At 36.2% G+C, this 48735-nt stretch carries 35 protein-coding genes (1 of these 35 only partly in view); 11 read left to right on the top strand and 24 right to left on the bottom strand.

Annotated elements, in window-relative coordinates:
• Window positions 1-816, top strand: an 816-nt coding sequence (locus H1R81_RS22745; RefSeq protein WP_181843050.1) for a transposase, incomplete at its 5' end; no start/stop codon positions are given.
• 51 nt (window positions 817-867) lie between these two features.
• Here H1R81_RS22745 and H1R81_RS22740 read toward each other — a convergent pair.
• The gene (locus H1R81_RS22740) at window positions 868-990 is read right to left on the bottom strand and encodes a hypothetical protein (protein WP_409013570.1); all 123 of its coding nucleotides are present in this window, start codon (window positions 988-990) and stop codon (window positions 868-870) included.
• Window positions 991-1298: 308 nt separating this feature from the next.
• On the opposite strand from H1R81_RS22740, the gene H1R81_RS22735 reads away from it, so the two are divergent.
• Complete coding sequence (locus H1R81_RS22735) at window positions 1299-3503, top strand: LruC domain-containing protein (protein ID WP_181843049.1); 2205 nt, start codon at window positions 1299-1301, stop codon at window positions 3501-3503.
• Between the two features lie 88 nt (window positions 3504-3591).
• Here H1R81_RS22735 and H1R81_RS22730 read toward each other — a convergent pair whose 3' ends face one another.
• A complete protein-coding gene (locus tag H1R81_RS22730) occupies window positions 3592-5259 on the bottom strand; it encodes a glutamine--tRNA ligase/YqeY domain fusion protein (protein ID WP_181843048.1) in 1668 nt (555 codons plus the stop codon).
• A 286-nt stretch (window positions 5260-5545) separates the two neighbouring features.
• On the opposite strand from H1R81_RS22730, the gene H1R81_RS22725 reads away from it, so the two are divergent.
• The 3 genes from H1R81_RS22725 (at window position 5546) to H1R81_RS22715 (ending at window position 7439) form a co-directional block, all read left to right on the top strand.
• A complete protein-coding gene (locus H1R81_RS22725) occupies window positions 5546-5911 on the top strand; it encodes a VanZ family protein (protein ID WP_181843047.1) in 366 nt (121 codons plus the stop codon).
• A 145-nt stretch (window positions 5912-6056) separates the two neighbouring features.
• Window positions 6057-6947, top strand: coding sequence for a hypothetical protein (locus tag H1R81_RS22720; protein WP_181843046.1), 891 nt, complete (start codon window positions 6057-6059; stop codon window positions 6945-6947).
• A gap of 33 nt (window positions 6948-6980) precedes the next feature.
• Window positions 6981-7439 (top strand): PA2169 family four-helix-bundle protein, encoded by a 459-nt coding sequence (locus tag H1R81_RS22715; protein WP_181843045.1) that lies wholly within the window; start codon window positions 6981-6983, stop codon window positions 7437-7439.
• On the opposite strand, the gene H1R81_RS22710 is transcribed toward H1R81_RS22715, so the two are convergent.
• From H1R81_RS22710 to H1R81_RS22700, 3 genes are all read right to left on the bottom strand, one after another.
• On the bottom strand, window positions 7440-9851 hold the full coding sequence (locus H1R81_RS22710) for a penicillin acylase family protein (RefSeq protein WP_181843044.1): 2412 nt from the start codon (window positions 9849-9851) through the stop codon (window positions 7440-7442).
• A gap of 151 nt (window positions 9852-10002) precedes the next feature.
• Window positions 10003-10335 carry a LytTR family DNA-binding domain-containing protein gene (locus H1R81_RS22705; protein ID WP_181843043.1) on the bottom strand — a complete coding sequence of 111 codons (333 nt, stop codon included), beginning with the start codon at window positions 10333-10335 and terminating at the stop codon, window positions 10003-10005.
• Between the two features lie 116 nt (window positions 10336-10451).
• A complete protein-coding gene (locus H1R81_RS22700) occupies window positions 10452-11084 on the bottom strand; it encodes a response regulator transcription factor (RefSeq protein WP_181843042.1) in 633 nt (210 codons plus the stop codon).
• Window positions 11085-11535: 451 nt separating this feature from the next.
• Here H1R81_RS22700 and H1R81_RS22695 point away from each other — a divergent pair, with 451 nt between their 5' ends.
• Window positions 11536-13431, top strand: a complete 1896-nt coding sequence (locus H1R81_RS22695; protein ID WP_181843041.1) for a tetratricopeptide repeat-containing sensor histidine kinase — start codon at window positions 11536-11538, stop codon at window positions 13429-13431.
• On the opposite strand, the gene H1R81_RS22690 is transcribed toward H1R81_RS22695, so the two are convergent.
• The 4 genes from H1R81_RS22690 to H1R81_RS22675 all read right to left on the bottom strand — a co-directional run bounded on the left by H1R81_RS22690 (window position 13428) and on the right by H1R81_RS22675 (window position 17965).
• Window positions 13428-15443, bottom strand: coding sequence for a T3SS effector HopA1 family protein (locus tag H1R81_RS22690; RefSeq protein ID WP_181843040.1), 2016 nt, complete (start codon window positions 15441-15443; stop codon window positions 13428-13430). The genes H1R81_RS22695 and H1R81_RS22690 overlap by 4 nt on opposite strands.
• Window positions 15430-16470, bottom strand: a complete 1041-nt coding sequence (locus H1R81_RS22685; protein WP_229251201.1) for a phosphotransferase — start codon at window positions 16468-16470, stop codon at window positions 15430-15432. The genes H1R81_RS22690 and H1R81_RS22685 overlap by 14 nt, the downstream gene beginning before the upstream one ends.
• Before the next feature lie 227 nt (window positions 16471-16697).
• A complete protein-coding gene (locus tag H1R81_RS22680) occupies window positions 16698-17138 on the bottom strand; it encodes a hypothetical protein (RefSeq protein ID WP_181843038.1) in 441 nt (146 codons plus the stop codon).
• A 176-nt stretch (window positions 17139-17314) separates the two neighbouring features.
• Window positions 17315-17965 (bottom strand): response regulator transcription factor, encoded by a 651-nt coding sequence (locus tag H1R81_RS22675; RefSeq protein WP_181843037.1) that lies wholly within the window; start codon window positions 17963-17965, stop codon window positions 17315-17317.
• Between the two features lie 255 nt (window positions 17966-18220).
• Here H1R81_RS22675 and H1R81_RS22670 point away from each other — a divergent pair, with 255 nt between their 5' ends.
• Both H1R81_RS22670 and H1R81_RS22665 read left to right on the top strand, forming a co-directional pair.
• Window positions 18221-19183, top strand: a complete 963-nt coding sequence (locus H1R81_RS22670) for an alpha-E domain-containing protein (RefSeq protein ID WP_181843036.1) — start codon at window positions 18221-18223, stop codon at window positions 19181-19183.
• 125 nt (window positions 19184-19308) lie between these two features.
• A complete protein-coding gene (locus H1R81_RS22665) occupies window positions 19309-20046 on the top strand; it encodes a peptidase (protein ID WP_181843035.1) in 738 nt (245 codons plus the stop codon).
• Window position 20047: 1 nt separating this feature from the next.
• Here H1R81_RS22665 and H1R81_RS22660 read toward each other — a convergent pair whose 3' ends face one another.
• The 9 genes from H1R81_RS22660 to H1R81_RS22625 form a co-directional block, all read right to left on the bottom strand.
• On the bottom strand, window positions 20048-22348 hold the full coding sequence (locus H1R81_RS22660; RefSeq protein WP_181843034.1) for a sialate O-acetylesterase: 2301 nt from the start codon (window positions 22346-22348) through the stop codon (window positions 20048-20050).
• 141 nt (window positions 22349-22489) lie between these two features.
• On the bottom strand, window positions 22490-24742 hold the full coding sequence (locus H1R81_RS22655; RefSeq protein WP_181843033.1) for a 3-coathanger stack domain-containing protein: 2253 nt from the start codon (window positions 24740-24742) through the stop codon (window positions 22490-22492).
• A 519-nt stretch (window positions 24743-25261) separates the two neighbouring features.
• On the bottom strand, window positions 25262-26671 hold the full coding sequence (gene glmM / locus H1R81_RS22650) for a phosphoglucosamine mutase (protein ID WP_181843032.1): 1410 nt from the start codon (window positions 26669-26671) through the stop codon (window positions 25262-25264).
• Between the two features lie 174 nt (window positions 26672-26845).
• Window positions 26846-27685, bottom strand: coding sequence for a transglutaminase family protein (locus tag H1R81_RS22645; RefSeq protein ID WP_181843031.1), 840 nt, complete (start codon window positions 27683-27685; stop codon window positions 26846-26848).
• Window positions 27686-27771: 86 nt separating this feature from the next.
• On the bottom strand, window positions 27772-28944 hold the full coding sequence (locus tag H1R81_RS22640; RefSeq protein ID WP_181843030.1) for an efflux RND transporter periplasmic adaptor subunit: 1173 nt from the start codon (window positions 28942-28944) through the stop codon (window positions 27772-27774).
• Window positions 28945-28956: 12 nt separating this feature from the next.
• A complete protein-coding gene (locus tag H1R81_RS27510) occupies window positions 28957-30168 on the bottom strand; it encodes a TolC family protein (RefSeq protein ID WP_229251199.1) in 1212 nt (403 codons plus the stop codon).
• On the bottom strand, window positions 30165-33287 hold the full coding sequence (locus H1R81_RS22635; RefSeq protein ID WP_229251198.1) for an efflux RND transporter permease subunit: 3123 nt from the start codon (window positions 33285-33287) through the stop codon (window positions 30165-30167). The genes H1R81_RS27510 and H1R81_RS22635 overlap by 4 nt, the downstream gene beginning before the upstream one ends.
• An 89-nt stretch (window positions 33288-33376) precedes the next feature.
• Window positions 33377-33769, bottom strand: coding sequence for a hypothetical protein (locus H1R81_RS22630; RefSeq protein WP_181843029.1), 393 nt, complete (start codon window positions 33767-33769; stop codon window positions 33377-33379).
• A gap of 117 nt (window positions 33770-33886) precedes the next feature.
• On the bottom strand, window positions 33887-34888 hold the full coding sequence (locus tag H1R81_RS22625; protein ID WP_181843028.1) for a glycoside hydrolase family 43 protein: 1002 nt from the start codon (window positions 34886-34888) through the stop codon (window positions 33887-33889).
• 345 nt (window positions 34889-35233) lie between these two features.
• On the opposite strand from H1R81_RS22625, the gene H1R81_RS22620 reads away from it, so the two are divergent.
• Window positions 35234-37378 (top strand): glycoside hydrolase family 97 protein, encoded by a 2145-nt coding sequence (locus H1R81_RS22620; protein ID WP_181843027.1) that lies wholly within the window; start codon window positions 35234-35236, stop codon window positions 37376-37378.
• 183 nt (window positions 37379-37561) lie between these two features.
• Window positions 37562-39844: a PQQ-dependent sugar dehydrogenase gene (locus H1R81_RS22615; RefSeq protein ID WP_181843026.1), complete on the top strand. Its 2283-nt coding sequence runs from the start codon at window positions 37562-37564 to the stop codon at window positions 39842-39844.
• A 42-nt stretch (window positions 39845-39886) separates the two neighbouring features.
• Here H1R81_RS22615 and H1R81_RS22610 read toward each other — a convergent pair whose 3' ends face one another.
• The 4 genes from H1R81_RS22610 to H1R81_RS22595 all read right to left on the bottom strand — a co-directional run bounded on the left by H1R81_RS22610 (window position 39887) and on the right by H1R81_RS22595 (window position 46383).
• A complete protein-coding gene (locus H1R81_RS22610) occupies window positions 39887-40957 on the bottom strand; it encodes a Gfo/Idh/MocA family protein (protein ID WP_181843025.1) in 1071 nt (356 codons plus the stop codon).
• An 84-nt stretch (window positions 40958-41041) separates the two neighbouring features.
• Window positions 41042-44509, bottom strand: coding sequence for a M4 family metallopeptidase (locus tag H1R81_RS22605; RefSeq protein ID WP_181843024.1), 3468 nt, complete (start codon window positions 44507-44509; stop codon window positions 41042-41044).
• 11 nt (window positions 44510-44520) lie between these two features.
• A complete protein-coding gene (locus tag H1R81_RS22600) occupies window positions 44521-44910 on the bottom strand; it encodes a hypothetical protein (protein ID WP_181843023.1) in 390 nt (129 codons plus the stop codon).
• Window positions 44911-45132: 222 nt separating this feature from the next.
• Window positions 45133-46383: a hypothetical protein gene (locus H1R81_RS22595; protein WP_181843022.1), complete on the bottom strand. Its 1251-nt coding sequence runs from the start codon at window positions 46381-46383 to the stop codon at window positions 45133-45135.
• 127 nt (window positions 46384-46510) lie between these two features.
• Here H1R81_RS22595 and H1R81_RS22590 point away from each other — a divergent pair, with 127 nt between their 5' ends.
• Window positions 46511-47329, top strand: a complete 819-nt coding sequence (locus tag H1R81_RS22590; RefSeq protein ID WP_181843021.1) for a DUF3298 and DUF4163 domain-containing protein — start codon at window positions 46511-46513, stop codon at window positions 47327-47329.
• 22 nt (window positions 47330-47351) lie between these two features.
• Here the strand turns inward: H1R81_RS22590 and H1R81_RS22585 are convergent, their stop codons facing one another.
• A complete protein-coding gene (locus tag H1R81_RS22585) occupies window positions 47352-47672 on the bottom strand; it encodes a hypothetical protein (protein WP_181843020.1) in 321 nt (106 codons plus the stop codon).
• A gap of 128 nt (window positions 47673-47800) precedes the next feature.
• Window positions 47801-48735 carry the 3' portion of a M20 family metallopeptidase gene (locus H1R81_RS22580; protein WP_181843019.1) on the bottom strand. It continues 256 nt past the right edge of the window, so 935 of the gene's 1191 nt are visible here — the last part of the coding sequence; its start codon lies beyond the right edge, outside the window; its stop codon occupies window positions 47801-47803.

Here is a 48735-nt window from a genome sequence, read left to right as displayed (position 1 = left end):
TCCATCGATGAGACAAGCTTGTCAGATGGAGAACTCTACACAATTCTTACTAACAAAGCCGCTAAGGGCAAAAAAGGCAGTATTGTAGCCATTATAGCGGGTACCAAGGCAGAAACGGTGATTAATGTATTACAGAAAATTCCTTTTAATGTTCGTAAGAAAGTTAGAGAAATCACCTTAGACATGGCCGCTAATATGGAATTAATAGCCAAGAGATCATTCCCTAATGCTACCAGAGTAACCGATAGATTCCACGTTCAAAAGCTAGCTACAGCAGCCTTACAGGAAATCAGAATCAAACATAGATGGGAAGCCTTGGATGCTGAAAATGAGGCCATTGAATTGGCTAAGAAAACTAATAATGAATATGACCCAAAAATACTTCCTAATGGAGATACACTCAAACAATTATTGGCCAGAAGTCGATACGTTTTATACAAAAAAGAGAAAGACTGGACTGAGAACCAGAAACAAAGGGCCACGCTATTATTCGAGTTATATCCTGACATTAAGCATGCCTATGACTTAACAATGAGTCTTTCATATATCTTTGAAAATACCAATGACAAACTGTATGGATTGACAAGGCTGGCTAAATGGCATGAAAAAGTAAGACAGGCAGGCTTTAAAGCCTTCAATACAGTGGCAAGGTCAATACAAAATCATTATAAGACCATCGTTAACTTCTTTGAAAATAGAAGCACGAATGCTTCGGCGGAGGCTTTTAATGCCAAGATTAAGGCATTTAGAAGTCAATTCAGAGGTGTGAAGAATATCCCTTTCTTTTTATATAGACTTACCAAAATCTATGCTTAATCCTACTCACCCCACAACTTTTAGAGTTGATCCGTAATATTTCTTACGCCCCTAAACTGATTTCTTAGTGCTTTGACTTTTGCACGGTTCGCCGCAGCGATTAAAGGATTCTGCTGATGCATTAGTATTTCTCCTATCAAAGAAGTTCAGGATTTTTTCATAATGGTTCTGAATAGTTCGGGCAGTTGTATTGAATGAACCGAAAGAGGAGGGTACCTAAATATTTTTTTTTACAAATTCTATTTTATATTAATAAACTGTTCAAAATATCTAACATCTCCTTTATTTTTTCAAATATCAAAGATTGAATTACTTCTGTATAATTATTAACAGTCTTGTTTAACATAAGAATTTAATCGCACAAAGCGTATTTTTTTATTTTATTTTCTTAAGTTGGAATATTTTTTGCTTAAGTTTTAGCTGAGCATTCACAAACTAAGGTTTTTAAAAAGTAAAGCGATGAATATTAATCTACAACTATTATGAGCAAAAAAAGCAAATATCATTTTTTTTTCGTGGGCTTAACGGGAATCATCCTATGGTGTACCAGTTGTGTTAAAATGGATATTCCCAAGGAGACAGAAAGAGCTTCTCCAAAATTATTCTCTGACGCAGTCTCGATTCCATCAGATTTTAAGTGGTCATCAGTCAAGACATTAGATTTTAAGGTGACGGTCGATGATAAATTCAGCGGAAAGTATTTTTATCGCGTTGAGTTATACGATAATGACCCGAAACTTGGTACAAAAGCGAATTTATTGGGGGCCGGTATGGCTAAGAAAGGTCAGGATTTTGCTGGTAAAATTGTGATTCCCACTTTGTTGCAGTATGTATATCTTAAGCAGATTTCTCCTGTTGGAATCCCCTCTGTTACAATGTTAAAGATAACGGATGTTACCTCGTTGATTGTCACTCCTAATAGTCTCAGGGAAAGCAGTATGATTGCAGAATCGCAAGTATTTTCCGCGTCAAGATTATCAACAACCGAGTCGGTTATTGTACCTTCTGATGCATTGCAGATTACTGGTGGTGCAACTGTTGTAGTGGAGTCGGGAAAATCATATGTTATTAAGTCTGGAATAACTTTTACCGGCCAAATTAATGCCAATAATGGGACAAGTGGAGTGAAAATCTATGTTGAAGGAACATGGACTAACCGAAGTTATACAATGAATTTGGGTAATAACAATGCTCTTTATACAACAACTTCAGGTAAAATTGACCTGAATAATGTAGTCCAGAATACTGAAGGAGCTTTTTTAAACTATGGTACAACTTCGCTGGTAGATCTAAGTACTTCAAATACGGCTCTATATGTGAACTATGGTACTTTAACGGCCGAAAAAGCGAATTTTTCAAATGGAAGCTTTACTAATTTTGGTACTGTTTCATTTCAGAGTCTGACGAGTACTACGGCCTCAACTAAGATTCGTAATGAAGGAAATTTAACAGCAACAACTGTCTCACTCACAAACGCTACACTGGAGGCAGCCTGTCTCACGAAAGTCGGAACTTTGACTACTAACAGTGCAATTATCAATGTAACTGACAAAGCTATGCTAAGTATAGGTAATACAGATGGAGGTGGAACGCGATTTAATATTGCCTCAGGTGGTATTTTAGAAGTTACAGGAACAGCTAAGTTTAATAGTAACAGAAATTATATGAGTGGACCTTCATCTGGTAAAGCGTTGGCAAGATTAAAAAAAGTAGATGTGCAAAACCAATGGCAGGCTATCACTTATTCAGGAAATCTGGAGATTGCTTGCTCAGATCACACGCCTAATGAACAATGGAGTACATATTATATTATAGAGAGTCCTGCAACGATAGTACCATATGACAAATCAACTGTTGTTATTTCTGGTACAACTTGTAATGCAGGCGGAAATAATGATAAGGGAGCAGGTACTACTCCGGTTGATCAGACAGTGACAGAGATTAACCTTGGTACATACTCATACGCATTTGAAGATAACTGGCCAGATCTTGGTGATTATGATATGAACGATATTGTTGTTGATATGAACATTATTAAGTTCCAGAATACGTCAAATAAGATAACCAAGGTTACATTAAACGGGAAACTCCAGGCTGTAGGTGCCTCTAAACGGAATGCTGTTGCGGTGCAATTAGATGGCATAGCTCCGGGTGATGTAAAATCAGTTACTTATTCACGTACAAATTTAGTTGGAACTAATCTAAAGCTGGGGTCTAATGGTGTAGAGACAGGGCAGACTTATGCAGTAGTAACTATTGTTGATGATGCACATAAAGCCTTTGGTGTTTCAGATACTCCAATTATATCTACGCAAGGTGGCAGCTATACCCCGGTAGATATTGTGATTACAATAGAGTTTGCTACACCCTTGGATAATTTCACCTTTCAGACATTAAATATGTTTATTATTAATTCCATCAGTAACAGCACGGGCCGAAGCGAGGTGCATTTGGTAGGATATGCAGGAACAGATAAGATAGACAAATATTTGATTGATAATATGAAGGGTAGTAGGTTGTCAGAAACAGACCCTTTCAAGTCGGTTAATAATGAGCCTTGGGGATTAAGCGTTCCTGTATCTTTTGCATATCCACAAGAAGCAAAGAATATTAAGAATGTCTATCCTAAATTTGAAAACTGGGCGTTGAGTGGAGGTATTAAGGATACCGATTGGTATTTGAAATGATAAAAGTGCATTAATTAAAGTCTTAATATACAACAACGCCGCACAAACGTGCGGCGTTGTTGTATATAGATAGCTATTACTAAATAAGCTATTTTCCGGTTTCTTTTGCCCAGGTGTCTTTTAAGCCTACAGTGCGATTAAAAACCAGTTTATCAGTTGTTGAATCTTTATCTAAACAAAAATATCCCTTGCGTAAGAATTGATGATTTGTTCCTACAGAAGCATTTTTCAACGATGGCTCTACATAAGCAGTAATGGTTTGCAAAGAGTCATTATTAATATATTCTTTAAAATCGCCCTCTTCATTGCCAGGATCCTCTACTTTAAATAGCCTGTCATATAATCTTACCTCTGCTTGTATAGCATTATTGATAGACACCCAGTGAATGGTTCCTTTTACAGAAATACCTGAAGTATCCTGACCACTTTTTGAGTTTTCGATATAGGAGCAATGCAATTCTATAATTTCGTTGTTTTCATCTTTAATGACCTCATCGCAACGAATAATATACGCACTTTTCAAACGTACCATTTGCCCTGGAGCCAACCGGAAATACTTTTTAGGAGGGTTTTCAAGGAAGTCATCTTTCTCAATGTAGATTTCCCTGCTAAAGGGTACATCACGTGTACCACCATGAAGGTCTTCTGGGTTATTTTCTGTAGTTAATATTTCAGATTTACCTTCTGTATAATTCGTAATCACTACCTTCAGAGGATCAAGTACCGCCATAACTCTGGTGGCTGTTTTATTCAGATGTTCCCTTATACAAAACTCTAACAAACCTACACTTATCAGGTTGTCACGTTTAGCCACTCCGATTCTTTCACAAAAATCACGGATTGCTTCTGGCGTATAACCCCTACGGCGCAAGCCCGAAATTGTAGGCATACGAGGATCATCCCAACCATTCACGTGTCCTTCATTAACCAATTGTAAAAGTTTGCGCTTGCTCATTACTGTATAAGTCAAGTTCAGACGTGCAAACTCATATTGTTTTGATGGAAAAATCTCTAAATTTTCAATACACCAATCGTATAGCTCACGATGAGGGACAAACTCTAAAGTACAGATAGAATGTGTAATACCCTCTATAGAGTCTGATTGGCCATGAGCAAAATCATACATCGGATAAATACACCATCTATCTCCTGTGCGATGATGCCTGGCAAATTTGATTCGATAAATAATAGGATCACGCATCAACATATTAGTTGAGGCCATATCAATTTTTGCTCTCAGTACATGCGTACCTTCAGCAAATGCACCATTTTTCATCTGCTCGAATAGTGCCATGTTTTCTTCAACACTACGATTCCGGTATGGACTATTGATACCAGGCTCTACAGGAGTGCCTTTCATGGCAGCCATTTCTTCTGAAGTGCTATCATCAACATAGGCCAGACCTTTATTAATCAGTTTTTTAGCAAACTCATACAATTGTTCAAAATAGTCGGAAGCGTAAAACTCATTAGCCCAGTTAAAACCTAACCAGCGGACATCATTTTTAATCGACTCTACGTATTCTGTATCTTCTGTAACCGGATTTGTATCATCAAAGCGCAAGTTTGTTTGTCCACCATATTTCTGGGCAACACCAAAATTTAAACAAATAGATTTTGCATGCCCAATGTGAAGATACCCATTAGGTTCAGGAGGAAAACGAGTAAGAACTCGTCCATTATATTTTCCTGATTCGAGGTCATTTTCAATGATTTGCTCGATGAAGTTTAAGGATTTTTCTGTCGCTTCTGCCATTTTCAATGGTGGTATTGTTGCTATTCCTGCGAATTTAATATTTTTTTATTGTAAAGAATTTGAGTTTTATTTCTTACAACGTATTTTATTTATTAAATGTTAAAAAAAATTGGAATCATTATATTTTGCATAACTTTTTAATAATCAATGGATCAGGTATTTATAAGTTAATAAACTCACAAAATTAAGTTTAGAGTATTTACAATAAAAAATGACTCTGGAAACTAATTGTTAAAGTGATTTCGTATTTTTAAGCATCTGATTTATTACGCTAAACCTCTTTTATATGAATTTCAAGATAGTCATTAATCGTTTCTTTTCTAATAAATACGTGCCTCTCGGACTTACTCTGATCATCTTTATTTTATGCTCTTTCCCGAGTACGCATCTACCAATGGTTTCAAAACTCAATGATAAAACAGAGCATTTTATTGCTTTTGGTGTATGGGCCTTTTGCTGGCAGGGAGCTTTTGGTAATTATATAAGAACTATTTTATTAGGATGTATTTATGGTATTCTGATTGAATTCTGGCAGGCAGCCTTGCCCGAATCATTTCATCGGAATTTCGATTGGTATGATGCCTTAGCCGATGCAATTGGGGTAGTAATTGGTGTTTTTCTATGGAGAATAAAGAGTTTTTTTACTCTGTAACTATACTTGTTTTGGATTAATATCACTCGTTTGGGGTATTAATTCCTCACCCAATCACTGCTAAATTTGAAAGACTTTCAAAGTAAGGCATGGAACGCTTTTTTCATATTTGTTAGAGATTGAACCCCTTTAAAACTTTAATATTATGAAAAATTTCATTAGCAAAGCCATGCTATTGTTATTATTTGCAATAGTAGCCAAAGCACAATCTCAACGAGGTACTATCAGGCGTTTTAGTCAGACTTTCGCACTTCAACATACAGCCCCAGTATCCAATCAGATGTTTCATTTGTTTACTAATTACTCACAAATGAGTCATTTTTTTAAACCTGCAATTATTAGTGAGGCCAATGCTACCCGGGTCATTAGTAGAAAAGATTTTGTGAATCAGTTTGTGGTAGCAATATCAGGTTCAAAATCAAATAAAACCAAACCAATTATCACCACGGTGCAGCCTAAAAATAATAGTTTGTATGTGTATTATGAAGAGGTAAATTCATTAGATGTTGACAAGTCGGCAGTTATAGCAGTACCAAAAGACGATTTTAAAGAAATTGTTTTTGTAGACAGGACTTCTAATAGCCAGAAACGGATTTATTATAATGAAGTACCACCTACTGTGTCAAAAATCGTACTTTCTTATTTAGATATGCCTGCATCGGATGCCTACAAGCATGAATATCAAATTTCGGTCGATGAAATGGGTGAGGTGATCGTAGTAAAAGATGTAAATGGTGAAATTGTGGAAAGAAACGATTTTATTATTTCCGAAAGAAATTTTGAAAATCTAAAAGCCAGTACAATTAATTTGGATAATGGTGGAGAAAAAATAGACCGTAGCATAATACAAGGAAAAAAATATAGAGAGATATTATTGTTAGATGACTCTAATCGGGTAATATATTCTCTAACTTGGGATAATATGAATAAAGTAAGTGAATCAACTAAGAAATTTGTAGAAGCCATAGAAAATCTGGTGCCTGAAGGAGTAATCAGTTTTGAGAAAAACAGTGAAGTGCAAGTGGCCAGAAATTAGTTTTTATTAATTATTCATTAAATTTAAAAACATATGGAAACCGGGAAAATTGTCAGAGAAGTGAATTATATTATTATTCATAATCTTGATGCACAAGAGGCATATATGGATGCAGCAAGCAATGTAGAGAATGATAAATTGCGCAAGGTGATGCTTGACGAAGCCGATAAAAGAGGAGGCTATGCAAGAGAATTGCAAAGAGAAATTAAAAACTTAGGAGAAGAGATCGCAGATGATACAAGCACTGAAGCTGCGTGGCGTAGAATATGGCTCGATATTAAAGATATATTTACAACAAAAGATGATGCAGCTATTGTAGAAGAATGTAAAAAAGCTGATGATGAAACAGTAATAGCCTATGATACTATATTGCAACTTGGTAACGGGTTTCTGCCATCACGCATTTATAATATTATCAGGCAACAAAGAAAAGAAATAGGCCTGACCTATCAGGCCCTTTTAAGATTTCATGAAGTAAAGATTGAGCAGTAATCAGGGCTTAAAAATTATTTTTCCTGTTTGTATTTTTTCAATTTCGGCTCTATTCATTAATTCGGCCCGAGAGCCGCCTTCTACAAACATACTTGCCTGATCATCATAATGCTTACTCATAACATTGCCCGACTGTCCGGTTGGAAGCACACTTTCACTGTGTTCGGGATTGGCAAAATCAATAATTCGGCGTAAAGCAGGTCCATAGCTTACCTCATAGATACCGGTGGAGTCAATCGGAAAATCTAAATTATTAATGGTTTCTCTACCACCAGGCACAGGAAATGGCCCAACATTAAAGAGTTTTCCAACTATCGGTAATATTCCCAGTGGATGCTTGTGAGTAAGAGTATGTACCTTTTTCCATTGCCATTGGTCAACGTCATTTCCTAATTGTTGCTCAAGACTTGCTACTGCCTCATTCAACGATCTCGTCAGTATTTGTCGGCGGGTTTCCCGTTCTTTAGTATGAATATTATCCCACCACGGAGAATCTTCTTTCTTTATAAGTGTAATCATATTTCTCTTGAAATTGACATTGTGCTCAAAAGATTCAAAAATCTCATCACCTAATTCGTCTTTAACTGTATTGACAAGAATATAATAAATAAACCGATAGAAAATGGTTGGTTCAACCTCTTCTAAATTATGAGTTCCCTCCCAAGGAATTAGTTTTTCAATTGATCTTTTAGCCAATGGAGACAACTCTTCGGCAAATATAATCGGGATAATACTTCTTAATAGACCTTTAGTATTAGGTGAAGTAACATCGTTAATTACTTTTCGCAATTCTCCCTGTGTCCAGTCTTTTTTATCTGTTAATAGCAGTTGTTCAATGCGTTTGGCTCTATCGCCTGGTACATAGTACCCAGGAATTAATCCTCCACCCATATCTGCAGGTTGGTTATTAGCAGTATATAATACCCCGCGTTGTGGATTTAAAATCTGGGGATTCTGAGAAAAGTCAAGCCAGCCTGTAGGGTCATCATTACCTGAAGAACCGTCTAAAATCAGCATTGGGTTTACATGTGTTGGGCGTTTAGGTAACTTTGCTGCTGCCCACCAGGCAATATTTCCACCAGTATCAGCCCACATGAAGTTCAGACCAGGAGCTGTTAAAACACTTACAGCTTTACGCGCCTCAGCCGCGTTTTTAGCATGTGCTATATCATAGAAAATCTCTAAGAAGTGGCTTGGAAATTGATTAAACACCCACCACATGGCAATAGGGTCCTGATGGTCAGCCATTTTATCAAAACTATCATTCATCAGAATACCGTGGCGAGAATTTTTAACTTGGATTTTCAGATCTGTTCCATCCTTTACCTTAATGATTTCTTCATAGATTTTTAAATCCTCCCAATGATCTTTATACCAGACCTGATTCGGATTTTTAGGATTGGCTTTTTCCCTGAAAAAGTCTACGTCATCGTTTTCAAACATAGTTAGACCCCAGCCACCATATTGTGAATGCCCTAATGCTGCCAGAGGGGCTCCGGCTAAGAAATTACCATAAAATTTGAATCCGGGGCACTCAAGATGTGCTTCATACCAGACTGATGGTTGTGAGAAAGCAATATGGGTATCATTAGATAGAATCGGCTTTCCTGATTTGGTTTTAGTGCCACTAAGCACCCAACCATTGGATCCATGATAAGGTGGAAAGGGAGCAGACGTTTCAATAGAGGCTAACTGATTAGCTATCTTAGCTAAATTTTTAGCTACTTTAGCTACAGAATCTCTGGCTTGTACGGATATAGTGGGTTCGCCTTTGGGCCACTGCGACCAGACATCTTTCAGATATGTATCTCCATATTTATTATATATATAGGTAGCAATAGACTCAGATCTGAAAGCTTCTGCAAAGGTAAACCCCATATAGCCTGCAATAATATAGGTATCTTCTAAGGTAAAAGGTGTTTTAGGAATACTTGCCAGAGAAAATTCAAGGGGTCCTTTACCCGTTTCAATAAATGCATTAATGCCTTTTACATAGGCTTGTGAGGCTCTCACAAAAGGTGCATCGGGATTATTTTTTACCAACGAATCAATGGTCCATTTAGCATGCTTCCGAAAACCCAAAGTCCGGAAAAACTTATCTGAAGGGATCGCATCTTTGCCAAAAAGTTCAGCTAATCTTCCATCTGCCAATCGCCGTATTAACTCCATCTGAAAAAGCCGGTCTTGAGCGTGTACATAGCCGAAGGCATAAAATAAATCTTCTTCGTTTTGCGCATATATATGCGGAATCCCATAATCATCATACAAAACCTCTACTTCTTTTTTCAGACCTTTTAATTGCAAATCTGTATTCAAATCGGGTTTGAAACTATTGAGCCATAAGAAGATGCCAATTCCTACTAAAACAATAAGTATTAATATACCTAACAATATTTTTTTGAAGAGTTTCATAGATGGAAGAACTAAAGGGTTATTATATAGTAGCTTTTTCGTCTATCAGGCAGGCAATTTATAAAAAAACTTTTATAAAGAGTATTGCATCAGATAATAAAATAGCACCTTCAGTATTTTCTAAAGGTGCTAAAAGGTGTCAGACATTTGATTATCTCGCAAATTTTCGAAGTTGCTCTTTAACTCCTTTTTTCCGCCTGCGAGACCAGTCTATTGTTTCATTATTCTTTAATAACAGCCCATTAGGTGTTTGTTGAAGCACGTAAGCCATATTGATTACATGACTTTTATGAGTTCTTATGAATTGCCCGTATGGATGAAGCACTTCATGCACTTTGCTTATGGTAAGTGCAACTACATATTGTTTGCCGCTGGCTAAATAAATAGTTGTATAATTAATACAAGCAACTAATTTAATAACGTCAAGAGGGTTTATGTAGGTGCTGCCGACTATATGCACACATTTTTGAGTTATTTTATTCATTTTTTAGTCACATTTATAAAATTAGCAAAGCGTTTGACTTTAAAAATAGTATTGAATAATAGCTTATTCAATGAAGTTGTTTTGTATGAACCAAAAGAAATATCTGTAATTAGAGCTTATATAAGTTCCCAGCGATGAGCAAAATTAACAATACTCGCCACATTGCGGGCATTTAGCTTGCGGCTAATGTTTTTACGGTAAGTATCCACTGTAAACTCACTTACACACAATTTATTGGCTATTTCCATAGAAGAAAATTCAAGAGCGATTAGTTTAATTACTTCGACCTCCCTATCTGTAAGACTGAATCGGCTAACTAACTCCTGTTGAAATGGCGTTATAGAATAGACGTACTTGTTCTTGACGCTGAAACCATTTTTTTTGCCACGATAAATTTCCTGAATACAATCGTAAAGCTCATGGCTACTTGATGTTTTTGAAAGAAAACCTTCTGCGTCTATCTGTAGCTTCTTTAATAAACTCAAACTGATAGAATCATATAAAATTAATATTTTGTTGGCATATTCCTTTTTTAAATCCTGGGCAAATGCAGTATTTACTTGAAAAAGCATATTAAAATCAAGCAGTAAAACATCAGGAGAGTTATTTTTTAAACCGGCTAATAACTCTTGTTGATTAAGAGCAAAGCCGGTTATCTCAAATTTATCTGATGAATTAAGAATAATAGATAGCCCTTCCAAAAATAATGAATAGCTATCTGCAAGAAAAAGTTTGATTTTATATGTCATAGCAAGGATCATTTTGGAACCTTCGGGAGTAATGTTACAAAGGTCGGATATACATTCTTATTGTTCAATACCCCATTGGTGGTATATTATATACTGTCAAGACAGTATTTTTTGTAAAATTATAGGTGAAAGATTAAATAAAAATTAGTACATTCAACGCATAATAAACTTTGCTCCTGACTAAATGAAAAATTATTCTTTTCTTTTTTTGTTTCGCCTGATTATACCTGACCTGACTGCATACACTAAATCAAGTGCCGATAGTTTGCGTTTGGTTTTACTTAAGAAAAGTAAGTCTTCAATTACAGATATTGTGTCAGAAAGTGACAAAATATTTGGTAACTGCGCTCATATTTCTGAACTAAATCTAAGAATATAATTAACAGATTAGTATTTATCAATTACCCAACTCGTAAGTTTTACGTTTATCCCTTACTATCCTAATCCCATCATGAAAAAATACACTTTTTTTTATGTATCACTATTGCTTTCCATTAATAGTTTTTGTCAGCAGGTTAATATTCCAAAGGCAGATAGTCTAAAAAGAATTTTGACCAGACTTCCGGCAGAAGGGAAGTCTTTTGCGAATGATACGACGCGTGTAAGAATGCTATTTGAGGTAGGTGAAGAAGCATTAAATGCAAATGCCGACTCTGCGGTATTATTAGTAAAGCAAACTCTTGCTTTTTCTCAGAAAATAAATTACAAAAAGGGTTCTTTAAAAGGAAATATAATGTTAGCCCAGTATTATAGAAATCAGTCTTTGCGGGCTTCAGAGTATCTTTTCAAAGCATTACATATTGCAGAAGAATTAAAAAGTTACTCAGATTTAATAAAGATATACAATTTGATTGCCTACAACTATTCTAAGCTTAATGATTTGAATAATGCCTTAAAATATTATCAGTTGCATTCTGGCTTATGCAATAAATATGGTAATAAAGAAGACTATTTAATGAGTTTAAATTACATCGCAATTACCTATTTTAAATTTAATAATTACAAGAAAACATTAGAGTATCTGACCAATTGTGAACGGGCTAATGATTCTCTTAGGAGTAATAAAGTAGCTACCGCTACTTTAATAAATATCGCCAAAGTTTATATAAAAACAAAACAGTATGATCTGGCACTTAATAGATTGCAAAGAGCTATTAATGTAGAAGATGGATATAAAGATCGCATAGCTTATACTGCTCACGAAATTGCTCAGATATATCTCTTGCAAGGCAATCTGAGTGATGCCCTTTTATGGGCGCAAAAAGCATATGCCTATTCAAATGGAGTCGGGAAGTTTTTAGTTGCTGAAATAGCCAAAACAGTATCTGATATTTATTTAAAATTAAATAGAAAAGATCTGGCTTTTACTTATCTGAATACTTATATACATGCTAAACTTGATGAAGATTCAATCAAAAATTCTCAGCTTAACAGATTTATCATACTTGATTACGAGGCTGAAAAGCAGCAACAAAAAATACAAGAATTAAACATAAGCACAGTAAAACAAAGAAATCAAAACACTATACTTTTAATCGTAGTGATAACTACGATGATAATCATTGGAGTTATTTTATTGTTTTACCGTTCTTTATTTTACAAAAATAAGCAGATATATACGCAAAAGACAATTATTGAAAATTTTAATAAAGATTTAGAAATAAAGGTACAAGAGAGAACTCAGGAACTATCAGAGGCTAATGATGAATTGATAAGGAAAAACGAAGAAATATTAGATGCACTATTTAAAGGGCAAAGCATTGAACGAAAGAGAGTGGCCGTAGAATTGCATGATAATCTTGGGGGAACACTATCTGCAATTAAATGGAGACTTGAAGCTCTGAATGGAAGTAACCTGACCGAAAAAGAAAGAAAAATATATGATGGAATATTGAGTATGATGAAGAATGCCTATGCTGAAGTGAGGCTTATTTCACATAATATGTTACCAGCTGAGTTTGAAGAAAAAGGATTGCTTGAGGCTATAAGAAAACTCTGTAAAGATGTAAACCAAAGTGAAAAACTTCATATAGATTTAATTTCAGAAGGGGATATTCAAAGAATTGATAAAAGAATGGCTTTAGAATTATACAGTATATGTATGGAACTAATAAACAATATACTAAAGCACTCGGAAGCTAATAAGGCTGAGATTAGCCTTGAGGTAAGTCTTCAGAATATTATCCTGAGCATACGAGATAACGGGAAAGGAATTTCAGATTCCTCTACAACCAATGGCGTTGGATTAAAGAATCTTAAAACACGCCTTGAAACAATTAACGGAAAAGTTAATTTCAATAGCAGTGATGCTTGGAGAACTGAAATTACTATCGAAATTAATTATTAATTAAATTGAAATGGTAGCTTCCTAAAGGATCTGGAATCGTAAAGGCGTAAGAAAAAATACCCTAAAAGTGCATAGCCGTCTTTTAAGGTAGCACAAAACTCATCTGTACCTAACGCATTTCCAAATGGGCGATCAACATCAAAATAGTCCATAAGTATTTCATCAACAATACTAAGTTCTTTTTGCGACAAGAATATTCGATCTGTACTTACCACTTTATCAATTACGTTTTTGAACTTTTCTTCCCGCCATGCATTCGGTTGACGGTCTATTTTTATTTTAAAAGATTCTCTGTCTGGAATATTTACTTTAGTGTAATACTTCGAAAACACTTCTTGTAGTAAAGTATCAGTCATCTCTGGAAGCGCCCAACCTAATTCGGCCACGTAGTTCTCTTCAGAGTCATCCGATATTAGGTTAAAAGCTCCTTCTAAAGCTCTATAACCAGTTCGATAAAAAGTCTCATCTTTATAGGCCCGATTAAGCATCATTAAAAAATAGGCTACACCAAAACGCCCTTCAATAAAAGTTTCATCAAGTGCAGCAAATTGATATCCTATTTTAACAGATATTTGGTTGTTTATTATTTTTTTGAAACTCAGCCAATTACAATTGAGAGGATAGCTGATATTGGGTTTTTCACTTTCATCTACTAAACTATTGCCCTTGCTTTTAGCTGATGGTTTATACCATATCGCTTCTTTGCATAGCAAATTGCCTATTTGTACGGCTGTGAATAAATATTTTTTTCTTTTATTCTCTCTGTTTTCATAAATCCAATCGTTTTTAATGGATAAGTCTTTTGGAGGAACAATGATTAATTTTCGATTGCGGAAGTATGTTTTAGAGAAGAACTGAAACTCTTCTTGATAATTGTACTTAGAAAACTCATTTATATAAAACTGGGTGGTCCAGTCTATATTTTTTCGGTAGGGGCAATCTACAAAAGCCGTTGTTTCACATCCTTTTTTATGTGGGCAATCTGTTAATTCAGGCTGTTTACATTTTTTTTGATTTAATAGATTAATTAATTCATCTACATCAGGTACCCTATTATGTTTTTGTATAAAATAGAAATCAATAATTGCCATAGAGATATGTATAGCACGATAACTGCCAAAACTTGTGTAACGTCTATCGTCAGGATTTTCTCCAAAGCTAAGCCCTCTTTTTAAGGGGTAGGTAAACATAGGCTTCTTTTTCTTAAAGAAAAGATGTTCATTAAATTCCTTATGAATGTCTCTTACTATTTCTAAACAGATAAGTATGTGCTTTCTGGGTAAGTAAAGAACGCCAACATCAGCATGTGTTTTATAGTTGTTGATATTTGACAAGAACTTAAACTGAAATGGTATCTTGTTATTATCAAAACTTGTTTGAATTGTTTTAAGAAATCTTGAAATAAGATTTTTTTTCGGGTAAAAATTCCAGTAGAATCTTATATAATATTCATCAACAAAGTCATATTTGCCATATATCCAGTTATAGTTTTCCTTATTGTCTTTACTTATATCGTTAAATACATGAGTTGGATGTATTTTTTCAGCATTCTGATAGGGTTTGTTATCTAAAGTATTTGGGTCATTTATGAGTTCTTTTTCGTAGTATCGGCCTTTTGCTTCAAGTTTTTTTAAACTCTCTTTTCTTAATACACCGAAATCGCTATCATAATGCCAATATGAACTTTGCCAGAATAACTCTTTAACCGGTCTGTTTTCTTTAAAATATTTATTAAACTCATTATCAGTTTCTGAGTAAGAACTTAAGTTTTTAAGGTCGCGGCTATAAATATCATAAATAAATCTGTGAAGGGCATTTGTTTGTATATAGTAGTCTTTGAATTTTTCGTAATACTCTTCGCTTAATAATACTCTTACAGCAGTAGAATCACTTGACGATGATCCTATATGTTTTTTTTCAGAACTAAAAAAATTCTCTTCAATTATAAGATTAAGTATTTCGATAAACTCGTCTCTAAGTAATTCGTTATAAGGTTTTTTAATAGCTCTCATTAATTTTATTATTTAAATAGGTTAAATAAAAATTATCAGAGTAACTCGTATCAAGTAATTCAGTAAACTTCTTAACTGCAAAGTAGCCTTCATCTATACCTCTGTTTAAAAAGGCCTTTATATAGGTTTCCATTAAATTAATCTCGCACAGTCGCAAAACTTTCTTTAAAAAAGAAGCAGGAAGAGGTCCTTTATCCGGATACCTCTTTATATAATATGCCTCAATTATTCTCTTTATTATTATGTAGGCATTTTTAGGTGTCAGAAGTGTATTAAGAGAGTTAGGGCCAATTGGGGCTATACTTTTAAAAATAATTGAACAAAAAGTAACTATATCCCAACAACTATCGCCGGTGGCGGCCATTTCCCAATCAATAAGTTTAAATTTTGATTCCGAAGAATTGTAAATAAAATTCTGATAACGGATATCCCGATGAATGATTGTTTCATTATCTATCCACTCAATTGATTCTATGATGTCCTTAATACTTTCAATTTTATTTGCCAGATCTTTTAAGGATTTATTCCTCGATTTTTTCATATCCTCTAAAAGAAGCGGTCTTTTATACTTATCAAGCAAGGTAGGTTTAAAAGTATCGAAATAACTGGGTAGTTTTTCGTTGTTTTCGAATCTATCATGAATCTGAGATAAGATATGGGTAACCCCTTCAATAAACTTAGATATTTTTTCTTTGTCAGTTAAGGTATCGCTTTCTATAGAATCATATTTTAAGCTTGATTCTTGAATCAATATTTTATTTTCAGAATCAAAATGTTTGAACTCACCAACTGAATCTAACAAAATATTTTCTTCCCTAAGAAAACTATAAAAATTGGCTTCATTCTCAATAGTCTCTATATAGCTTTTCTCATCATTATCAGGTTGCTTTAGAATAAGCACTTTGTCTTTCAGGACTACTTTGAAAATATTATTCCGACTACTTTTAAAATATTCGTTTATTTCCAGATTACCATCCTGTAAGGATTCATAGCCAATATTTATAGTTTCCTTTGGGTGATTTATCATATACTGAAAGATACTGTATCCGGTTAATAACCACATAAATGATTAATTTTTTAGAAACTGTTTGAGTTAAATTTTGAAAATAAAAAAGGATAACTTTTGTGCCAGGACAAGGTGTAAAAACCGGAGTTTAGCAGAGCTAAATGAGGCTTTTTTCACCGCAGTATTGGTCAAAAAGCAACTTTTTTAGTTCAATAAGATTAACTCAAACAGTTTCTTAGATTTCAGAATTAACGGTGTCCGTCAGTATAAGTGCTTAAAGCTGTTTTGTCAAGTAGGTCATTAATATCCTTTACTGAATAAGTTTGTCTGTTATTATTCTTATCCATAGCGATAATATTATCCGGTTTATCCAAAAGGAAAAGCGTTAATGAGTCTTTTTGCCAATGTAGAAAATCATTATCATGGAAAAGAACACCCACATGATGCTTAGGGTCAATACTGGCAGTATCATCAAGACTATCGTTATCGTCTGCATTCAAAAAGTAAGCATATTTCTTATTCGGTTCAGTTTGGTGATCACCCATCAGGAATACACCGCCTAAAGGGACAACATTTGTTTCTAAATCGTTTGCAAACTTCTGTGCTTCCGGTTTTAAATCAAAGGCATCTCTATCGGCTGCTTCTTTAGCAGAATCTTTGAAAAGGGCATCAAATTCTCTTAAGGTCATGATTTTATAAGGGTTTAAATATTAAAAATTTGGTTTAGCCTATAACTAAGTCAATACAAACCTTTGGGCACATTTTAGATAATGGCCTTGAGATTGTAATTCATTGTCAAAAAGGATTAATTCATTTTACAAGGTAGAACACCTAATATCTATAAATTAAGAAAAGTGTATTCAACTCAATCAATTAAACCATGTTTCTGAGCATACTTATATAGTCCAAGAGCTGAATTAACCCCTAATTTTTTCATCAGATTCCTTCTATGAGTTTCAACTGTAGTAGGACTAATATAGATTTTTTGGGCTATTTCTGCATTTGAAAACTCCTGTACAATCAGTTTTAAAATTTCTATCTCACGAGGCGTTATCGGAATACTCACACTAACCTCTTCTGTACCGCTTGGTGTATTCAGGTTGGGTATTTCGGCCAGTTTCATTACAGCTTCATCACTAAGATATTTTTTTCCGCTTGCTACGGTTTTAATAGCAATTTCTAATTCTGTTTTTTCAATTTTCTTGACAATATACCCTGCGGCACCAGCTATTAAAGCCTCTTTAATAATGGCAGGTTCTTCCGACATCGTCAGAAGCATAACTTTTATATTAGGATATTTCTCACGAATCCTTATGGTTGTTTCTATGCCGTTCATTAAGGGCATATGATAGTCAATCAGCACAATATCTGTTTCTGATCCCTCTAAAAAGGTTAATACTTGCCAACCACTATTTTTTATCCCTACTACTTCAATGCCGTCCATCGTATCAATTAAAAAACCTAAACTTTCGGCAACAATAATGTGATCATCAGCAATTAAAACCCTGATTTGCATAGATAATATGTATAATTAATAAAATAAAAAGAAGTGGATAAATTGATTTTAATAATGGCTTGTGGAGGCAGTGTTTGGCCTGATTCTTAGACAAAGCTAATATATCTGGAAATAAAATAAAATACCTATAAGTAGTGAATTTTTTATTTCTTCTTTTTTTGATATAGAGGCAAAAGGAATCTTCATAATATTTCGTTTGGATTTCAAAATTCGTTTACTATCTTTGGTTGTCATCAATAAAAACCAAAGAATATTATGCTGAGTCGTGTCGCCAATTCTATTTATTGGATAAGCCGCTATATTGAGCGAGCAGAAAACTATTCTCGTTTTGCAAGCGTAAATCTGAACCTTGCCTTGGATGCTCCAGGTATTTTAACCGAGCAATGGGAGCCCCTGTTAATAGCTACTGCTGATAATTACGGTTTTTATGAGTTTCATAGCCGGGCCAATCGGAATAATGTGATTGATTTTATGACTTTTGATAAACGTAATCCCAACTCTATCTATAGTTGTCTGGCTGCTGCCCGTGAGAATGCCCGTACTATAAGAGAAAGCATCACAAAGGAAATGTGGGAGCATATAAATATTTTTTATCTGAAAATAAAAGAAACACAATCTGCCAAAAATTGGGATGTAGAGCAACTCCAACAATTTTTTACTGAAATAAAAGACGGATGCCAGCTTTTCTGGGGAATTGTTGACGCTACAGTAACACGTAATGAGGCTTTTCATTTTGGGCGTATGGGGCGTTTCTTGGAGCGTGCCGATAAAACCTCACGTTTTTTAGATGTCCGCTATTTTACTCTATTGCCTGATGATGAAGCCTTCGGCTCACCACAAGAACTATTAATCTGGACATCGGTATTGAAATCAGTAGGTGCCTTCAATATGTACCGTCAGGAGCACCGAGTCATTAATCCTTCGCATATTGTTGAGTTTCTGATTTTAGACAAGAGTTTTCCGCGTTCAGTTTTTTATTGCATCCGTCAGGCAGAACTCTCCTTGTATGAGATATCAGGCCATAAAATGACCGAAGGATACTCTAATCCTGCTGAAAAATCGCTGAGTAAACTGCGCCATGAAATAGAATTTACAGAGGTAGATGATATTTTTCAGAAAGCTCTACACCCATATTTAGATGAATTTCAGATTAAAAATAATAACGTAGCAAAAACTATTTTTGATACCTATTTTGGATTGAAACCGGTTGAACAATAATTTTTGTAAATAAGTAGTAATAACTAAGATAGCTTTTATACTTTTGTAATTGTTTTTTATACATCAGTGATGAATGCTGCTTTCATTGCTAATAGTCGAGGCGGCGATCCGCTCAACATTATAATATGACTTTCTGTCTTGGAGTAAAAGTAGCTAAAGGGCTTGTAGCCATAGCTGATACACGCATCACTTCTGGTAGTGAAGTTTCTACGAATAAAAAAGTATTTATTCACCAATCGAACCATCATTCGATGTTTATCATGACGGCCGGCTTGCGTTCGGTGCGTGATAAAGCTATTACGTACTTTAAAGAGGTATTAGAACAGCAAGACTACAAATTTGATAGAATGTATAAGGCAGTGAATGCTTTTGGTGACCAGGTAAAGAGAGTAGCAAGCGAAGATAAATTTTCTTTAAAAGAGGCTGGGTTAGCTTTTAATCTTTCGGCCTTAATAGGAGGACAACTTGAAAACGACGACGAGCATAAATTATATATGCTATATCCTGAAGGCAACTGGATAGAGGTTACAGAAGGCTCTCCGTTTATTATAATAGGGCAGTCTAATTACGGAAAGCCTATTTTATATCGTAATCTTAAATATAATACTTCGCTCCAGGAAGTACTAAAATTAGGGTTTCTGGCCTTTGACTCAACACGGGTAAGTGCTAATGATGTTGATTTTCCGATTGATGTTATTCTCTGCGAAAAGAATAGTTTTAATATGGCCGAACACCGTTATGAAAAACAAGACCTGGAGCAGATTTCATATCAGTGGAACGCTCTATTGAATGCTTCCGTACAGAAACTTTCAACAGATTGGATGGAGCCTATCTTTAGTAAAACTTTAGAAGTAGGGGAGTAGCCTACTTCTCAATCCAAATATTTCTTGATTCCGAAAACTTACTGTTTTGTAACCTGATAATGTACTTGCCGTCTTGTAGGAAAGACAGGTTTATTTGTCTGCGTTCTGTAAGAGAGGGTACGAGCGTAGAGTAAACAAATTTACCGTTTACATTATAAACAGATAATAGCAAGTCACTAATATCTTCACGAGCTTCAAGATATATCACCCCATCAGAAGCAGGATTAGGATACAGGATCAGGTTTTTGATTTCTGTATTCGGAATGAATGAAAAAGCCTTGGATGTGAATGATCGACAGCCTAATGTCAGACCACTACCAACTGCATAGTTTTTAATTGCCGTTGCCGTAAAAAAACCAGGCTTAACAGACTTAATAATAGATGCTCTTGTGGTTAGAAAAGCATCATCTTTTTTCCACTCGTAAGCGTCAACATGTTCAACTATTTGTTCAGCCTCTAAACTAAATGCACCAATCTGAGCTATAGTTGGTTGCTCCGGTCTGGGTTTAATACTAGTTTTCAATATATCCGAACTTGGTGAAATACAACCATTTTCATCACGGACTTTTACCGAAACACTATAATCTCCTGGTTTGGTAAAAGAAATGCTGCCTGAACTATCGTTGGTACTCCAGAAGCTTTTTCCAAACCCTGAAGCATAGAGCACTATAGAGGAACCTTCGCATACTGTCGGACCATTGCCGATTATAATATTGGGCTTTGGTGGGAGAGCCAGCACTCGGGTGATTACTTCGTTTGAAGGTGGCGAAAAACAATCTAAAGAATTAATACCTCTTACTGTATATACGCCAGATGTGCTCGTAGTAATTTGCTTGTTGGTTTCTCCAGTATTCCAACGGAATCTGGCATAATGTGTATCATTTGTTATTAATTCAGTATTCCCTCCTTCACAAAAATTAGGGTTTTTTTTAGCTGTTGCAAAAGGGACAACAGTGGGGGCTAATCCTTTAATATTGACTGTGTTTGAAAAAAAATAATTACCAATACCATCGCGCATAATGGCACTAAAACTACCATTAGCAGCAGTTAACGAGGTTGCAGTAGAGTTATCAGACCAACGTTGAGAATCAAAAGTTCCTGGTACGCTTAGTTTTGCTGTTTCAGAAAACTGGCAACTGGCCTGCAAGGTAACAATAGGAGATGATAAAAAAGGTATAGATTTATTGAAAAAAATATCGTTTAGTTTTGTATTCCAGGCTTTAGCCAGATCAGAAATTCCATCATTAGTGCCTCCCAGGTTTTTGAAGTGTACTCCTTCTACACGGGGTACTTGAATAGAATCAGTATAAGGGCCTTCAAAAACATTTTCAATGGAATTAATTATTCTGTTCTGGGCTTTTATTACGGCAGGATTCACATGAACAGAAGCAAAATCGTTAAGTGAAGTTCGGCATATAACCCAACTTAGATTCTTGTTGACATCAGAACGGCTTTTTTCGATAATCGTTTTTAGATTCGTATAATAAACATTTTCAGTTGTTTCAGAATCATCTTCTCCCTGTTCCCATAAAACAGCACGTACTCCAAGATAAGAGGCGTAAAATTGTAAAGTAATTCTGAGACCTGAGTAAGGAGCACCCCCGATATAAGGCAGGTGAAATGCATTCTGAGTAGGCTTACCAAGAGCGCTGCTGTACCAGTTTTCTGAAGAACTGCCACCATAAGCAGCATTTAAAAATAAAATAGGCACATTGAGCCGTTGCGCCAGATAATCTCCTAATTCTCCCCAACACCACGAGCCTTGCCCCTTAGGGCCAACCATTGTACTTGTTTCAATATGAGAAAAACTACTGAAATACGGGTAATCCCATAAATTATCTTCTGTTCTGTAATTAAAACAATTCACACGGTCATCAAGAGAAGGCTTGGCACCATAATCAAGTTTACCCTCTGCATTTGACTGTCCGGCAATTACAAAAACTTCGCCGATGCCTACTCTTCCTACCGAACCTTGTACTACAACGCTTTCGTTTAGCAACCCTCTTACCTGCAAGGTGTACCAGCCACCTTGCCCTTCCAGAGTTCCTACAAAGTATCCGCCTTCAGGCTTTGTTGCAATAGTAATCCAGGTTGTTTGAATGCCCTGATTCGACTTAACAGGTACTAACCTTGCTTCAATTTTATCCAGTTCTCCATCAAAATTCCCTGCAATATTTACTAACGAAGTATTTTGATTATTTCTTTGAAAAACACTTCTGTCTTTAGGGAAACTAATTTGTATTTGACTAAAACAAGTAGATGTTAATGTTAATAAAATAGCAATTAAACTCAAAATTCGCATTTCAACAATTCTTCGTGTTTAGGTATTAAAGTACAAAAATAATGAGGAAAAACTAAAATAAAAAATCCTCACTTAATTCGCTGTAAGTAAGGATTTTATAGGTGTTATTTTTTAGCCGAACCTTATTATTGGGTATAGGTTTTATTCAACTTTTCTGAAATCAACCCGTACGGCTCCATGACATGGGCGATAGGTAACAAATACGCCTGGCTGAGCCTGAAGATGCGCCGGAAAAGCATTAATCCTACCCACCATGGTTTTCCCGTTTTTAGATATTAAGGTTACATTTTCATTAAACCACTCAAGAGTCTGGTCAGGAATTAACTCTCCGGTCCAGGTGGCAGTAAAAGTATCTCCTTCGTTATAATATTCTTTGTCTAATATAACTGTACTTGTATTTTCTGGACAATTAATAGGAGCACCATCGTGTTCGCAGGTACTGGTGTACCCCTGTACTACAAAGTCTTTGAATCCATCGCGTGAAACAGTCAAAAGATAATAGGCATTATGGTTATCAGGCACATTGTTTTTTGTAATAAGTGTATTACCCGAAAACTTGAACTCTATTGATGGATCAAGATTCTGAATTGACATTCGGTATTGTGATAAATCGCTATCAGGAGTAAAAGGATGAAAAGTAAATTTCATGCCGCCTTCTCTACATTCATTATTGGTTTTTACCTGAATCGGCACTCCACTGATTCCGGCCGTGCCATTGGTACAGCCCTGTAGATTAATTTCTAATACACTACCAAGCTCTATATTAAACCCATTGGTGAGATCAATGTTTTTATTAGCCGAATATCGTACCGATGAATGTTCTCTGATTCTATCTGAACTGTTGATACTTTCAGAGGCAAGTATGTCAGTATTAGTGGCAACTAAATCTATACTTGTGATTATATCTGTCTGGCAAGGATAACTTAATTTAACTAACCATATATCCCGAGGGTCTTGTGAACTGGCATGATTTCCACTTACATCTCCATTAAACGACTTCGTTGTACCTATTGTTATAAGCGTTTCGTCTGATGTTTCTATTACACCATTACCTTCGTCATCTTCTGAGCCTCCCATAGTTTTTTGCCAGATAACATCGAAATTCGTCGTTGTTTTCATTAAAAATACGTCAAACTTGTCATTATTGTTGCCCGAAATCCTGTTTCTGTCTACAATACTTCCATTATTAGAATTCGTAGAGCCTATAAAAACACAGTTACCGTCGCGAGTCAGAATCAAATCATTAAGCAGATCTCTTCCAGAGCCACCAAATATTTTTGAATTAACTAAATCGCCGTCTGCGTTTAATCTGAATAACCAGACGTTTTCCTGATAATTGTTAGGGAAGTCGCTATTAGGCTCTTTAAAGAAATCGTCTGACAGAGAATTAGAAACAATACCTATCACTAATTCTCCATTAGGCAAGGCTATAACACTATGAGCTTCATCATTTAAATTTCCACCGTAAGTTTTCTTCCAGATGCTGTTGAGCGATTCATCAATTTTAATGGCAAAAATGTCTTTTGCTCCTTTGTTGGAACCAAATTGTCCATCATCTGAATTAGTACCGCCTACAATCACGTAGTTGCCATCAGATGATTTTTTCATATCAAACGGAAGGTCGTCATTATTACCTCCAAAACATTTTTTGGTGATAATATCTCCTGCCTGACTGACTTTAGCTACCCATATATCACGATTATAAGAAGAAGTATTTTTGCCTGAATCACTAATATCATAATCTGCAGAAGTAGTATAGCCAAGTAGCATAATGTTATTATCAGAGGTAAGCAAAACCCTGACAGGCATATCTTCGCCCGACCCACCTAATAATTTAAACCATTCCCGTTGTCCTTGGGCATTTAACTTGGTAATTAATATATCATAATAGCCCTTAGCAAAAGGGTTCGTTTCAATATTCCTTAAGTCAGAACTAACAAAACTAAGTTTTTGTACACTGATTACCTTTGCAATCATAATATACCCACCATCAGAATTTTGAATAATATCTACTCCTCTGAATCCAGTATAGGCTCTGTCGTCAAAAATAATAGTTTCCCAAAGTAACTCACCCTTAGCATTCACTTTAGAAGCCGCAATCGATTCATAACCCTGTAAAGTTTTTTTTCCTACGGTTATGAAATTCCCATCTTGAGAAGGGGCTATCCGCACACCTTCATCACCATACCAGCTATCCCATCCATAGCACCTTTGCCAATCTATGGCAGTAGCCGAATTCTGGGCATTCGTTTGTAAAAAAACGGAAAAAGCAAGAAGACACGTAATGATTTGTAGAGCTGTTTTTTTTCCTGACATGACAATGATAACTTCTAATAATTTAATTGTATGAACATTCTGGATAAAGGACTTAGTAAATACCTTAATTGAATCCATACTTTTACTAAAGTACAATTTTAATGAAAAGCACTGTTCCTTGAATTTTATAATTTACTGACGTAAACTATAATGACAAAACTTATATAAATGTTATATAAAAGCACATTTTATTTTCCAATGGTACCATATGTCATTCATTTTGCTAAAAATCAAGTTTAGCCTAATATTGGTTTTATCCAATAATTATAAAAAATATTGTCCTGCGTTTTCTTATATTATTTATATTTTGAATAAATAACTACAAAGAAAAACTTCCTTTATAATTAAAAGTTGTTCTATTCTGATAAGCAGTATAATTGTTAAAATAGCTTTTAAACCTATCGGCACAAAATTGATGCCAAAGAAAAGGATTTAGTAAGTAGAGTATAGATGGTTGAGAAAACCGAGAGAAACAATAGCTAAGAATGAAGATACAAAGTTAATGAAAAAAACACATGAAGTGTTTAAAAAACAATTAAAATAGTGGTAATTCTGTTGATTTTAACTTAAAATCAACAGAATTACCACTATTTACAATTAAACTCTTTGGGAGATTAATTCTTTGATATCTCTGATAATTTTATCGGCAAGATTCGAAGCTGTCGTTTCAAACTCTGATTCGGCATAGATACGAATAATAGGCTCGGTATTAGATTTACGTAAATGTACCCATTCTTTCTCAAAGTTAATCTTCACTCCATCTTCTGTATTTATCGGATAACGGTCATATTTCAATTTGATATCCTCTAATACCTCGTCTACATTAATCTCAGGAGTTAATTCTATTTTCTTTTTCGCAATATGATAATTCGGATAAGTTTTTCTTAAAAAGCCGACAGGTTTACCAAACTTAGCCAACTGGGTAAGAAACAAAGCGATACCTACCAATGCATCTCTACCATAGTGCAGTTCAGGATAGATAATCCCTCCATTACCTTCGCCACCAATAACTGCTCCGAATTCTTTCATTTTGACCACCACGTTTACTTCGCCAACAGCCGCTGATGCATACTCACCACCTGCTTTTATAGTTACATCTTTCAAAGCAAGAGTAGAAGAAAGATTTGAGACTGTCCTTAAGCTTTTTTTCTTCTTTGTATTTGATAAGACATAATCGGCCACTGCAACGAGTGTATATTCTTCGCCAAATGGCTCACCATCTTCACAAATGAATGCTAAGCGGTCTACATCTGGGTCAACTACAATACCTAAGTCATAGTTGCTTTTACGTGTTTCAGAAGAAATTTCTCTCAGGTTTTCAGGTAAAGGCTCTGGATTATGAGCGAAGATACCTGTAGGCTCACAATTGATTTGTCTGATTTGTGTAACCCCTAAAGCCTCCAAAAGCATCGGCACTGCAATGCCCCCTGTAGAGTTAATGGCATCAACGACTATTTTGAAATTAGCTTTTTCAATAGCTTTCTTATCTACTAAAGGCAAAGCTAAAATCAGGTCAATATGTTTTTTTAGGTAAGTATCATTGTTAGTTACTTTGCCTAAGTGCTTTACATCGCTGAATTCAAATGACTCATTTTCAGCAATTTCAAGTAACTCGGTTCCATCACTTCCCGAAATAAACTCACCTTTTTCATTTAGTAATTTCAGCGCATTCCATTGTATAGGATTATGACTGGCCGTGAGAATTATACCTCCGATAGCATTTTCTAAAGGAACTGCTATTTCAACAGTGGGGGTTGTAGAGAGCCCAAGATCAATTACATGAAAGCCCATACCTACTAAGGTTGAACAGACAAGATCTGAAACCATTTTACCAGATAAACGAGCATCTCTTCCAAGAACAACTTTAAGGTCGGCATTCGGATTTTTTTTCTTAAGCCAAGCCCCATAAGCAGCAGCAAACTTTACAATATCTAAGGGAGTTAAGGCATCACCACTTTTCCCGCCGATGGTTCCGCGGATACCAGAAATAGATTTAATAAGGGTCACTTTAAATGCGTTTTGGGAATTTTAGGAATTAGGTATTATACATTAATTAAGGATAATCTCGAATTAATATAGGTATTAACTAAGGCTAATCACGGACAAAGATAAAAAAAAACTTAATTTTTTCAATTTCTTTTATTTTTACCTGAACATAAAGCCAATTTAACAAAAGGAATATTAAAGGCGTTTGATATTTACATAGGCATCTAATTGTGATTTGGCACTACCTCTAAAGCCTCCTGTAATAGGGTTAATTAACTCAGGTTGCGCCGAAGACGCTAATGTGATATAGTGGTCGTCAATAATTTTCCCTTCTGTCGGGTCAAAACCACGCCAACCTGCTCCTGGCAGATATACCTCTACCCAGGCATGTAGTTCGTGTTGCTGTAATAAACTGCCATAACAATAGCCACTTACAAACCTGGCTGCAATACCTAAAGCTTTGCAACTTGCTATCATCAGTACTGCATAATCGCGGCAAGTACCCTTTCTGTTAAGCAGTGTTTTTTCGGCAGCGTTGGCTGGCCCCTCAAGTCTTTTTTCATAGACAAAACTCTCTTTGATATACTTTGAAATACGTGCTAAAAAATCTGTGGTTTTCCAGTTTGCCTCTGCTGCAATCTGACGGGCAAACTGGTGTATCAAAGTGGTAACACCAGACAGATTCAGATACGGATGTAGAAGTAAAGCTTCTTTTTCAGGATAATTAAAAGGAAGCTTTTCGGCACTAAAAGGGAAATATATAAAATGATATGGTTTAGTTGGGAGCGATTCTATTTCAAAAGTAGCTTTAAAAGTAAGTTCTTCGCACGAAGAATTAATATAGGCAACATACTGTGCGTTGCCTTCTACATCTATATTCTTATATAGAATATTAGCCGCAGGGTTAATTTCAAGCTCAAAATCGTTTACCTCTTGGTGTGGAGATGCCTTTGGCGACAAATAAATATAATGGGGTGTCAGAAAAACGGGTTGAGAATATTTATAATGTAAAGTATGTTCAACGCTTAGAACCATAAATTGTTTTTTGAGTATTTTAACCTGAGAAACTATTTGAGCTAAAAAAGTTAAACTCAAATAGTTTCTGCAATCTGAACAAAATTTTAATCTTCATCAGTTCCACCCATTCCTGATAAAAAATGTACTCTATCTGTAACTATTATTGTTGAGTCATCTAAATCTTCTACTGATTGTATCTCTATATCCTGCCCTTGATTCGCCCCCAATTTAACAGGTATTTTTCTGAAAATTACTTCTTTGTTGTTTTGTTTTTCAAGAGAAATTATAAAGTTTCCATCAGACTCTCTCAATATCGCACTTTCTGACAGTGTTTTGGCTGTGCGTGTACCTGCAAGTATTCTGGCGCTGATAAACATTCCCGGAATCAATTTTTGTTCTTGTTGTTCATTATCAAGATGCACATGAATATTAATAGCTTTTGATTCATCCTCAAATGTCTGACCTACCAGAAATACAGTCCCCACTACCTTATCTCCTAATCTTTTATCATCAATCAATACTTTTTGTCCTTTTTGAATCCTGAAGGCATCTTTTTCCAATACTTTTAACTCTACGTGCAAATGCTCTTTACTGATGAGCTCAAATAAGACATCATTAGGTGTAACCGACTTCCCTGTGTTGATATTTGTGCTTTTTATGTATCCACTAATTGGCGTAACTAAAGAGATAACCGATGCAGTTTCTCCTTTTTTTAATGTGGCAATATTGATGCCTAACATTTTGAGTTTGGCTTCTAAAGCCTTAATCAGTGCCTGATTACTGTTAAATTCGGCTTCGGCCTGCTGTAATTTTTTCTTTACACCAATATCTTCAGCACTTAAAGTTTGTTGACGCTCCAATTCTTTTTCTAAAAAAACTGAGTGAGCAACTGCCTGAAAATAATCTTGTTGCATCTGAATAAACTCAATAGATTCGACTGTAGCTAAAACAGTACCCTTTGTGACAAATCGACCTGGTAAAGCATTGTTAGCAAAAATAGTTTTGACAAAGCCTGTAATAGGAATACTGACTGAAGCTGAGTTTTCAGGAGGCACATCAGCCATACCCGTTGCTTTGATTTCATCATTTATAGCCATTTCTCTAAAATGACCTAAGGATAGATTCAAGTTTTTGAATTGTTCTGGTGTTATTTTTATTTGCAGAACTTCTGGCTGAGCTTTACTTGTATCAGCAATAGCCACAGTTGTTTCTGCTTTTTTTGAACAGGATGCAAGCCCTGTTGCCAATAATACTGAAAGAAAAAAGTATATTTTCATAAGAATATTCATTTATTCGATTCCTAAAAGTGTTTCTATCTGAATAATAGTCTGATTAAAATTTAATACAGTTGATAGATAATTGTCCTTGATTTGCCAGGCTTGTTGATTACCCTGTACTAACTCCACATAATCAATCTCTCCGCTCTGATAGCTCTTCATAGCATTTTTCAGTATTAATTCCGCTTGGGGCAGAGCGTAGCTTTCGTAGTAATTCAGTGAGCTCTGGTATTTCTGATAATTCATTTTTAATATATTCAATTGTCCGTTTAACTGAAACTCTATGTGTTTTAGGTTTGAATCAGCTATTTTTTCATTCACTTTTGCCACATCAATACGAGCTTTTTGTGCTTTGGTAAAAATGGGTAAGCCTACACCTGCCGAAAATATCATCTGGTTAAGCTTGTGCTCAATACTCTGATTTATTATACCTACTCTGAAATCAGGCTTTAATTTCTGTTTTTCTACATTGGTTGCCAGCTGACTAACAACTGCCTGTTGTTCATACACCGATAGAAGAGGGTTATTTGCCAGCAATAAGGCATTCGCAACTACTGAAGTATCTCTTTTTATAGGAAGGTTAAAATCAAGGTCAAATTTCTGTTGATTGTTCAGTAGAAGCCTGAAATGCTGATAAGCGGCTTCTTCATCTTTTTCCAAAGCTCTGAGTCTGTTGGTTATTTCCTGTAAACGAACTTCTGCACTGATTCTTTCCAAAGAGTTGATGTCTCCAGTCTTATATCTTGCCTGAGCAATCTGCATTGTATTTCGGTATATACTATCTTGCTCGGCTAATAATCGGTGTAACTGTAGATAGTAAAAAAGCTGATAATATACCTGTTTGAGGTTATTTACTACCTCATTTTTTTGAAAGGCTTCATTTTTCTGGCTCGCAACAACGCGGCTCTTTTGCAAATCTGCCTGTGCCTGATAAAGTTTTGGGTGAGAGAATTGTTGCACAAGCCCCAGGGTATAATCATTAGTATAGTAGGTTTGAGTACGCCCTAATTGAACATCAAGGTTAGTTTTGGCCAATTCTCGGGTTGTTTTTATTAATAATTCTTGCCCTTGAGTTTCTAAATTACTGACTTTTAACAAATAGTTATTTTTATAAGCTATCTCAATACTTTGTTTTAAAGTAAGCGTCTGTGCAAAGACCCCATTACTAACAAAAATAAATATCAGTAATGTTTCATGGAGATATTTCAGAATATAGGTTTTCATTGAACTTTGTTTTTATTGAATAAACTGTAGATAACAGGGAGTACAACAAGTGTAAGCAGGGTGGCGGAAATAAGCCCTCCGATCACAACTGTAGCTAAAGGTTTTTGTACCTCAGCACCTGCAGAATGCGAGATAGCCATAGGCAAAAAGCCTAAAGACGCTACAGAGGCGGTCATCAATACGGGTCGGAAACGGTTTTTTACACCTTGAAAAGTTCTTTTATAAATATCAAGATGCCCCTCGTCTTCTAACTGATTCAGATGGCTGATTAACACAATCCCATTGAGCACAGCTACTCCAAACAAAGCAATAAAGCCAACCCCTGCCGAAATACTGAATGGCATATCCCGAACCCATAAGGCTACAATACCTCCAATGGCTGACAGCGGAATGGCAGTAAAAATCATGAATGCCTGTCTGAATGAATGAAAGGTAAAATAGAGCAGCATAAAAATGAGTAGTAGCGCAATAGGAACAGCAAGACTCAGGCGCTCTTTGGCTTTCTGTAGATTCTCAAAAGCTCCGCCATATACAAAATAATATCCGGCAGGGAGCTTTACCTCTGTTTCCAGTTTTTCCTGAATCTCATGTACTAAACTTTCTACATCACGGTTTTGTGGGCTTATACCTATTGTAATACGGCGACGAGTGTTTTCATGTGAGATTTGAGCAGGGGCAGTTACGTAGGAAATTTGAGCCACCTCTTCAAAATTAATATAAGAGCCATTAGGTAGTTTTATATAAAGTGCCTTTACTCCCTCAATATCATTTCTGTAAGTAGAGTCAAGTCTTAGTACCATATCAAATCGTTTTTCTTCTTCAAATACAGTTCCGGTTTTCTCTCCGGCAAAAGCGGTTTTCAGAATCAGGTTCAGGTCTTCGATATTCAAACCGTATTGGGCCAGTTTTTCACGCTTATATACTACCGAAATCTGAGGCAAGCCAACTAATCTTTCTATTTTTATACTCGCTACTCCATCTATCTTTTCTATTACTTTAGCACAAGCATTAGCTCTTTCAGCTAATTTATCTAAATCATTCCCAAAAATCTTCACTACAATTTCAGATCTTGAACCTGCTATCATTTCATTAAACCTCATCTGTATTGGTTGTGTAAACTCAACACTCATGCCTGGTACTTCTCTTTCAATCACATCGGCCATTTTTTCAAACATCTCTTCTTTAGATGATGCAGAAGTCCACTCCGACTTGTTTTTCATCGAGATCATCAGGTCCGACATCTCCACAGGCATAGGGTCGGTCGGTACTTCAGACGCACCAATACGGCCTACAATCTGATCTATTTCGGGAAAATGTTTTTTCAGTGCTTTCTGGGCTTTAGTGGTAGATTCAATGGTGGCCGTCAGCGAGGTACCAGGAGGGGTCTGAAAATCGATGGCGATATCCCCCTCCTCTAATGTTGGGATAAATTCACCACCCAATAAAGAAAAAATACCCAGACTGACGATAAACAACCCAAAAGCAATACCGAGTACCAGTTTCTTTTTCGCCATTGCCCATCTGAACAATGGACGATAGGCATTGAAAATTGTATGTACGATGGTATCAGAGATTTTGAAATGTTTGTTACCTTCGTTTTTAAGTAATAATGCAGAAATAGCAGGTACATAAGTCAGAGACAATACTAATGCTGATACAATGGCTAAGCTTACCGTAATAGCCATTGGCTGAAACATTTTCCCTTCAACACCTGAAAGAGTCAGTAAAGGCAGATAAACGGTAAGGATAATTATTACTCCAAAAATTGCTGAGTTGAGTATTTTAGAAGTAGCTCTGAACACCAGACTATCCATTTCTGATTGAGATAATTTTACTTTTTCGGGTATATGATTTTTATCTTGCAGATAGTGCAGAATACCTTCAACTACTATAATAGAACCATCAATGATAAGCCCGAAATCAATTGCTCCTAAACTCATCAGATTGGCTGATATACCAAAGGCATTCATCAGGCTAAGCGTTACTAACATCGACAGAGGAATAACAGAAGCAACTAAAAGCCCCGCTCTGATGCTCCCCATCAACAGCACTAACACAAAAACTACAATCAACCCTCCCTCAATCAGGTTATTTTCTACTGTATGAATAGCTTTATCAATTAGCTTTGTCCGGTCTATAAAAGCATTAATTACTAATCCTTCTGGTAAGGTTCTCTGAATCCTGTCGATACGTTCTTTTACCCCCTTAATCGTTTTTTCAGAGTCAGCTCCCTTTAGCATTAGTACAACTGCCCCCACGGTTTCACCTTTGCCATTTTGGGTCATAGCTCCAAAACGATTGGCATGACCAAACTGTACAGTAGCTACTTCTCTTACTAATATAGGCACACCACCGGTGGTTCTTATAATAATGTTTTCAATGTCCGATAAACTTTTAGTTGTCCCTTCACCTCTGATAAAGTATGCCTGACTATTTTTTTCGATATAGCTGCCACCTGTATTGGAATTATTTCGGCTTAAAGCATCGTACAATTCAGCGATACTGATATTATTGGCTCTTAAACGTTCAGGATTCACGCTGACCTCATACTGTTTAACATATCCTCCGAAACTACTGATTTCAATTACCCCCTTTACTCCTGCCAACTGACGTTTGATAATCCAGTCCTGAATAGTACGCAGATCAGTTAGAGAATATGTATTCTCGTAGCCTTTTTTGGGAACTATGGTGTATTGATAAATTTCTCCCAAGCCTGTAGTAATTGGAGCTAATTCAGGTTTGCCAAACTGAGTAGGTATTTTATCTTCGGTAGCTTTTAGCTGTTCGGCTACTAATTGTCTTGCCTGTAGCATCGGTATTGATTCATCGAATACGATTGTAATAACCGATAGACCTAAACGGGATGTTGATCTTATTTCTTCTACGCCTTGCAGGTTTGCCATTTGCTGTTCAATGGGGGAGGTGATGTATTGTTCAACCTCCTGTGCAGCCAATGTAGGTGTTTGAGATAGGATAACCACCTGATTATTGGTTACGTCTGGTATGGCATCGATGGGCAATTGAGTGAGAGAATACCCACCCCAGCCTATCAAACCCAGCACCATCATACCAATAATGATTTTATTATTGATACTGAATTTTATAATGGCATCAAACATAATAATATAAGACTAAGCAATGATAAATGAAGTAATGAGCCCTGAATCTGTATTTACAGACTTACGGCCAATGGTTTTCTGAGCAGAAATTATGATTGCTGATGCCTGGGAGGGTTCAGAAGATTAGTCTCTAAAGAGAAAAAATAATTATTCAACCAATTGAAATGGTCTTGTTTTTCAATAGAAGAAAAAGTAGTATCAGTTGAGAAAGAAATAAAAGTTGGGATAACATATAAATAACTGACACCATTAATATCAAAAGAGGGTAAACTTGGGTGTTTGGTTTTAGCATGAGAAGAATCTGCTGAATAGTGCATTACCAGGAAATCCCATACATTGAAGTCCTTTGGGGCGTCTCTTTTGTGCTGGTAATAATGCGTAATAAGTTCCGGAAGTTTTATGGATTGACTCCAGTTGACTTTCGGAACTAAACTACCCAAAAAGATGGTAACAAACAATATGACTGCAATAAAGCGGCGCACTATTTATAGATGTTTTAACAAATATAAATAATCTTCCTACATACGAATTATTAAAATCGACCAAAAGCGCCTTTTTTGACTTTTTTTTAATAATTCATAATCATTATAAATAATAAACTACTTGATACTACTCTTTTCAACCCCTTCATTGGTAATGATAACAGGACTGATAAACCCTTGTTCATCAAAGTACATTTTATCAATACAGGTTACTCTTGAATTACCGTCTTTCTCTCCTAAAGGTCTTCTATGGTACACAATATACCAATCCTTGCTTTTAGGATCATGAATTACCGAATGATGCCCTGCGCCAGTAGCGATTTCAGGATTTTGTTGCAGAATTTTACCAATACGCTTAAATGGCCCGAAAGGTGAATCAGCAATGGCGTAAGCTACACTATAATTAGGGCCTGTCCAGCCACCTTCCGACCACATGAAATAGTATTTGCCTTCTTTTTCAAACATAAAAGGCCCTTCAACATAATTGTCAGGAGTAATTTCCTTAAAAATATTGCCATCTTTAAACGGGATAAAACCTGTGAAGTCTTTTTTTAGATGGGCAATATTGCAGTGTCTCCAACCGCCATAAATCAAGTAATATTCACCTTTATCTTTAAACACAAACTGGTCTATCGGTTGTGCACCATTATGAAATTTATCAACCAGTGGCTTTCCCAGATAATCTTCATAAGGACCTTCGGGTTTACTGGCCACAGCTACACCAATTCCTCCTGATTCCTTATCGCTCTGAATATCATTTGCTCCGAAAAAAAGGTAATATTTCTTGTCTTTTTCAATAATCGAAGGTGCCCACATCGCTCGTTTTGCCCATTTTACACTGGCCGTGTCCAGAATCCTGTTATGTTTTGTCCAGTTGACTAAATCAGGTGAGGAAAACGCATCAAAAAATACCTGTTTGCTATACGGTGCAGAAAAAGTCGGGTATATCCAGTATTTTTTGCCAAAAATAGTTCCCTCCGGATCAGCGTACCAACCTTGAAAGACAGGATTCCCAGCTGTTTTTTTTTCTTGTGCGTTAGACTGTAGATAAACCGATAATAGTAAAAAACTGAATAATAAGGTTTTAGAAGTGGGGTTGAACAATGTTTTAAGTATCATGTGATTTGAGGATTGATAATATTTGATTACGTAAATATATCAGCCTTTCTTGTACTAAAGAAACTTTATATTTAATTCTAAAATTTTAGGTATCTTTACCATTGTTTGCTATACTAATAAAAGTTTTCTAATCCTGCTAAATCAGTAAAGATTCATTAAACTTTAATTGTATTCACTAAGTTGTGGCGTCGCCTAAAATTAGCATTACTAAATTTGTTAAGGATTTACCTGCATTCTCAAAGTATCAGCCCATAAGTTTGGTAAAGTATCTATTGTTTTACAGATGCTTAGCCATTTATCTTGGGCTAATTTGGATAATAAAGGTTGAAAAATTTAATTTCTTCTATGAAAAACAGACTTCTATTTTTTTTATTAAGTATTCTCTTTCTTATTTCTCTTAAAACCATTGGCCAAAGCTGGAGTGTTTCATCGCCTAATACCAAGATTAAGGTGACTGTTGAGTTGAAACAGCCTGATAAAAACCTGATTTATTATGTAGAGTATATTGAAAACGCAACAGTTGATGCTGTTGTCAATCAATCAGATTTAGGCGTACGCAGAATGGACGAGCTTTTCATCAACAACTTTAGTTTTGAAGGGAGTTCTACCCAAATCATAGATGAGAATTATACAAATGCCAGTGGTAAAAAACTGAATCTCAGAAACCATGCTAACGAAATGACACTCAGCTTTAAAATCAATAACAAGCTGATGGATGTGGTTTTTCGGGCATATGATGATGGGATAGCCTTCAGATACGTATTTCCTGAAACATCGGGTGATGAGTATTACGTAACAAACGAAAACACGACGTTTCAGCTACCCACCGATGGGAACGCCTGGATACAGGAATTACCGGATTTTCAGCCAGTATATGAAAAAACATTTAGCAATGGTACTGCATTAAGCCAACCTGTCTTGGCTCAATCGGCTCTCCCTGCTTTGTTCAGAACTTCAAAATTCTGGCTTTTGCTAACAGAAGCAGATTTACATGATAATTTCTTTGCCAGCCATTTAGATGCCTATTCCGGCAACGGTACCTTCAGGTTAGCTCCACCCAGCCAGAACGATGGCAATGGGTTTGTCAATTTTGCTAAATCAAGTCTACCCTGGATAATGCCATGGCGAGTAATTATGATAGGGAAAGAGAATAAAGTAATCGTAGAGTCTAATTTGGTGAGTCATTTAAGTGCACCGTCTACTATTGCAGATATTTCATGGATTAAGCCTGGTTTATCGGCATGGAGCTGGTGGTCGAACCTCTATAGCCCTACTGATTTTGTTGCAACAAGAGATTTTATTGATTTTACCTCAAATTTTAAATTACCCTATTTTCTGGTAGATGTCGACTGGAATAAAATGGGCAATGGTGGAAACATTGATGACATTATTGATTATGCTAATACAAAGGATGTGAAAATTTGGCTCTGGTATAATTCAGGAGGGCCAAACAATCAGATAGATGCCCAACCAAGAGACCTGATGTATGACAGGCAAACAAGAAGAAATGAGTTTCAGCGAATAAAAAATCTGGGAGTAAAAGGGGTCAAGATAGATTTCTTTCAGAGTGACAAGCAAGAGGTAATTAAACAATATATAGACATACTAAAAGACGCTGCCGATTTTCAGTTAATGGTAAATTTTCATGGGAGTACATCGCCTAAAGGTTGGGAGAGAACCTATCCTAATTTAGTAACAATGGAGGCTGTAAAAGGGGCAGAGGCATACATTTTTGACGGAAACAGTTTCAGACAGAAAGCACCAGAGCATCATACAATCTTACCCTTTACTCGCAATGCTGTCGGATCTATGGATTATACCCCTGTAATTATTGGAGAATTTCGTGGAGTAGAGCATTATACCACCGATGTACATGAAATAGCCTTATTGAATACTTTTGAATCAGGAGAAACTCATTTAGTAGATAAAGCAGAGGGTTATTTAAGTTTATCACCCATTGCACAAAAGATAGTACAGGGTTTTCCGACAACCTGGGACGAGACTCATCTGATTGATGGCTATCCAGGTACTCATGTAATTATGGCAAGACGAAAAGGAGAAAACTGGTATATCTCAGGCATCAATGGCTTAAACGCTGAAAAAGTAATCAATCTCAATTTTTCACTTATTCAGAACGGAGAATACTTAAAGCAAACGCTGAAGGATGGAGATACCCCAAGACACATTGTTTCGTCTGAAACGAATGCTAATATTCAAACCTCCCTCAATATCAACGAAGTAATGAAACCTTATGGTGGATTTGTAATTGTCTTGGAAAGAAAAAGCTGTCAGGAAGCATATACAATTACTAATACAACCAATGATTTATTAGATGAATACAAAGTTTCAGATAAAATAACATCTTCTGTAGAGATTGTGCCTGACAGAAAGGTGATTTATGATGCAGGGAAATCAATTGACTTAATAATAGGATTTGAAGTAAAACCTGGTGCAACTTTTAATGCTAAAATAGGGGGATGTGCCGATTAAATCTTAACCTATGAATCGTTATTCAGGAAAGTGAAAAATAAAGTGCACAAAATTTAATCACGTTGTTATCAAACCATTTCTATGAAAAGGCAGTCATAAACATAATACAAGGTATCAAGCCTTTAAATCGTTATATTTATAGACTAAAAAATACTTTTATTGAATGTATTCACAACAACAGCTATGAAACAACCATTCTTTTGTCTCCTTTTTTTCTCGTTCTTTTTTTGCCGGCTGAGTTTTGCGCAACCTACAGGTTTTGTGGATGAACAGATTTCAGATCATTGGAATATTCCTGTTGGGTTGACCTTTGATAAACAAGGGCGTATGTACGTATGGGAAAAAGCAGGTAAGATTTTTATGGTTGAAAATGGAGTGAAAAATCCCGTACCAATTATTGATATCAGCAAAGAAGTATTAGATTTTAACGATCATGGGCTGAATGGTGTAGCACTTGACCCAGATTTTCTGAACAACGGCTATATTTACCTGCTATATGCTGTAAAGAGGCATCATGTGCTTTATTTTGGCACGCCAGCCTATGATTCTACGAATGCTGATGGTTTTAAGACAACAATAGGTCGGTTAACCCGATACACCCTCAATAAAACAGATGGATTCAAAACAGTTGATGAAAATAGCCGGAAGATACTATTAGGAGAGAGCATAACCACCGGTATTCCGATTTTGGTAGATAATCATGGAGTAGGTTCATTGGTATTTGGTAAAGATGGTACCTTATTAGTTACGGCAGGTGACGCAGCTCTTGCCAGCGAACCCCCAAGCAATGATAGTCAGAACCCGTGGTTTTTAGAGGCAGTATCAGTAGGTATCATTACTGCCGATCAGAATGTAAATGCGTACCGAAGCCAGGTATTGAACTCTCTAAATGGAAAAATACTAAGGATTGACCCTGCCACTGGTAACGGGTTGACTTCTAACCCCTTTTATGAAGCTGGCAATCCTCGTTCTGCAAAATCGCGTATCTGGGCTTATGGTTTACGTAATCCCTTTCGTTTTACAGTTCAACCCAATACGGGGAGTACTAACCCGGCAGATGGTAATCCGGGAACAATCTTTGCAGGAGATGTTGGGTGGAGTCATCGCGAAGAAATTAACATTATAAGCAGAGGCGGGCAGAATTTTGGATGGCCTTTATATGAGGGAATCAGTTATACAAATGAGTCATACAATAATCCTGTCTACAAACCTACTACTCCTGTTTTGCCTATTATCGAATGGCGCGGGCCATTGGCACAAGCCTTAGTTGATGGTGAGGTTTATGGTGTTGGGTCTGCTCAGTTTAAAGGAAATCCTTTTTCAGGAAACTCTTCTATCGGCGGAATATTCTATAACATGACAACTTTCCCGGAGGCTTATCGGAATCTTTATTTTCAGGGTGATTATGAAGGTTGGGTAAAGGCATTCCGTCTGGACGAAAAAAATAATCCGGTAGAAGTAATAGATTTTACTGACAGGGTAAATCCTACCTGCTTTGCCTTGAATCCGGTTGACGGTAGTATTTATTATGTTAGTTATCTATATCCTGACATTCATGAAGTCAGAAGGTTGTCTTTTAATCCTAACGCTAATCTAAGACCTGTAATTGTAGCAGAAGCAGCACCAGTGTATGGAACCAGTCCGCTGACGGTTAATTTTACAGCCAGTAATTCGAGAGATCCTGAGAATGGTCCATTAACGTTTTTCTGGGATTTTGGTGACGGCAAAAGTTCAGATTTACCTAATCCTACGCATATTTATGTAGCTGTATCAACCGAGCCACAGATATTTACGGCTATATTAAAAGTTACTGACAATGAAGGGAAGTCGGATTCGAAGACTTTTAAAATTTATCTTAATAACACTCCTCCGACAATTGTAAGCACAAGCATAGATAATATTAATTCATTTAATAATGCTGAAGATTTTAAAGTCAATCTGACAGCTAATGTAACAGATAAGGAGCAAACAGATTTATCTTATCAATGGGTTGTTGTATTGCATCATGAAGAGCATACACATTTTGTTAATAGTTTCAGAAAATCAGAAGGGCAGGTAGTTTTAGGGCAAGTACCCTGCGATAGCCAGACTTATTTTTATCGGATAAGCCTGATCGTAACAGATCCATTAGGTTTAAACACCACTTATGATAAAGATATTAAACCTCTTTGCCCAGGTGATTCAATATCTAATCCTGATCCTGATCCTGAGCCTGTAATATTGAGTGTGTACCCTAATCCTACTAAAAATGCGATTGAATTAATGGCAAGTAACGATTTGGATAACCATCTGATTAAACTAATATTATTGAGGAATACAGGGCAGGTAATCAGCGAGCGGGAGGGGTATTGGAGAGATCTTAAAGAGCAGATTAATAGAGATTTATCAGATCAGAGTTCAGGTATTTATATCCTGAATGTCACGTTCGGAGATAAGAATAAGATTTTCAGGATATATAAGGAGTGATAAAAAAGCCGGATAACATTTATGCTATCCGGCTTTTAGGATTTATAAATGTACTACTTGCCCGGTTCGTACCGATTCGTCGCAGGCAAAGGCGATTTTTAAACTGTTTACTGCGTCCTGAACGTGATCTGTCAGGTCAATATCTTCCTGTATCGATTTCAGAAAATAACGTTGTTCTCTGTTACAAAGCTCCTGATGATCAGGTTCGTCTGTCAGATTAATCCATGTGTCTTCTTTTGTAAACTGATTGTTGGCATCAATGTCTGCGTGATGAAAACGTAAAGATTCTGTTTTGGTATGAGAATCAACATTATCAGATTTTCCGCTGCCACCAGCTTCTTTTGCTACAATCGACACACATCCTTTAGGCCCTATAACGTCTTTAACAAAAAAGGCTGTTTCACTCATCATTGGCCCCCAACCTGCTTCATACCAACCTACTGAACCATCCTCAAACCTGATTTGTAATTGACCATAGTTATAGTTAGTGGTAGCAATATCATTGGTTAATCTTGCCCCGATAGCCGTGACCTGCAATGGTTTTGAGCGGGTCATCTGGCACATCACATCAATATAATGCACGCCACAATCAACAATAGGGCTCAGGCTTTTCATCAGGTTTCGATGCACATCCCACATATTGCCATGGCTTTGTTGGTTCAGGTTCATGCGCATCACTAAGGGTTTGCCTAACTGGTGTGATAGCTCTACAAATTTTTCCCATGAAGGATGATGGCGTAAGATATAACCTACTACTACCTTTTTACCTGTTTTCCTTGCCACTTCAGCAACTCTCTCAGCACCTTCTACTGTATCAGCCAATGGTTTTTCTATAAATACGTGTGCCCCGCTTTCAAGAGCTTTGATAGCAAATGCTTCATGAGTATCAGGATACGTCGAGATACAAACGGCATCGGGTTTAGTAGCTACAAGGGCTTCTTCATAATCTGAAAATAGAGGATAGCCACCCCCTAAACGTTCGTTTAATACTTCTTTGCTTTTTCCGGTGGATACAATTCCGCAGATTTCAAATCCATCATTGGTATGATATGCTATGGCATGCGAAGCCCCCATATTTCCACAACCAACTACTAATACACGAATCGGACTCATAAGTTTTGATATACTATTTTAGGGTTGTACAAAATTCAGCAGATAAAAAAACTGCCGATACAAAGTTATGTTAAATTTTATTGATTATTCTCTTACAATTTTTCTCGACAAACTACCTTGCGAGGTTTCTATTTTTAAAATATACAAACCTTTAGCCAGTTGACTTATATTGAACGAATTATTGGATGATAGCTTGCTTGCCTGCATTGCTTTGACCCCATTTGGCGAGTAAAATGTGGCTTCTTTGAAAACAATACCAGCAGGCAATTCAATTTTCAGTTCATCGCTGGCAGGATTCGGATAAATACTTACTTTAATGTGCTCGTCTGATTCAGTACCTAAAATGGCAGCTTTTACCTCAACGGCTGTCGATAAAGCACTGGCACAACCATCGTCTGTGAGAGACCTTACAGTGTATATACCACCTGCATTGGTCGGAGTAATAGTCGACTGCGTAGCACCATTTACAGCGGCACCATCAAGATACCACTGGTATTTTGTACCACCCGAGGCTACAAGGTTGTTACCACTTACTGTTATTTTTGGTGTTGTAGGTATTATACAGAAAGTTTGTGACGCACTTGCCGAATTAAATTGATTGCTACCCACCTGAAATGCCTGAATTTTTACCTTCCCTGCTTTAGTTCCCAATGTTATCTTGCTGCCATTAACGATTGCATCTCCCGATTCAATAGCATATTGGACAGGTAATTTTGAGCTGGCAGTAGCTGTAAGAGTAAAAGAAGCACCTGGAATTTTGTCGGATATTGCACCGAATGTAACGGTCTGGTCGGTTTTAGTAGGTAAGGTTCTACTACCCTGCGAATACCAAACGGCCCACTTAGCATCCGTCAACCATTCTTGTGCACTACCTGACGGAGAAATCTTGTTTTTATCTAAATTGATATATTTTACAATTTCCTGATTACCTTTTTTTGCATTAAAGAGTAATTTGTCATCTAATCGAGAATACCCAGGATAACCAATATCATTATTTTCGTTGATAATATCAACATCATTATTCTCTATATCAACACCTATCTGATAATAAGTGTCAGGTTCTTCAGACGTATAATAGTCAAACGCTATCACATTTTGTGTGTTTTTTGATAAAGAAGGGTTTCCGATACTTTCCCCCTCTTCTAAATCTGTAAAGAGTTTTTCGATTTTCCCATCACCAAATGTTTTTTTAGCTACGTCCCATACTCTTATCAGGCCTACGTCCCAATACTCTATTGTTCCCGATACACTACTAAGGCTATTGAAGGCATCATAGATGATAATCTCACCAGAGTAATCCCATTCAAACGAATCAGCATAAAGCACTTCTCCAGTACTTACACCTGAAGAGTAGGTAGGGTTATATAATTTGAATTTGGCACTTTTGCCATTGTTTTCAAGGTCAAATACATACATATACGGTTCTTCCTCATTGGTTAATCCGGCTACTCTCTTGCCATCTTTAGAAATCGCTACATTATCCCAAACGGCATCACTGGTCAGTTTATCTTCTTTAAAGGTACCTGAAAGAGCAATCCTACGGATATTTTTATCTTTTCCTACAAAATAAGCATATTGTCCGTCGTCAGTAATACTTGGTTTGCTTAAACAACCACTTGACGAAATTGCCTTAAATTGCGTATCAGTAGTTTTAGCATTATAGAGTTTATCATCTGTGGGGTCAAACACCAGAATAAAATCACCACCATTATTGACAGGAATGGTTTGTGGAGTCGGATTAGGAGTAGGAGTACCAGTATTACCCGATGGGTCAGCGATACCTACACCATCAAAGGCTGCTTTTGCTGCATTCTCAACTGCTGAATTAGCACCATATAAGTCGGCAGCCGCTTTTACTACTGCCAATCGTGCATCTACAAATTTAGATGTACGGGTCAGATACTTGGTTAGCGCCCTGTAATATACCTGCTCAGCTTTATCTTTACCAACTGAGGCATTAGTAGCAAACAAGTAAAAAGCATAGTTTGGGATACCGCTGTTTACATGCACACCACCATTGTCTTCCTCTTCGGTATTTTCTAAGTACTCATATTGAGACATAATTTTAGGCTGATAACCACGAGCACTTTTGCCACCTTGATTGGGATTTTGTAAACTGCGCAAAGCTCCAGAAGGATAAACCCCGGGTTTAACTACTTCTTCCCCCATTGTCCAGTCGTCCCGGTCAATCATTGCTCCAAAAATGTCAGCAAAAGACTCATTCAAAGCACCAGATTGGTTCTGGTATTCCAGACGGGCAGACGCTTCAACTACACCATGTGTCATTTCATGACCCGCTACATCCAATGCTCCTGCCAAAGGTTTGAAAAAATCACGACCATTTCCATAACCCATAAAGGCCCCATTCCAATAGGCGTTATCCATACCTTTGCCATCTTCATCTGCAATATTGATTACAGAGATAATCGTACTTCCTTTGCCGTCTAATGAGTTGCGATTGAAGATTTTACGGTAAAAATCGTAGCAAACGCCTGCATTATAATGCGCCGAAACAGAGGTAGTATTCCAACTGGTGCCACTGCTTGATACAATGTGCGAATATTTGGTATTATTAGAGGGTGTATTTTTTGCATCAATAGTCATTATACCCCCTACAGGAGTATCTGGCAACTTTGAGGTAGTTATATTGTACATGGGTCTTTGAGTATCAATCATGTAATAAGTACCTCCGAATTGCTGTATATTAAGGGTGCGTGTAACGTTGTTCAGGTCTTTGGCATTAGCAGTAAAAGGACCGTCTAATGCACAGGTATGATTAAATTTCCTAAGAATTTCTCCGCTATTGGCATCAACAAAATATACCCACCGCTCTAATATATTCGGTCTGATGGTCAAGTAGTAAGTAAGCCTCGCATCTACGCCTTTTTCATCTGCATAATAAATTAACAACTCAGAAGAATGATCTTGCTTGATAAACCCATTGCTTATGGTTTTTTGTACAATTGATTTCTTAGATACATCTGCCATTGCTATATCTATGGCTTTAGCTTCTGTAAGGCGAGGTTGGACAGATACCAGTTTCGGAGTAGGGAAATGTCGCCCGTTGAGTGTTTGTATTTTGTTATCTTTTGAATGAAGCCAAATCTCGCCACCATATACGGGTATATTCTTATACTTCTGTTGTAATTGCATATGGGTCATTCCAATTTCATCAGTTTCAGTAGCTTGTATTACTAATTCCTGATTCGGGTCTTCTATTTGTAGGGTTGCTTTTACCTCCGCTAAAAAGTTAGTTGCTAAGGCCTGTGCGCTTAAACGTGCTTTATTATCCTGATTTGAGAAATTCTCAATCATTAGTACTCTGCCTGTCTCAGGATCTTTAGTAACTTTATATTTATTGATAAGTCTGGTCGAAAGGCCTTTAGGGTTTAGCTGTCGGGTGTTTTTATCTGTTCTTTCGCCTTGAATTTCTAAAAAATCTCCTTTAGGTACATGATTTTTATCTGTAGATAACTTGAGCTTTCGCTCAAATCCTTTTTGAGCAATGGCAGAGGTAGTGATAAATAATAATAGAATAAAGGTTAGTCTCATAATAGGTACGTTTATTGATTCAAAGGTACTAAATTCATCAAATTTTTGTATAATTCTCTGGTTTTTTCAGACACTTGGCTATCAGGTTTGCCCCAAACCAAAGATTGTGTCTGATTTTCTTTCTGTAGCCTCACAAAATAATACATATTACCGGGTTTGTTGAAACCGTTAGTTTCATGAAACAGCATTTCCGATGTTTCAAATAGCTCTTTTACGGTTTTAGCCTTTTGTTTACCTAAATCCGTAAACTTAGAATCATTATTTTTTCTAAAAAACAAATGCTTATTTTCTAATAGCCTGTATTCATTAACCTGATTAGCAAAACCGCCACCGCTACCAAAAATTAACTGGCTCCCGGTATAGTTTAGAGGGTTGTGTTTTTTGGCACATGAATTTAACATACATAGGAGTATAATTAAAAATGATAAGGGAATAATGTTTATATTTTTCAATATTTTCTGAAACATTAGTTTTAATTGTAAAATCAGTATTTATAGAATAATTAATTTATTTTGTATTATTTGTTAAAATTGACTATTTTGAATGTATAAATTTTTCAAATATATTTAGATGAAAATGTATTTGTCAGTAATTATGAAACAATTTAAATAAATAACAATACTTTACACACCAACTTGGTTTGTATATTCTAATCGCATATTTTTTGCCTGCAAAAATAGCTTAATGAATGAAATAATTAAAATCAAGCCGAATAGCAAGGCAGTATATTCAGGTTTAAACGGATTCAGCCCAAAATATTTATTCATACCATCAACATTGGCTAAATGAGCTACCGAAATTAGTGCAAAAAGGGAATACTGATTGCTCGTAAGAGCATAAGCAAAATACAAAGCAATAGCAGGGTAGGAGTACCTCTCGTGCATTTGTGTATTCACAAAAAAGAATAAGGTTGCTATGGTGGCGGCAGTAAGCCATAGTAAAGCATAGTAGTCAGCATCTGCTATTTTTTTGAACCATACTAAAATATATGTCCTGAATAAGATGGGTATAAATACCAGCGCAGATAAGCTGAAGAATAATAAAAAGCCCCATTTTTTATAGGTTAGCCCTGCAAAGGTTAGCGTATCATTTAGCAAAGTGGGGTCTTCCTGAATCAGCAGATACCATAAATTATAGGCATTCCAGGACACTCTTGGGAAAAATCCTACCGACTCTCTGACTACCTTAACGAAATTCCAGAATGTGCCTCCCCATATAAACGGACTTAATAACCAGAGTTGAGTGAGCAAAGAGATGCCCAGCATTTTCAGCAAAAGCCACTTATCAAATTTCTGAGAGAACTGATAGACTAAAAGAATCAGGAAAAAAGGAACAAAAATAATGGCCTGTAATTTTACATAAATAGAGAGCGTACAAAAGAAAGCCCCCCAAAGCATTTTCCGTTCATAAAGACAGATAATTCCTAAAACGACTATGGTGGTAGGTACACTATCTAACTGCCCCCAGATAACGGTACAATACAGATAACCCAAATTGAACAATAAGAAATATTCAACAAACTTGACTGAATAGTATTTTCGTAATGCCCAGGCTAAAGACAAGGCACAGCCAAAATCAAATAATAAAAAGAAGTATTTAAGCTGATAACTATTCGCGTAAATCAGGTCTTTGCTGCCTTGTAATTTGCCAAACCAATACAATCCATGCAGATAAAAGGGCATATAGTTGGTGTCAGAATTATAAATCTGGCTTAACCCATGCTCAAAAGCATAATAAGACCAGCGCGGCCAGTCATTGTTTAAATCAAACCAAAAACCTGTATGTGGGATAATTGCTACTAATAGAATATAAAATAAAAGATGATGCCATTGTATAGGTAAAGAATTATCGCTTAGTCTTTGAAAGATTTTCATTCCGTAAGTTTTGTTTATACGAGCAATGCCTGATAGCTTTTTGAGTCCTCAAATTTCAGCATTTTGTTTTATATTCTATCAGCAAGATTAAAGAAACCTTTATATTTGGCAAACAAACTTCTGATAAATGAAAAGAATAATTTACTTAATGGTTTTAGCAGGGGCTATTTCAGCCTGCCAAACAAATAAAGAGACTACTACGAATGATTCTATTGCAGTAGATAGTGTTAGTTTTAAACAGGAAAGTACTCCTTATATTACTACAGAAGGCGATACACTAATATCCTCAATAGATATAACCTACCCTAAACTTACAGGAGGTAATGACTCTGTAATACTTAAAATCAACGCATTTATGGAAGCCTTACCAATAGAAGGGCTTTCGGGAATATCTGATCCTGAGGGTAACAGAAAGATCGCAAATAATCTCGTAGATGCAGCAAAGAGCTTCTTTAAAAGTGTGTCAGATGCACAAAAAGAAATGCCTGACGTTCCTAATATGGTTTACACGTATGAAGCCTTAGGTGATACCTTATGGATTTCATCAAATGTCATTTCATTGTATTATAATGAATCTACTTATACTGGTGGAGCTCATGGTAATTATAATACTTCTTTCTATAATTTTGATGCTGTTTCTGGAAAACTGTTGACAACGCAGGAGATAGTAAAAGATACAGTAGCTTTGAATAAATTGGCAGAAGCAAAATTCAAAACTGAGGAAGCCGAAATGGCCAAAGAAAGTGGTATAGAATTTAGAATGGAAGATTACTTTTTTCCTGAAAATAAATTCATTTTGCCACATAATATAGCCATCACTAAAGAAGGCTTACGCCTATTATATAATCCTTATGAAGTGGCTTCATATGCTCGTGGAATGATTATTCTTGATATATCCTGGCAAGAACTGAAAGGTATTGTAGTAGAAAAATACGCGGGAAAATAAAAATGAGGTGCATTCATGTACCTCATTTTTTTGTTCTGATTTTCTCTATAAAGTCAGTCAGATTAGCAATGAGTAAATAGGCAATACCGAAAATAATGAGTGGTAAGCAACTAAAGAAAATAGCTCTTTTAGGGTAACCCTCAAAGAAATTTGTCCATGACCACCAATAACTGCTACCCATAATTAATGGATAGGCAAACACAGCTATAAGAAGAAGTATGGGAAGGTGCTTCTTTAAAGATTTAGAAGGCTTTAAAACAATAAATGATAGACCTGCCATTGAGAACCAGGGAAATATAGTAATGGCTCCCAATACTTGTAATAGGATGATTATAATTTTCATAAACTTTTACTATAACTTTTACAGTTGATAAAGTAAATAGGAGCAGTTTAAGGGCATAATTTTATACGAGCAAAAGTTTCTAAACAAAAGTTATATGGGCAGAGTATTTAAAAATACTCTACGTATTATTATTGGGCTAATTCACGGATAGCTAACCATGACATCAGCCCGGGACCTATCTCAAGTGCAGTTTCGTCAACATCAAAAGTAGGTGTATGTACGCCTGAAACGATTCCACGGGTTTCGTTTCGAGTACCTAATCTATAAAAACAGGAATCTACTACTTGTGAGTAAAAAGCAAAATCTTCGCCTGCCATCCATAAATCAAGGTCAATTACATTTGCTGCGCCCATATATTCAATGGCCTCATTTTTCAAGCGGCGGGTCAATTCAGGATGATTTTTCAGGAAAGGATACCCTTTTACTACCTCAAAATCACAAATGCCGCCCATCGCTTCCGTAATGCCTTCTGCCATTTTTTTCATGCGACGTAGGCCATCTTCTCGCCATTCTTCATCCATACATCGGAATGTCCCCTGAATCGTTACTTCATTCGGAATAACATTGGTTACTCCATCAGCAATAAATCTTCCGAAAGACAATACTGAAGGATTAGCCGGCTTACGGTTACGGGAAATAATCTGCTGCAATGAAACAATTACATGTGAGGCTATCAGCACAGGGTCTATCAACTGGTCGGGCATAGCACCATGGCCACCTTTGCCTTTAATGGTCATATATAACTCATCAGTACTAGCCATATACATTCCCTCTCTGAAACCAATCTTTCCAACCGGAATATTAGGTGCTACGTGTTGCCCTATCATACCAGCAGGAGCAGGATTTTCTAATACTCCCTCTTTAATCATAATAGAAGCCCCACCTGGTGCTTTTTCCTCGGCTGGCTGAAAAACCAGCTTGACCGTTCCTTCAAATTCTTCACGTAGCTCATGTAAAATTTTTGCGGTACCAAGCAAAGAGGAAGTGTGCACGTCATGTCCACAAGCGTGCATCACACCCTCATTAATAGATTTATAAGGAACATCATTCTTCTCAAAAATAG

Source organism: Emticicia sp. BO119 (assembly GCF_013912375.1).
Taxonomy (GTDB): Bacteria; Bacteroidota; Bacteroidia; order Cytophagales; family Spirosomataceae; genus Emticicia.
This window is presented reverse-complemented; position numbering and strand designations above follow the sequence as displayed.

Excerpts from the sequence above, each read along its gene's own strand:
- H1R81_RS22700 (WP_181843042.1), bottom strand. The coding sequence starts at position 11,084 with ATGACATATAAAATCAAACTTTTTCTTGCAGATAGCTATTCATTATTT.
- H1R81_RS22685 (WP_229251201.1), bottom strand. The coding sequence starts at position 16,470 with ATGATAAATCACCCAAAGGAAACTATAAATATTGGCTATGAATCCTTA.
- H1R81_RS22715 (WP_181843045.1), top strand. The coding sequence starts at position 6,981 with ATGGAAACCGGGAAAATTGTCAGAGAAGTGAATTATATTATTATTCAT.
- H1R81_RS22690 (WP_181843040.1), bottom strand. The coding sequence starts at position 15,443 with ATGAGAGCTATTAAAAAACCTTATAACGAATTACTTAGAGACGAGTTT.
- H1R81_RS22680 (WP_181843038.1), bottom strand. The coding sequence starts at position 17,138 with ATGACCTTAAGAGAATTTGATGCCCTTTTCAAAGATTCTGCTAAAGAA.
- H1R81_RS22725 (WP_181843047.1), top strand. The coding sequence starts at position 5,546 with ATGAATTTCAAGATAGTCATTAATCGTTTCTTTTCTAATAAATACGTG.
- H1R81_RS22665 (WP_181843035.1), top strand. The coding sequence starts at position 19,309 with ATGACTTTCTGTCTTGGAGTAAAAGTAGCTAAAGGGCTTGTAGCCATA.
- H1R81_RS22675 (WP_181843037.1), bottom strand. The coding sequence starts at position 17,965 with ATGCAAATCAGGGTTTTAATTGCTGATGATCACATTATTGTTGCCGAA.
- H1R81_RS22585 (WP_181843020.1), bottom strand. The coding sequence starts at position 47,672 with ATGAAAATTATAATCATCCTATTACAAGTATTGGGAGCCATTACTATA.
- H1R81_RS22635 (WP_229251198.1), bottom strand. The coding sequence starts at position 33,287 with ATGTTTGATGCCATTATAAAATTCAGTATCAATAATAAAATCATTATT.
- H1R81_RS22640 (WP_181843030.1), bottom strand. The coding sequence starts at position 28,944 with ATGAAAATATACTTTTTTCTTTCAGTATTATTGGCAACAGGGCTTGCA.
- H1R81_RS22590 (WP_181843021.1), top strand. The coding sequence starts at position 46,511 with ATGAAAAGAATAATTTACTTAATGGTTTTAGCAGGGGCTATTTCAGCC.
- H1R81_RS22655 (WP_181843033.1), bottom strand. The coding sequence starts at position 24,742 with ATGGATTCAATTAAGGTATTTACTAAGTCCTTTATCCAGAATGTTCAT.
- H1R81_RS22695 (WP_181843041.1), top strand. The coding sequence starts at position 11,536 with ATGAAAAAATACACTTTTTTTTATGTATCACTATTGCTTTCCATTAAT.
- H1R81_RS27510 (WP_229251199.1), bottom strand. The coding sequence starts at position 30,168 with ATGAAAACCTATATTCTGAAATATCTCCATGAAACATTACTGATATTT.
- H1R81_RS22660 (WP_181843034.1), bottom strand. The coding sequence starts at position 22,348 with ATGCGAATTTTGAGTTTAATTGCTATTTTATTAACATTAACATCTACT.
- H1R81_RS22730 (WP_181843048.1), bottom strand. The coding sequence starts at position 5,259 with ATGGCAGAAGCGACAGAAAAATCCTTAAACTTCATCGAGCAAATCATT.
- H1R81_RS22625 (WP_181843028.1), bottom strand. The coding sequence starts at position 34,888 with ATGATACTTAAAACATTGTTCAACCCCACTTCTAAAACCTTATTATTC.
- H1R81_RS22645 (WP_181843031.1), bottom strand. The coding sequence starts at position 27,685 with ATGGTTCTAAGCGTTGAACATACTTTACATTATAAATATTCTCAACCC.
- H1R81_RS22705 (WP_181843043.1), bottom strand. The coding sequence starts at position 10,335 with ATGAATAAAATAACTCAAAAATGTGTGCATATAGTCGGCAGCACCTAC.
- H1R81_RS22615 (WP_181843026.1), top strand. The coding sequence starts at position 37,562 with ATGAAACAACCATTCTTTTGTCTCCTTTTTTTCTCGTTCTTTTTTTGC.
- H1R81_RS22720 (WP_181843046.1), top strand. The coding sequence starts at position 6,057 with ATGAAAAATTTCATTAGCAAAGCCATGCTATTGTTATTATTTGCAATA.
- H1R81_RS22670 (WP_181843036.1), top strand. The coding sequence starts at position 18,221 with ATGCTGAGTCGTGTCGCCAATTCTATTTATTGGATAAGCCGCTATATT.
- H1R81_RS22710 (WP_181843044.1), bottom strand. The coding sequence starts at position 9,851 with ATGAAACTCTTCAAAAAAATATTGTTAGGTATATTAATACTTATTGTT.
- H1R81_RS22735 (WP_181843049.1), top strand. The coding sequence starts at position 1,299 with ATGAGCAAAAAAAGCAAATATCATTTTTTTTTCGTGGGCTTAACGGGA.
- H1R81_RS22610 (WP_181843025.1), bottom strand. The coding sequence starts at position 40,957 with ATGAGTCCGATTCGTGTATTAGTAGTTGGTTGTGGAAATATGGGGGCT.
- H1R81_RS22595 (WP_181843022.1), bottom strand. The coding sequence starts at position 46,383 with ATGAAAATCTTTCAAAGACTAAGCGATAATTCTTTACCTATACAATGG.
- H1R81_RS22620 (WP_181843027.1), top strand. The coding sequence starts at position 35,234 with ATGAAAAACAGACTTCTATTTTTTTTATTAAGTATTCTCTTTCTTATT.
- H1R81_RS22600 (WP_181843023.1), bottom strand. The coding sequence starts at position 44,910 with ATGTTAAATTCATGTGCCAAAAAACACAACCCTCTAAACTATACCGGG.
- H1R81_RS22605 (WP_181843024.1), bottom strand. The coding sequence starts at position 44,509 with ATGAGACTAACCTTTATTCTATTATTATTTATCACTACCTCTGCCATT.